Source organism: Photobacterium nomapromontoriensis (assembly GCF_050336815.1).
GTDB classification, from domain to species: Bacteria; Pseudomonadota; Gammaproteobacteria; order Enterobacterales; family Vibrionaceae; genus Photobacterium; species Photobacterium nomapromontoriensis.
The window spans coordinates 1-42,348 of sequence record NZ_JAKJSL010000057.1 but is presented as its reverse complement, the minus strand read 5'-3'; the positions used below and the strand labels follow the sequence as shown (position 1 = coordinate 42,348).

Below are 42,348 nucleotides of genomic sequence, written 5' to 3'. Positions count from 1 at the left end.
ACCCTAGACCCTAGACCCTAGACCCTAGACCCTAGACCCTAGACCCTAGACCCTAGACCCTAGACCCTAGACCCGGAGAATTCAATGTTAACGATTAATCACGACCACTGGCTGCAAGGCGTTAAACATGTGCCGTCGCCGTTTTATGACCAACGTCCGGACAGTGATGATATCTCTCTACTGGTGGTGCATAACATCAGTTTGCCACCGGGGCAATTTGGTGGCCCTTATATTGAGCAATTGTTTACCGGGCGATTAAATCCGGATGAGCACCCTTATTTTGCGCTAATTGCTAAGTTTCGTGTCTCGGCTCACTGTTTAGTGCAACGAAATGGCGCTATCATCCAATTTGTGCCTTTTGATTGTCGGGCTTGGCATGCGGGGATATCGCAATTTGCCGGGCGAGATAAATGTAATGACTATTCAATTGGTATCGAACTGGAAGGAACGGACACACTCCCTTATACCCCAGAGCAGTACGCGACCTTAGCGACACTGACTCAGGCTCTGCTGAAACACTACCCCCACATGGATGCAGGTCGGATCACTGGCCATGAATTTATTGCCCCTGGCCGCAAGACGGATCCTGGTTTGGCGTTTGATTGGTTGGCTTATAAATCATCATTATCGATTTAGCCTCATTGTGGCTGACAACACATTGGTCTGACCAATATGAATCATCAACCTCCGGATTGTCCTAAGCCCTGTTGATGACTAATGTTTAACCTGTGTTAATAAGTATTCATAAGTTTTCATTCTTGTTAAATTTACCGTCGTTCTATGATTTCAATCAAGTTGTTGGTAGACATCTTCAATTAATTCTGTAAACTTTCTCTTGTAGTTAAATTGGTAATACCAATTACCCGCATCGCGGACTGTCTAGAAACGCTATATAAGTGCAACGAAGATAAAATAACTAATGACTTATAAACGAATTCGCCAACCTAAGCTCTCCGATGCTATCGAGCAGGAATTGGAACGGCTGATCCTTGAGGGGATTCTGTCTCCGGGTCAGCAGCTACCGCCTGAGCGTGAGCTGGCTAAGCAATTCGATGTTTCTCGCCCTTCAGTCCGTGAAGCGATTCAGCGCCTGGAAGCCAAACACTTACTCACTCGTCGTCAAGGCGGGGGCACGTTCGTGACAGAAAAATTATGGCAGGGTTTTTCTGAACCATTGTTGGATCTTCTCGCCGCTCATCCCGAAACACAATTAGACTTACTTGAGTCTCGCCACGCCTTTGAAGGTCTGGCTGCGTATTATGCCGCCCTGCGTGGCAATGATGATGATTTTACCCGTATCCGCGACTGTCATGCGCGGATACAGGATGCTCAGCAGCAAGGTGATTTGCCGGCAGAAGCCGCCGCCGTGATGCAATACCTGATAGCGGTCACTGAATCCGCCCATAATGTGGTATTGCTCCATATCATCCGTAGCCTTGCCCCACTGCTGGAGCAAAACGTATTACAAAACTTTGAGCTCCTGAACCGTCGCCCAGAGGTGGTGGAGAAGGTGCGAAGTCATCGAGCCAATATTGTTCAGGCGATTGTTTCAGGTGAGCCAGTACTGGCCCGCGAAGCGTCTCATGAGCATTTGGCTTATATTGAGGAAACTCTGTTGGATTTAACGCGTGAAGATAGCAGACGTGAACGCTCTCTTCGTCGGATTCAACAACGCAAGGATGGACTGGATTAATACCCCTTATCATGTAGCAAGCGTGGTAGTAAACAGTCGCGACACTATATTAGTCGTCATAATTATCTGCGTTTAATCGCTCAGATAGCTATGACGATTGGTATTAAGTTTTGTAGATTATCAACGAAAGGATAGATCGCATGTCTGAAGTCATGAAAAATGACGTGGATGTACTGGAAACTCAAGAGTGGCTTGCAGCCCTTGAATCAGTCGTTCGTGAAGAAGGTGTAGAGCGCGCCCAGTTCCTACTTGAACAAGTACTGGATAAGGCTCGTCTTGATGGCGTAGATATGCCAACAGGTATCACCACCAACTACATCAACACCATCCCAGCAGATAAAGAGCCTGCGTATCCTGGTGATACCACGCTTGAGCGCCGTATTCGTTCCATTATCCGTTGGAACGCCATCATGATCGTACTGCGTGCTTCTAAGAAAGATTTAGACTTGGGTGGCCATATGGCGTCTTACCAGTCTGCTTCTGCGTTCTATGAAGTGTGCTTTAACCACTTCTTCCGTGCCCCTAACGAGGTTGACGGTGGTGATTTGGTTTATTACCAAGGTCACATCTCTCCGGGTATCTACTCGCGTGCCTTTGTTGAAGGTCGTCTGACTGAAGAGCAGCTGGATAACTTCCGTCAAGAAGTGGATGGTAAAGGTATCCCGTCATACCCACACCCTAAACTCATGCCTGAGTTCTGGCAGTTCCCGACTGTATCTATGGGCCTTGGTCCTATCTCAGCCATCTATCAAGCGCGTTTCCTTAAATACTTGGAAGGCCGTGGCCTGAAAGAAACTGGCGCTCAGCGTGTTTATGCGTTCCTGGGTGACGGTGAGATGGATGAGCCTGAATCACGCGGCGCGATTTCTTTCGCTGCACGTGAAAAGCTGGATAACCTGTGTTTCCTTGTTAACTGTAACCTACAGCGTCTTGACGGCCCAGTAATGGGTAACGGCAAGATCATCCAAGAGCTAGAAGGCCTGTTTAAAGGCGCTGGTTGGAATGTAGTAAAAGTTATCTGGGGTAATAACTGGGACTCTCTTCTTGCGAAAGACACCACGGGTAAGCTTCTTCAGCTGATGAACGAAACTATCGACGGTGACTACCAGACATTCAAATCAAAAGACGGTGCGTACGTACGTGAGCACTTCTTTGGTAAGTACCCAGAAACAGCAGCCCTTGTTGCTGATATGACCGATGATGAGATCTTTGCGCTGAAGCGTGGTGGTCACGATTCTTCTAAGCTGTTTGCTGCATTTAACAATGCCAAAGAGACAAACGGCAAGCCAACTGTGATCCTTGCGAAAACCATCAAAGGTTACGGCATGGGTGATGCGGCTGAAGGCAAAAATATTGCTCACGGCGTGAAGAAAATGGACATGACGCATGTTCTTCATCTACGTGACCGTCTTGGCCTGCAAGATATTCTTTCTGATGAAAAAGTAAGTAAACTGCCTTACTTAAAACTGGAAGAAGGTTCTGCCGAGTACAACTACCTGCACGCACGTCGTACTGCGCTGCATGGTTATACGCCTAAGCGTCTGCCTAAATTCACACAAGAATTTAAAGTCCCTGAGCTAGAAGAGTTTGCACCGCTACTGGTTGAGCAGAAGCGTGAAATTTCGACCACAATGGCTTACGTGCGTACGCTAAACATTCTTCTAAAAGACAAGAATATCGGTAAAAATATCGTGCCGATCATCTGTGATGAAGCGCGTACGTTCGGTATGGAAGGTCTGTTCCGCCAGGTGGGTATCTATAACCCTCACGGTCAAGAATATACGCCAGAAGACCGCGGTGTGGTTTCTTACTATAAAGAAGCAACGTCTGGTCAGGTTCTGCAAGAAGGTATCAACGAGCTTGGCTCAATGGCATCTTGGGTTGCTGCTGCAACATCTTACAGCACCAATGATCTACCAATGATCCCATTCTACATCTACTACTCAATGTTCGGTTTCCAACGTGTTGGTGACATGGCATGGATGGCAGGTGACCAACAAGCACGCGGTTTCCTTTTGGGTGCCACCGCTGGTCGTACAACGCTAAATGGTGAAGGTCTTCAGCACGAAGATGGCCATTCACACATCATGGCGAACACAGTACCGAACTGTATCTCTTATGATCCGACGTATGCTTACGAGCTAGCGGTGATCATGCAAGACGGTATTCGTCGCATGTACGGTGAGAACCAAGAGAACGTTTACTACTACCTAACCGTAATGAACGAGAACTACGCTATGCCTGGTATGCCTGAAGGCGCCGAAGAAGGCATTCGTAAGGGTATCTATAAGCTAGAATCTTACGCTGGTGAGAAGAAAGTTCAGCTGATGAGCTCTGGTACTATCATGAATGAAGTACGTAAAGCGGCTCAAATCCTAAGCGACGACTACGGTGTTGCTTCTGATGTTTACTCGGTAACGTCATTCAATGAATTGACTCGTGATGGTCAAGATGTTGAGCGTTTCAACATGCTACACCCAGAAGCAGAGCAAAAAGTACCTTACATTACAACGGTAATGGGGACTGAGCCAGCCATCGCTGCGACAGATTACATGAAGAACTATGCAGAGCAAGTACGTGCATTTATGCCGTCTGAGTCTTTCAAAGTGCTGGGTACTGATGGTTTCGGTCGTTCTGACAGCCGTGCTAACCTACGTCGTCACTTCGAAGTGAATGCAGGCTATGTTGTTGTGGCTGCACTGACTGAACTGGCTAAACGTGGTGATGTTGAGAAATCAGTGGTTGCGAAAGCAATTGCTAAATTCAACATTGACGCTGATAAGATCAACCCGCTATACGCGTAAGAGGCAATAAAACATGGCAATCGAAATTAATGTACCTGACATTGGTGCCGACGAGGTTGAAGTAACAGAGATTCTTGTTAGCGTTGGCGACAAGGTTGAAGAAGAGCAGTCTCTGATCACTGTAGAAGGCGACAAAGCTTCTATGGAAGTACCAGCTTCTCAGGCGGGTATTGTTAAAGAAATTAAGATCGCAGTCGGTGACTCTGTGTCTACGGGTTCTTTGATCATGATCTTTGAAGCTGAAGGTGCTGCGGCAGCTCCAGCCGTTGGAGCCGCGCCAGCTGCTGCTCCTGTTGCGGCGTCTGTGGCTCCGGTTACCTCAGAGCTTAAAGAAGTGCACGTACCGGATATCGGTGGCGATGAAGTAGAAGTGACTGAAATCATGGTTGCTATCGGCGACAGCATCGAAGAAGAGCAATCTCTTCTTACGGTTGAAGGCGATAAAGCATCAATGGAAGTTCCAGCACCTTTCGCGGGCGTATTGAAAGAGATTAAAGTGGCGACTGGCGACAAAGTATCGACAGGTTCGCTAGTGATGATCTTTGAAGTGGCTGGCTCTGCAGCTGCAGCGCCTGTTGCTCAAGCAGAAGCACCAGTTGCGGCTGCACCAGCAGCGTCTGCAGAAAAAGAAGTGCACGTGCCGGATATCGGCGGTGATGAAGTCGAAGTGACTGAAATCATGGTTGCTGTTGGCGATACCGTGGAAGAAGAGCAATCTTTGATCACGGTTGAAGGCGACAAGGCATCAATGGAAGTTCCTGCGCCATTTGCTGGCACAATTAAAGAGATCAAGATTGCAGCTGGCGATAAAGTGTCGACAGGCTCTCTTATCATGATCTTTGAAGTGGCTGGCGCAGCACCGGCTGCGGCACCAGTTGCACAGGCGGCTCCTGCAGCCGCTCCAGCACCAACAGCAGCACCGGCACAAGCCGCTGCGCCAGCAGCGACTGGTGAGTTTGAAGCTAACAACGAGTACGCTCACGCGTCTCCAGTGGTGCGTCGTCTGGCGCGTGAGTTCGGTGTTAACCTTGCGAAAGTGAAAGGTACTGGCCGTAAGAACCGCATCCAGAAAGAAGACGTACAGAACTTCGTTAAAGACGCCCTTAAGCGCCTTGAGTCAGGTGCTGCGGCATCGGCTTCTGGTAAAGGTGACGGTGCAGCTCTTGGCCTACTGCCTTGGCCAAAAGTGGACTTCAGCAAGTTTGGTGACACTGAAGTTAAGCCGCTATCTCGTATTAAGAAGATTTCTGGCGCGAACCTACACCGTAACTGGGTGATGATCCCGCACGTTACACAGTGGGATAATGCTGATATCACTGCGCTTGAAGCTTTCCGTAAAGAGCAGAATGCGATTGAAGCGAAGAACGATACTGGCATGAAGATCACGCCACTTGTGTTTATCATGAAAGCCGTAGCAAAAGCGCTTGAGGCGTTCCCTGCATTCAACTCTTCACTTTCTGATGACGGTGAAAGCCTGATCCTGAAGAAGTATGTGAACGTAGGTATCGCCGTTGATACACCAAATGGCCTGGTTGTTCCTGTCTTCAAAGACGTGAACAAGAAAGGTATCTACGAGCTATCTGCTGAACTGGCAGAGGTATCGAAGAAAGCACGTTCAGGTAAGCTAACAGCGGCTGACATGCAGGGTGGTTGCTTCACTATCTCGAGCCTAGGTGGTATCGGTGGTACAGCGTTTACTCCTATCGTAAATGCGCCAGAAGTAGGTATCCTTGGTGTATCTAAGTCTGAAATGAAGCCTGTGTGGAACGGTAAAGAATTCGAACCACGCCTACAGCTTCCGCTGTCGCTATCATACGATCACCGTGTGATCGATGGTGCCGAAGGTGCACGCTTCATTACGTTCCTAAACGGCTGTCTATCTGATATCCGCCGTTTGGTGCTTTAACTTTTCCTATCGCAACGACCATGTCCGTTGAGGCGGGCATGGAATTGTTGTGTAGCTCACAGGCTGTCGTCATAGTGCTTTTGGTTTGTTAACAACTCTGTAAAATTGTTAGTTAAGTGAAACAAAAGCATACTTACCAATAGCCTGTTAGGGATAAAAGACTTACAACGAGGTCATGATGAGTAAAGAAATTAAAGCCCAGGTAGTGGTGTTGGGTTCAGGCCCTGCAGGTTACTCTGCGGCATTCCGCAGCGCAGACTTAGGTCTGGATACTGTCCTAATTGAAAAATTCAGCACCCTTGGCGGTGTTTGTCTGAACGTGGGTTGTATCCCATCAAAAGCCCTGCTTCACGTAGCAAAAGTTATCGAAGAAGCGAAAGCGATGGCTGAGCACGGCGTGGTATTCGGTGAGCCTCAGACCGATATCAATAAGATCCGTCTGTGGAAAGATAAAGTTATTACCCAGCTAACAGGCGGTCTTGGCGGTATGGCTAAGATGCGTAAAGTTAATGTGGTTAATGGTTATGGTAAATTTACTGGCCCGAATACCATTGTTGTTGAAGGTGCTGACGGCCAAACAACCATCACGTTTGATAACGCTATCGTAGCGGCAGGTTCTCGTCCAATCGAGCTACCATTTATCCCGCATGAAGATCCACGTATCTGGGACTCAACTGACGCACTAGAGCTGAAAGAAGTGCCAGAGAAGCTACTGGTTATGGGTGGCGGTATCATCGGTCTGGAAATGGGTACGGTGTATCACGCGCTGGGCTCTCAAATCGACGTGGTTGAAATGTTTGACCAAGTGATCCCTGCTGCGGATAAAGACATCGTTAAAGTCTTCACGAAGCGTATTAGCAAGAAATTCAACCTGATGCTGGAAACGAAAGTGACCGCGGTTGAAGCGAAAGAAGACGGTATTTACGTGTCGATGGAAGGTAAGAAAGCGCCTTCTGAGCCGACTCGTTACGATGCGGTGCTTGTTGCGATTGGCCGTGTACCAAACGGTAAGTTGCTTGATGCAGAAAAAGCCGGTATCGAAGTGGATGAGCGTGGCTTCATCAATGTTGATAAGCAAATGCGTACCAACGTACCACATATTCATGCTATCGGTGACATCGTTGGTCAACCTATGCTTGCTCATAAAGGTGTGCATGAAGGCCACGTCGCGGCAGAAGTGATCTCGGGTAAGAAGCACTACTTCGATCCTAAAGTGATCCCTTCAATTGCCTATACTGAGCCAGAAGTTGCATGGGTTGGTAAGACTGAGAAAGAAGCGAAAGCGGAAGGCATCAACTACGAAGTTGCGACGTTCCCTTGGGCTGCTTCTGGTCGTGCGATCGCCTCTGATTGTGCTGACGGTATGACGAAGATGATCTTCGACAAAGACACGCACCGTGTGATCGGTGGTGCTATCGTGGGTACTAACGGTGGTGAGCTGCTGGGTGAAATCGGTCTGGCAATCGAGATGGGCTGTGATGCGGAAGATATCGCATTGACTATCCATGCCCACCCGACACTACACGAGTCAGTGGGTCTAGCGGCTGAAGTGTTTGAAGGTTCAATCACTGATCTGCCAAACGCAAAAGCAGTGAAGCGTAAGTAATTACCTCACTGTTTATTGAATAAGAAAAAGCGCCCCTTTTAGTGAAGTGGGCGCTTTTTTGTATTCAACGTTAAGTGTTTGCTAGGCGGGAACTACGGGTATTGGAACCCATTATTGGGGTCAACGGGGAAGATCTGGGTAATCGGCGAGAGCTGATAATCAGTAAACATCACCATCATTAATAGTGACTGCTGCTGTTTTCCCACCGTTAATGTCTGACTGAGCTGGCCGGAATCTGTTGCTTGCATAAACAATTGTGAGTCTGGGTTAGGGATGGGGGTACTGTCATCACCATGCCATTGCTGATAAATACTGACATATGCTCGCTGGTTGGTGATAGCGCGCAAGTCTACGTTAATGCTTTGCTGTTGGCTGGTGGTAAAATCATAATTCGGCGCGACCTTGATGGTTGCCATGGAGGTCGTTTGATCCGCTGTTGGGCTATTATCGGATGCTCCTCCAGCCGTTGAATTATCTCCGCTATCGCCTCCCCCGCACGCGGTTAGCCCAAAGAGTAAGATGACCCCTAAAACGATATTGTTATACTGTGTCATAGCCGATTCCTTCTGATTATTCTAAGCCATAAAGATGCTGATTGATGCGTTTGCTTTGGGTGAACCAGTCAACATGATTCCCTGAGGTGGCATAATCAAAAAAGCGCGGATAAGCCAGTAACATATCGACTTGCTCAAGTGGATGAGTCCAGCTTTCTGTGATGATGAATCCCCATGGCAGACCATTAGGGGTTCGATATAGACTACCTAGACCGCTATCACTGCGGTCGTCGTAATTCCCCATTAGCTCTAGGCTCGTATTTGCTAAATCCGTTGGCTCATAATCATCGAGGTGAATTTCAAGCCCTCTTCCTAATGACGTCCCTTCACCATGGTATAAACCATCGGCGGCAAAAATGAAGGGGTCAAATGGGGCGGCGGGAAGGCTCCAAGACTTAATACCACTTATCAGAGGGACCGTGACCGAGAAGCTAAAGCGTTCAGTCTCCTGACACGTTTCCAGGGTGCGGTAAAAACGACAGTTTGATTCGGTGTCAGCATGCAAATTATCGGAAATGATCAGTACCACATTACTTTGCCCCGCCTCCAGTGGTGAGTCTGAAATTAATGTGCCATTTTGGGTGAAAATGATACCGCCTTCATCGGCGATACTGCGATTCAGAAAAGGGAGGTGGATACCGAAGCCATTCTGGTAGTCGGCCCCAAGAGCTTGTAATGATCCTGATATTTTGATTTGTCTCGCGTCGTTATTTTGATCGCTCTTAATTTCGATCTGGTAGCGCATTACCACATCATTGATATCGTAGTCGCCAGCTCTTGGCCAGCTATCTTCAAATGCAGCAGTGAAGGGACCATATTGGGCGGTACTCAGTTGGGTGTTGTCGAGTGTCACCATATAATCCTCGACTTCACCATCAGGGGCTCCACCAAATGAGGGGAGGTCTTCAACACTACTGATCCGAAACCTGGCCCATGTATCCCCTGCGGAAACGAAGTCGGGTACATTGATAATAATACTGTTCATCCCTTTGCTGACGGCATGTTTCGTGCTGATCTGCTCATAGCTATCAGAAAAATCGCCATCCTTATTCCAGTCAATCCAGGCATTAAGAAAACCCGCTTGGCTGGCTGTTACCGTCGCCATGGCGGATTCGCCATTCTGTAATGGGGTCAGTATTACGCCGTTTTCGTCGTCGATCCCGGTATTATCATCACTGTCTGTTAATTCGGTTTCACTGTCAGGGGCGACGCCGCCAAGATAGAGTGTATTGTTGGTTTGATCATGACGAGCACCATTATTATCGATAGCGGTTTGGTAACTGTCAGGGGCATCACCTAAGTCAAGGGCTTGGATTGGAGAGGGCGCAGAGGCACAGCGAACGCCATCATTAAGGCCAGAATTGGGGCCAGCAGCAAAACGGGTGGCGGTAGGTACAATGGTTGTGGGGTCAGTAATGTCTATCGAGAAGATGATACCGTCTTGATTACGGCTGAAGTAAAACTGTCCACTCGCCTCAAAATAGGCCGCCCCAAAGGTGCCCGTGATACCGGTATTGCCGAGGACAACTTTATTACCAGTGACGGGGTTGATGCGGTAGAGGTAGCCTCGCTTATTATCGATAGCATAAATGTTTCCATCACTGGGGTGGAAGGCAAAATCAGTGAGTTTCATGCTAGCGTCACTCCCCGATACCACTGTCGCCTTGAGGTAATTAGGATCGTTTTCATTGAGTGGAATTTTGTAGAGCCCTAACCCCTGACGATAAAGATAGTAGGTGTTGTTATCGACATCACCGACATAAAAAGGGGTATCGGGTAAACCGGTGACCGCTAAATTGGATGCGGTAAAATTACGATTAACCTGCACCACATTTTTTGACGTGGTATTGAAGGCGTAAATAAAGTTATCGGCCTCATTGTAGCCGGCGGCATTGAGGTTGCCGGTTTGGCCTATATTTGTTTGCAGTGTTTGATAGGCTCCTGTCAGTAAATTCACACCGTAGACATTGGTTTGGGCATCTTGCATCAAAAATGCGGTGTAGGGGCAGGTATCAAAAGCAGCACTGCTTGAGGTGTGACTCCACATCAATAATGGCAGCACAGGAAGTAAAATTTTTTTATCCATCATGACAATTCCTCTATGGCTGATTGGTACCAATCAAAATTAATGCCATGTTTTAAGGTGTTGTTTTACTTATGATTGATGGTTATGAGGTTTTTTTGTGGTGTTTTGCGTCTGATGATGTGGATATTTTGCGTTAAGATTTTTTATCTTGCGATGCAATCTGTGGCGTAGAGAAACCGCGTTATGAGTGAAATTAGAGGGGCAGGGAAAGGCATTAGTCCTCTCCCTGTCTTTTTTAATATGGCCTTACAACTTAAATGTTCCCACCATACCATCCAGACGCTTGGACAAATCACGCAGTGACTGGCTTGACTGAGCCAGTTCAGTGGCGGTATCTGCTGTTTGCTGGGTGATTTCGTTTATCTCTTCAATGTTGCAGTTGATGTCGTTAACGACAGTGGACTGCTCTTCAGTCGCCGTCGCGACCTGAGTATTCATGTCAGAGATCAGGGTAATGCGATCAGCGATAGAAAGTAGTGAATCTGAGGCGGTATCTGCCGCGTCGACCCCTTCGGAAGTCAGATGGCTACTCTGACCGATAGCAGTAACGGCATTGTTCGCCTCTTGCTGCAATTGATTGATCATGCTCTGGATCTCGTCAGTCGATGCCGCCGTACGGCTGGCAAGACTGCGTACTTCATCCGCAACCACGGCAAAGCCTCGCCCTTGCTCACCTGCTCGAGCTGCTTCAATGGCGGCATTGAGCGCCAGTAGGTTAGTTTGATCCGAGATACCGCGGATCACATCCAAAATACTACCGATGGTCAGGGTGTTATTCGCCAGAGAATTGATGACATCACTGACCTGCGCGATATCGGTGGACAGCTGGTTGATGGTTTCTCGAGCTTGGCCGATGACCTGTTGGCCTTGTTGCGTTTCTGCGTTGGCTGCATGGGCCGTATCAGCGGCTTGGGCTGCATTTGCTGCGATTTCATTAACGGTTGCCCCCATTTGATTGATCGCCGCCGCAATTTGGAGCGTTCTGTCACGCTGGTTATGGCTATTGGTTAATGTTCCCTCTGCCTGCTGAGCGACGGATTCGGCAGCGTCACGCAGGGCATTTCCCGTTTCGGCGACATCTCTGACCGAACTGTGGATCTTACTAATAAAGCTGTTGAAGCCTTCGGACAGTTGGGCGATTTCATCGTTACCATTAATGTCGATGCGGTGACGTAGGTCGCCTTCACCTTCACCGAGATCTTTAAATACCGACGCAAGTCGCGTAATGGGTTTGGTGATATTACTGCCGAGCCAGATAGCTAATAAGGTGAATAAAGCTGCGATACCTAACGCCCATATCATAATTTGTTGACGGGCTTGATCGAGCTGGACAAAGGCTTCTTCCAAAGGCAGTTGGGCAACGACATACCAATCCATTGATGGGATATAGCTGGACGCCAATAGCGTATCCTGACCATTAATGGTTACCTCAGTGACATTGAAATTATCTTTTTTCATTAAGATAGCGGCCTCTGGTCCCCCATAAAGCGTGGCGAGATCTTTTTTACCCATTATCGTGTTATTACGATGGATCTGTATATTACCGCTCGCATCGGCAAGAAAGACAAAGCCACTTTGTTCCAGTTTGAATTGATTAATAAATTCAACCATATCATCCAGTGATTTGGATAGCCCAGCCATCCCTCGACCATTCAGCTGTTGGTAGTTGATAAACAGTTTCACATCGCCGTTACTTTCACGAAAAATGCTTAATGATTGTGTTTTGCCACTTTGGGTAAAGCCATAAAACCAGTTGTCCTGCTGACGGTTTAATCGGCGTAGAAAACCGTTTTGATTCCAATAGTCTCCTGTCGTGCGATCTGCAACAGAGGCATCAAATAGATGGTACTGGTTTTTTATTTCATTGAGCTGTTCAACAATTTTATGGTCAGCGGTTGGGGTGCGGTCATTATGATATAGCGCGGTAATAAAGTGATTCGTCGCCAGCTGTTGAGCCGCAGACTGCATCTGCGAGACTTCCTTGTCGATATTATTGCGAATTTGTAAGAGTGTTGCGGGTAATTCAGAGTGCAGTAATCGATATTCGATCACATCGCGGGCTTGCTTTTGGCTGATAATCGCAACGAGAAGGGTCGATGCCAGTACCGCAAGGACGATGGCTAAGATCAGCTTTTGTTTAATGGTGAACTGGTTAAATATCATAACGGCTTATTAATAATTAAATGATCGAGGATGTGGTTAGGGGCGACCCTAGTTGAAAATTATCGCAAATGATGGAAGAACGTTTTAAGGCTTACATCGCATGTTCAGATGTTATCTGCATTCTTGTTGCATAACTTTAGGGGGATTTATCACATTTTGTGATGAGCACGCATCCGATGGCAAAGGAAGGCAATAAAGCATGAGGCATCTCTTATCTTACGTGCTGACGGTTGGGAGATTACAGGAATGGAGACAGGGAAAATAAATGTTGTAAAAATCAGGCGGATTTTAATTTTAAGTTAAATCTGGTATGCTAGCTGAACGGTTTTGATCTCTTTTGTTTGTATTTGGTGCTGATTTATAGGAATAACCCAGTGCTAATGTTTGGGGAGATCAATCACTTCCAAGGATGTTTGGCCTCTAGGCTAAACCGAAACAAGAGGAATATGTCGTGCTTGAAGCCTACCGTAAACACGTCGAAGAGCGTGCTGTAGAAGGAGTTGCCCCTCAGCCTCTCAATGCTGAGCAAACAGCCGCTCTGGTCGAGTTGTTAAAAACACCCCCTACGGGTGAAGAGTCTGTATTGTTGGATCTGCTTGAAAACCGTATTCCCCCAGGTGTTGATGAAGCTGCTTATGTTAAAGCGGGATTTTTAGCGGCAGTGACACAAGGTGAAGCGACATCCCCCATCGTTAGCAAGGAAAAAGCGGCTGCACTGCTTGGTACCATGCAAGGTGGTTATAATATTGAACCATTGATCGCGCTGCTTGATAATGCAGCTCTTGCCCCTATTGCCGTACAAGCCCTGTCGCAGACCTTACTGATGTTTGATTCCTTCTATGATGTGGAAGAAAAAGCCAAAGCGGGTAATGCGTTTGCTCAACAAGTTGTCCAGTCATGGGCAGATGCAGAGTGGTTCCTATCAAAGCCTGAGCTGGCTGAAAAAATCACCCTGACAGTCTTTAAGGTCACCGGTGAAACGAATACCGATGATTTGTCACCGGCGCCGGACGCCTGGTCGCGCCCTGATATTCCGCTTCATGCGTTAGCAATGCTTAAAAGTGATCGCGATGGGATCGATCCTGATCAGCCCGGTTCTATTGGTCCGATTAAACAAATTGCCGCCTTACAAGAACAAGGCCATCAACTGGTGTATGTCGGTGATGTTGTCGGTACTGGTTCATCGCGCAAATCAGCCACTAACTCCGTGCTGTGGTTTATGGGGGATGACATTCCTTATGTGCCGAACAAGCGTGCTGGTGGTTATGTGCTGGGTGGCAAAATTGCGCCGATCTTCTTTAATACCATGGAAGATGCTGGTGCGCTGCCTATTGAAGTTGATGTTACGGCACTGAATATGGGCGATGTTATTGATGTCTATCCGTATAAAGGTGAAGTGCGTCGTCATGGCAGTGATGAACTGGTTGCTACCTTTAAACTGAAAACAGATGTATTGATTGATGAAGTGCGGGCTGGTGGGCGTATTCCGCTGATCATTGGTCGCGGTTTAACGGATCGTGCGCGGCAATCACTGGGCCTGCCATCATCAGATGTGTTCCGTCGTCCGGGTGCGGTGGAAGATTCTGGTAAGGGTTATAGCCTTGCACAGAAAATGGTGGGTAAGGCGTGCGGCGTTGAAGGCGTGCGGCCTGGTACCTATTGTGAGCCGAAGATGACCACGGTTGGTTCACAAGATACGACCGGCCCGATGACCCGTGATGAGCTGAAAGATCTCGCTTGCCTGGGCTTCTCTGCCGAGCTAACGATGCAGTCGTTTTGCCACACCTCAGCCTATCCAAAACCGATTGATGTGAATACTCACCACACACTACCGGATTTCATTATGAATCGCGGTGGGGTATCGCTCCGCCCAGGGGATGGTGTTATTCACTCGTGGTTAAACCGTATGCTACTGCCTGATACGGTCGGTACTGGTGGGGATTCGCATACCCGTTTCCCATTAGGTATTTCATTTCCGGCCGGTTCAGGTCTCGTGGCGTTTGCGGCGGCTACTGGGGTGATGCCTTTGGATATGCCTGAGTCTATTTTGGTTCGCTTCAAGGGTGAGATGCAAGCAGGGATCACCTTACGTGATCTTGTTCATGCGATCCCGTATTTTGCGATTCAGCAAGGTCTGTTAACCGTAGAGAAAGCCGGTAAGATTAATGAATTCTCAGGCCGCGTGCTGGAGATCGAGGGGGTTGAGCACCTGACGGTTGAACAAGCTTTTGAGCTCTCTGACGCATCGGCAGAACGCAGTGCGGCTGGTTGTACCGTCAAGTTGTCTGAAGCCTCGATTACGGAATACCTCAACTCTAACATCGTAATGCTGAAGTGGATGATCGCAGAAGGTTATGGCGATCGCCGTACTATCGAGCGTCGTATCAGTGCGATGGAAGCGTGGTTGGCGAATCCTGAATTGATGGAAGCTGACAGTGATGCTGAGTATGCTCACGTTATTGAAATCGATTTGGCTGAGATCAGTGAACCTATCCTGTGTGCGCCGAATGATCCTGATGATGCTCGTTTGTTGTCGGATGTACAGGGTACGCAGATAGATGAAGTGTTCATTGGCTCATGCATGACGAATATCGGCCATTTCCGAGCGGCGGGTAAGTTGCTTGAGAAGTTCGGGGGTCAGCTTGATACCCGACTCTGGATTGCACCGCCAACCAAGATGGACAAAGATCAACTTACCGAGGAAGGTTACTACGGGATCTTTGGCCGGGCAGGGGTACGTATTGAAACCCCTGGATGTTCATTGTGTATGGGTAACCAAGCTCGCGTAGCTGATAAAGCCACGGTGATGTCAACATCAACCCGTAACTTCCCGAACCGTTTGGGAACCGGGGCCAATGTGTACTTGTCTTCAGCTGAACTGGCTGCGGTTGGGGCCATCCTCGGTCGTATTCCGACTAAGGCCGAATACCTGGAGTACGCGAAGCAAATTGATGCCACGGCGGCAGATACTTATCGCTACCTGAATTTCCACCGAATGGAAAACTACACCAATAAAGCGGATGAGGTGATTATCCAGCAGCCTGCTTAATTGACATAGGCTCGTTATTGGCGGGCTCATTCATTATGGATAGACAAGCGTCTCCCGTTCGGGAGGCGCTTTTTTAGCTTAAGCGTTGGTCTTTTACTGTCGTGTCAGTATTGCCTTAACGTTTCGCCATTTTTAGCATAGCGGCAACGTTGCGTGCGGTTAGCTGCACATTGACGGCGGCCTCTTCAAGCGCTTCTGGCAGTGGCATTGCCCGTGGGACGACGCTAAAGACGGCATCGATATCATGCTGATGGATCACTTCACAATCGGCAGACAGGCTCCCCGCAATCCCAATCACCGGAACGTGGAAGCGCTTTGCCGTTCGTGCAACGCCAATGGGTGTTTTGCCATGAATGGTTTGGCTGTCGATACGGCCTTCCCCCGTGATGACTAAATCCGCATCAGCCACAACATCTGCTAGGCTGACCGCATCCATGACGATCTCAATACCAGGCCGAAGATCGGCGTTCAGCAAGCCCATCAGTGCTGCTCCCATCCCCCCTGCTGCACCTGCCCCGGCCATCTCTTTCACATCACTGCCGAGTTGTGCGTTGATCAGTGTGGCATAGTGGGCCAAGTTGTGATCAAGCTGCTCAACCATTTCAGGTGTCGCCCCTTTTTGCGGACCGAAAACGTGAGATGCACCTTTAGGGCCACACAGGGGATTATCTACATCGCAGGCCACTTCCAATTTGATCTGGGCGAGGCGAGGATCAACGCCAGACATATCGATGGTGGCGAGGTGAGCGAGTGCGCCGCCACCGTAGCCGATCTCTTCGTCTTGATTGTCGAGCATTCTGATCCCCAGCGCTTGTGCCATCCCGATCCCACCGTCGTTCGTTGCGCTGCCACCGATGCCAACAATGATATGTTTAGCGCCTTTATCCAGTGCGGCTTTCATTAACTCTCCCGTCCCGTAGGTGGTGGTAAGCAGCGGGTTACGTTGTTCAGGTGCAACAAGGTGTAAGCCCGATGCCGCCGCCATTTCAATGACGGCGGTTTGCCCATCACCCATTAAGCCGTAAAAACCCGTGACCAGCTCTCCGAGAGGCCCGGTCACTGGATGTTCAATGATTTGGCCTCCCGTGGCATCAATCAGTGACTGAACGGTACCTTCGCCACCGTCAGCCATCGGCAATTTGATGTATTCGCTATCAGGGAATACATTGCGAAATCCGGTCTCAATGGCAGTCGCCACTTCCATTGCGGTCAGGCTTTCTTTGTATGAATCAGGGGCTATAACAATTTTCATGAGCGAATCCTTGCATGAGAAAGTGATCTTGCCTCGGTATAGGTGGTTTAGTGCCGGGCAATCGTCATTAACGGAGAATGTACATGACCTTAGGCTATTTTTCTTTGGGCAATATGACCAATAATTAGCATGTTATCGGCTTTAAAATTGTGCTATTGCACAGTTTTGTTGTCATGGTGAGCAAGTCAACGCGAGATATAATCGGGTTTTATCATTGATATTATTAAGTTTAATTTCTGTCTCTTGCTCGATACGTTCAAGTCGATAGCGAAGGGTATTACGATGGATATGGAGGATTTGACATGTCAGGCCTAAGTCACAATTTTGGGCAAAAAAGACCTTCAGGGTCTTGAACAGTATCCCGCGTGGGTCATGCCGTTTCAGTCGCTGCAGCGGCTGCATTAATTGCTCATGGCGCCACGGATCCTGTTTGACCCCATCAAGCAGGACGGACAGGATATGATCTTGGTAGTACAGCACATTGTCTTGGCTTACGGCAGAGTCCATCGTGGCTTGTGCGGTCTGGAAAGATTGAGCCAGTCCAGATAAGCCGGGAAAGTATTCGCCAAGTGCAATACGAACGGAAAATCCGCTTTCTTTTTTTATTTGCAGCAGGAGCGAGCTTAGCCACTGCTGTTCTCGTATTTTTGACCCGCCTGCCGTGTTGAGATTGATGGGTTTGAGGAGTACGATTTCATTCTTCGATACGGAGGTGATGCCGACCAGATTATCACGCTCAGGGTATTCAAGGATCTGAAGCATACGCTGGAGGTGTTCCAGAGACAGGCTCTCATCAGCGGAGGGGATCACTTTAATGATGGTCGCGATACGAGGCCGGGACAGATCCAGTTCAAGCTTCTGGGCAATGGACAGCAGTTGTGATTCGTTGAGCTCACTATGTTGGATTAACTGCAGAACCAACTCTTCACGGTGACGTTTATTCCACTGTACCTGTGACATTAAGGCTTCTTGTTCGACGATTAATTCCGCAGTCATTTTTACCAGCTCAGCGTAATTACGAACGTTAGCGGGTTCTCCGGAGATCCCGACAGCGCCGATAGTGTGCTGTTGAAAGACAATTGGTAGGTTGATCCCCGGTTTCACCCCTTTGAGTTGTTGGGCCGTGGCGGTATCAATCTCGACCACTCGGTTGTTGGTGATGGCGAGGATCGCCCCTTCATGGTGTTGATGAAGCCGGGTTGGATCGTCTGATCCGATGATCCGTCCATATTCATCCATGACATTAACGGAGTGGTGGATAATTTTCATCGCCCGTTCGACGATTTGCCTGGCGAGGGTAGCATTCAGTTGCATTCTTGTTCCAAATCCTGACAATGTGCGACCTGTATTGTATCAAGCTTATGGCTAGATACAGAATGATGATAATTGAGGGTAGCTATGGATTACGAATTTAAAAAGAACACGCTAGACGGTAGCTATCACGCCATTTTCTCGATGGGTCATGAGGCGCTAGGGCGCTGGCTTATTGAGGAAGTGGGGAAAGATTTTACCAAGCTGGATACGATTCTGGCCCAAATCAGTGCGCTAAAAAATAGCACTCAAGAATGGCGCCTACTCGGCGATGATTTGACCTTGTCTTTGCAGGATAATGAAGCATTGGTTCAGGCTAACTATCTGTTTTCTGAAGATGATACTGAACTTGACGATGACATGAACTTTTATGATGATGAATGTGTGTCCGTCTGTGGATTTGAGGATCTCGAGCAAATGTTACAGGCGTGGCGGGCATTTATAATACGTTTTTGAGCCGATTTTACAGATTCAGGCAAGACTGCTTCTTTTCGGGGAAAAGGCCGCACCATTATGGTGCGGCCTTTTTTTGTTTAGAGTCAGTGTAAATCTTAACGTATTGAATTAAAACGATATAAAAACTTGGCACAAAGCTTGTTTACTCTTTAATCATCACCGGAAGGGAATTCAGACGATTGAGGAGCAGGCAATGAAAATCATTAATGCAATTATTAAACCCTTTAAGCTCGATGATGTCCGCGAAGCATTGGCAGATGTTGGGGTGGAAGGGATGACCGTCTCAGAAGTGAAGGGATTTGGACGTCAGAAGGGGCATACCGAACTCTATCGAGGCGCCGAATATCAGGTGGATTTTCTACCGAAAGTTAAGCTGGAGATAGCGACTCAGGCTGAGAATGCTGACGCTGTTATTGAGGCCATCACCAAGGCTGCACAAACCGGAAAAATCGGAGACGGTAAGATTTTTGTCTATGACCTTGATCATGCAGTCAGGATCCGTACCGGTGAAACCGATTTAGAAGCCTTATAAAAATGGAATTTATAAGAACAAAAAAAGTGAATTGAGGACAACAGTTATGGAATTAACAACAACCGTTACAGAGTTGCGTTATGCACTAGATACTTTCTTCTTTTTAATGTCAGGGGCACTGGTGATGTGGATGGCGGCAGGGTTTGCCATGCTTGAAGCGGGGTTAGTACGCTCGAAGAACACCACCGAGATCCTGACTAAGAATATTTGCTTGTATGCCATTGCCTGTACTATGTACCTCGTCGTGGGCTACAACATTATGTATGTTGATAATGGGGCTGGTGGTTGGCTGCCGTCGTTCGGGACGTTAATTGGTACTCAAGCAGAAGGTGCGGATCACTCGCTAGAATCTGACTTCTTCTTTCAGGTGGTATTTGTTGCGACGGCGATGTCAGTGGTTTCAGGTGCTGTTGCTGAGCGAATGAAATTGTGGTCGTTCCTTGTTTTCTCTGTCATTTTAACGGCCTTTATTTATCCGATGGAAGGCTACTGGACATGGGGGGGCGGTTTCCTGTCAGAAGCGGGTTTTAGTGACTTTGCCGGTTCAGGTATTGTGCACATGGCCGGGGCGGCTGCGGCACTAGCCGGTGTTTTATTACTGGGTGCGCGTAAAGGTAAATACGGTAAGAACGGTGCTATTTACCCAATTCCGGGCTCAAACATGCCATTGGCAACGTTGGGAACATTTATTCTGTGGTTCGGTTGGTTTGGTTTTAACGGTGGCTCACAGCTTATGTTATCTGATTTTGAAAATGCCACCGCTGTCGGTCAAATCTTTTTGAATACCAATGCGGCAGCGGCAGCAGGCGCGATTACGGCACTGGCAGTATGTAAGACAACATGGGGTAAAGCGGACTTAACTATGATCCTCAATGGTGCGCTAGCGGGTCTGGTTGCGATTACTGCTGACCCATTATCCCCATCCCCGATGGCGGCGGTGATTATCGGTGTGGTTGCGGGTGCACTGGTGGTGTTTAGCATTATCGGGCTTGATAAAGTTAAAATTGATGACCCAGTAGGCGCGATTTCGGTACACGGCGTATGTGGTTTCCTTGGTCTGATGGTGGTGCCATTTAGTAATGCTGATGCTGCGTTTAGTACGCAGTTGCTGGGAGCTGCCGTCATCTTTGGTTGGGTATTTGGTGCGAGTTTAGTGGTATGGGCGGTATTGAAATACACCATGGGTATTCGAGTGACAGAGGAAGAAGAAATGGCGGGGATGGATCTTCACGATTGTGGTATCGATGCTTATCCTGAATTCGTCAGTGTGAAATAAGTAACATACATTTAGTTCACATCTTTTAAAAAACGCTGCAGAAATGCAGCGTTTTTTTTATTTTTATGGCTGCCATGGATTGTGTTAAGTAAATGCTACAGTATAATTGAGCGAGATTGATAACTGTTATCATTACATTTTGCATTTAAGGGAAGTTAAGAATGAAAAAGCTGTTGGCATCGGCAATTATGTTTGGTTTGGCTGCACCTCAGGCGGTAATGGCTGCGGAAGAAGTAAACGTATACTCATACCGCCAGCCTTTTTTGGTTGAGCCTATGTTTAAGGAGTTCACTGCTGAGACAGGTATTAAGGTTAACGTTAAGTTTGCCAAACAAGGCCTGGCAGAGAAACTGGAACAAGAAGGTAAGTACAGCCCTGCTGATGTGGTTCTGACAACCGATATTAGCCGTTTAGTTGAGCTATCCGATAAGGATTTGGTTCAGCCTGTTGATAGCAAAGTGATCGATGAGAATGTCCCTGCTCAATATCGTGATAATGAGGATGAGTGGTTTGCGCTAACGCTACGTGCTCGTAATGTTTATTCTTCTCGTGACCGTGTTGGTCACTTGCCTGCAGAATTTGATTACATGGATCTGGCTAATCCTGAGTGGAAAGGCAAGATCTGTACGCGTTCGGGTAAGCACCCGTATAACGTTTCCTTGGTGTCATCAATGATTGCTCATTACGGTGAGGCGGAAACGAAAACCTGGCTGGAAGGTTTGAAGGCGAACCTTGCGCGTAAGCCCCAGGGTAATGACCGTGCTCAGGTAAAAGCGGTCAAAGAAGGTCTGTGTGATCTGGCGATTGGTAATAGTTACTATCTCGGTAAGATGGTGAATGATGAGAAGCAGAAGTCTTGGGCTGAAGCGGTATACATTGATTTCCCTGGCCAGAAGGGCAATGGTACTCACGTCAATGTCAGCGGCATGGCGATGGCCAAGTATGCACCTAATAAAGAGAATGCGCAGAAGCTGATGGAGTTTCTAACCGGTGATGTCGCGCAGCAAATGTACGCAGAAGTGAATTATGAATACCCAGTGAAGAACGGTGTGAAGCGTTCAGAATTAGTGGAATCGTGGGGCGAGTTTAATGCAGATACCCTGCCACTGGATAAAGTTGCTCAATACCACAGTGCGGCAATAAAACTTCTGGATGAAGTAAAGTTCGATCTATAAATTTTTACAATAAAAGGGGGCGGAGCGCCCCTTTTATTACATAAAGCTAAGTACTTTTTCCAATAACTTGTGGTAGTTTCACTCCCCCTGTACAGGGCAGGCCATCTGGGTCTGCGCCTGTTAGTGAAGCCTTGCGGTGCCACAGTTTGATTGCAAAAGGTACTAAGTTGTTAGCAATGAAAGAGAAATACTTATGTTGGCGAACCAGCAGCTGGGGACTATCCCTACTGCTGGTTTTGCCGGTTTTGGCCGTCTTTTATACAGCCATTGGTGAAACCGATGAGGTTTTTTCGCACCTGATGAGTACCGTAATGACAACCTATACCGCCAATACGTTTGGCTTGGTTGTCGGTACGCTTTTACTCTCAGTGCTATTTGGTTTACCAGCAGCATGGATTATGGCGATGTGCCGGATCCCCGGAGAGAAAGTCCTCCAGTGGGCACTGGTACTGCCATTGGCGATGCCGGGATATATCATTGGTTACATCTATACCGACTGGTTTGATTACGCCGGCCCGGTACAGATCTTTCTGCGTGATATTTTCGGCTGGCAAACTACGCATGATTACTGGTTTCCTAATATTCGTTCGCTTGGTGGTGCCTGTGTCGTATTGGCGCTGGTTTTGTACCCCTATATTTACCTTCTCGCCCGTGCGGCTTTTATGGAGCAGAGTACCAGTCTGTTGCAGTCAGCCCGTTTGCTGCGTTGCTCCCCGTGGAGCAGTTTTCGCCGTATCTCCCTGCCATTGGCAAGGCCGTCGATTGCCGTGGGACTCTCATTGGTGGCAATGGAAACATTGGGGGATTTTGGTACGGTAAGCTATTTTGCGGTGAATACCCTCACCACCGCGGTTTATGATACTTGGCTCGGCTACTCGAACCTCAATGCTGCCGCGAAGATCTCTGCCATTATGCTGTTGGTGATTTTCCTCTTGATCAGCACCGAGCGCTTTAGTCGGCGTAAACAAAAACTGTTTCAGCAAGGGTTCGAACAGAGTGATGACATTCGCTATACCTTGCAAGGCGGGAAAAAATGGTTAGCCATGCTCTGGTGCTGGGGGCTGGTGGCTGTTGCGTTTTTAATGCCGTTGATGCAGCTGGGATACTATGCCTGGCATTACTTTGCCGAGAGCTGGACCAGTCAATTCCAGCAGTATAGTTTTAATAGTTTGAAAGTCTCTGTCATTACCGCGATGGTTGCTGTGTTAGTGGCATTAGTGGTGAATTTCTATCGTCGTCTTGATGGACACCGTTCGACGGTGGTGCCGTTGCGGCTTTCATCTCTGGGGTATGCCGTGCCAGGAACGGTGTTGGCGATTGGTGTGATGATCCCGCTTACCCGTGCCGATCATCTGCTGAATGACTTTACCATTAATTATGGCCTTGGTCGGCCAGGGTTGGTGTTCTCGGGCACCATGTTTGCGCTGGTATTTGCTTTCGTCGTGCGTTTTTCGGCAGTGGCAATCGGGAGTATTGAAAGTAGTTTAGCGAAAATATCCCCCTCACTGGATATGGCATCTAAGACCATGGGTTATGCCTCGTTCCAGATGTTACGTCGGGTGCATTTGCCGCTGATCCGCCGCGGCTGCTTGATCGCCGGGTTATTGGTGTTTATCGAATCGATGAAAGAGCTGAATGCGGCACTGCTGTTACGACCGTTTAACTTTGAAACGCTGGCGACGTATGTTTTTAACTTTGCTTCTGATGAGCAACTGGAGCTGGCGGCACTGCCAGCGATCTTACTGGTAATGGTTGGCTTGATCCCCTTGGTGATGGTTAATCGTTCTTTGGAGCAGAAACACTGATGACTCATGCATTATCTGTCACTAACCTGACCTGTAAGTACAACGGACAAGCTGTGTTGGAAAACCTGTCGCTGCCCGTGCAGGAGAACGAAATTGTCTGTCTATTGGGAGCGAGTGGTTGCGGAAAGACCACGCTGCTAAAAGCGATTGCCGGGTTGCTGCCACTCGAGAGTGGTGAGATACACATCAACGGCCGTGTTATTGCTGATGACACGACTTGGCTGCCGCCGGAGCAACGTAATATTGGTATGATATTTCAGGATTATGCCTTGTTCCCGCACCTTACCGTCGCAGAAAACATCGCCTTTGGCTTGCATGACTGGGATAAGGCAAGAGTGAAAGCCAAGATCCAGGAGATGCTGGAGCTGGTGCATTTGACAGGGTTGGATAAACGCTATCCTCACCAGTTATCAGGAGGTCAGCAACAACGAGTTGCTATCGCACGAGCACTGGCTTGTGAGCCCGATTTGATCCTGCTGGATGAACCATTTTCTAATATTGATACTCAGGTACGCCATGGGTTGATCAAGGAAATTCGCCGCATTTTTAAAAAACAGGGTGTTACCGCTATTTTTGTGACCCATAGTCGCGAAGAAGCTTTTGCGTTTGCAGATCGCATGGCGGTGATGAACCATGGGGTTATTGAGCAGTTTGGTACTGCAACAGAGCTTTATTATCAGCCCAGCAGCCGCTTTGTTGCCGAGTTTCTTGGTACGGGGTCATACCTACCAGTGACATTTAGGCTCGATCATACGCTATCCACGCCATTTGGTGCGATTGCCGTCAGTAATGAACGGGTGTACCAGGAGAGTGAAAATATTGAATGGCTATTACGTCCGCAAAACCTTAGCGTCAAACCAGATGTTGCCGGTGCAGGGATGATCAGTGAACAGCTGTTTATGGGCGATAGCTGTCGTTATACTGTTGATTTTCAAGGTCATAGCTTGATAGTGAATTCCCACTTGATCTTGCAAGTAGGGGATCGTGTCGAGGTGATACTTGAGCCACATGAGCCCGTTGTTTTCGCCTCGGCTAGCTGAGCCGTATGACGGCTTCTTGATGCTAAAAGGCCAGCAGTTTGCCGGCCTTTTTTATTTCGATGTTTGAGCGCGTTATAGGTGGAGCATTGCATCAATGTGAAGATCCGCTTGCGCTTGCATCTCTTCACGGTTCAGCGTGATATTGGTTTGTAAATAGAGTACGTAGCATAGCCCTTGGAATTGCCAGCCGGGTACTTTCACTAAGGTGTCATCGGACTGATGAGCCGTTGCAAATCGCTCGGAAATGTAGCTGAAATTCTGTTGGCTGCAGTTGACAAACTGCGGCCAGATCTCATCACGTACAGAGGTGCTCCATTCAAACCACACTTTAACCCAATCTTGTTGTTCAAGAACCTCATCGATCAGCCTATAACTGATGTGGGTTAGTTGCTCTTTGATCGGAGTGTTATTGGTGAGGCTGTCTTTTAGCATTTGACTGAAGTGCTCATTAACCTGAGCTAATACTTGTTCAACCAAGGCTTCGCGAGTGGGGAAATAATTGAAGACGGTTGCGACGGAGACATTGGCCATCTCGGCAATATCGGCATGGCCTGCACGGCCAATACCTCGCCGAGCAAACACATCCATAGCGAAATCAAGCAGTTGTTGTTTTCTTTTTTCTGGCGAAAGACGGGTTCTCGTTTTCTTAACTATCGTATCCATGTCATTAATTCCCTAGCACAAATATTTTTTTGGTTATGATTTAGTCATAATTGATCACTCTACATGAGCAATCAGTTGTATTCAAATGAGTTTTAATCAATGTGTAGCATATAATTGACAGATTCGATTAAATAACTATTACTTTGAAGGGATGATAGAATGAGCCTCCGTTTTACCGCTAGCCGACTGATGCAGTCGAGCTGATGGAGATAAAGATGAAACATACCATTGAAGTAATGATTTCTGAGCAGGATGTTCAGGCTCGTGTGACAGAACTGGGAAGACAAATTACGGAATACTATAAAGATTCTGATAATTTAGTGATGGTTGGCCTGCTGCGAGGATCATTTGTATTTATGGCCGATTTAGCACGTGCAATCGAACTTCCGCATGAAGTTGATTTCATGACTGCATCGAGCTACGGCAATACGATGGAGAGCAACCGTGATGTACGTATCCTGAAAGATTTGGATGATGACATCAAGGGCAAGGATGTGCTGTTGGTTGAAGATATTATTGATACAGGTAATACCCTGAATAAGGTATGCGAGATCCTTTCTCTACGCGAGCCTAACTCTATCAATATCTGTACCTTGCTGGATAAACCAGAGCGTCGTGAAGTGAATGTTGACGTTAAATGGGTTGGTTTTGAAATCCCTGATGAGTTTGTTGTCGGAGTGGGTATTGATTACGCTCAAAAGTACCGTCATTTGCCTTATATTGGTAAGGTGATCCCTCAGGCCGAGTAATATTCTTGCCGTGAACATGATAAAAAAAGCGACTGGTGACAGTCGCTTTTTGTTTATTAAACGATTTTAGACTAACTTGCCGCTTGGCAGTATTTCAGCCATCGCAGCCTGATAGGCAATCTCGAGTGATTCTCGGCTGCTTGCGGTAACCCCGAGATCACTTAGCACACCGTCATTTATACCGTAGATCCAGCCATGGATTTTTATTTGCTGGCCGCGTTCCCAGGCACTCTGCATGATGGTCGAGTTGCCAAGATGATAGACTTGGCTGGCGACATTGATTTCGCACAGTTTGTCATCCCTCTTCTCTCTAGGCAGCATGCCAAGATCCGAGCGGTAGGTCATATACAGATCGCGAATGTGTAATAGCCAGTTATTGATCAGCCCAAGTTGCGGATTTTCTATTGCTGCTGTTACCCCGCCACAGCCATAGTGGCCGCAAACAATAATATGACGAACTTTGAGTACATCGACCGCATATTGCACCACGGATAGGCAGTTGAGATCAGTGTGGATCACCTGATTGGCTACATTTCGATGGACAAATAGCTCGCCAGAATCTAATCCGGTAAGCCGTTCGGCAGGGACTCGACTGTCAGCACAGCCTATCCAGAGGTATTCGGGGCGTTGAGCTTTTGCTAAGTGAGTAAAAAATTCAGGCGTTTCTTCCTTGATGTTTTCCGACCAAGCAACGTTATTTGCGAATAGCTTTTTAATATCTGCCATGAGAGTGCCTTTGTTTGGTACATTTGTATACCCATCAGAGTGAAAATCAGGCATAAGCCTTACTGACGACTCCTCTGGGTACAATCAATTCACATATCTACCAGTACTGAGGCAATACGGGCAGATATACAAACCGGCTTCACTATACACAAGCTGGCAAAATAGCAAATCGGAGTAGTTGACCGATATAAAATTTATAACATTAAGATCGCATTTTATGAACGCATTGGAAATAAAAAATTTATACAAAACCTATAAAAGTGGCGTGAATGCACTGAAAAATATGTCTCTATGTGTTAATGAGGGAGATTTTTTTGCTCTGCTGGGTCCCAACGGCGCCGGAAAGTCGACCACGATTGGCATCATTAGCTCTTTGGTAAATAAAACCTCGGGTGAGGTAAAAGTCTTTGGTTATGACCTCGATACCCAGTTAGTTGATGCGAAGAGGCAGCTCGGCTTAGTTCCGCAAGAGTTTAATTTTAATCAGTTTGAAACGGTTGAGCAGATCGTGCTGAATCAGGCGGGTTTTTATGGGGTTGAGCGCTCTGTTGCGCAGGAACGGGCGAAGAAGTACCTGTCACAGCTCGATTTATGGGGTAAACGCCATGAGCGCGCCCGTAATTTATCGGGTGGGATGAAGCGTCGTCTGATGATTGCTCGGGCGTTAATGCATGAGCCCCGGTTGTTGATCCTCGACGAGCCTACCGCTGGTGTCGATATAGAGCTACGTCGTTCGATGTGGACGTTTCTGCGCGAGCTCAATCGTCAGGGGGTGACGATCATTTTGACCACGCACTACCTAGAAGAAGCGGAAATGCTATGCCGTAATATCGGTATTATCAATCATGGTGAGCTGATAGAGCATACCTCGATGAAAGCGCTGCTGGGTAAGCTAGAAGTTGAGACCTTTATCTTGGATATCAAGCTCAATGGAAATCGTCCTGACTTGCCGGGATTAAACTGGCGCTTACCGGATCCCCATACTCTTGAGTTGGATATTAGCAAGGGTGATAGCCTGAATTATGCTTTTACTCAACTGACGACGCAGGGGATTGATGTCATTTCGATGCGGAATAAAGCCAATCGTCTTGAAGAGCTATTTGTTACCTTGGTTGCAAATAGCCAGAATAATCATGCGGACAAAGGAACTCTGTTATGAACCGGCAGTATTGGATCGCCTTTAAGAGTCTAATCACCAAAGAGGTTAATCGGTTTGCTCGGATCTGGGTACAAACCATGGTACCACCAGCGATTACCATGACGCTGTATTTTATTATTTTTGGTAATCTGATCGGCAGCCGGATAGGGGACATGGGCGGCTTTAGCTATATGGAATATATTGTGCCGGGTCTGATCATGATGTCGGTGATCACTAACTCTTATTCCAACGTGGCGTCCTCTTTTTTTAGTGCCAAGTTTCAACATAATATTGAAGAGCTATTGGTCGCACCGGTGCCTAATTACATTATTATCGCGGGTTATGTGGGCGGAGGGGTGCTACGTGGACTCGGCGTGGGATTGATTGTTTCTGTTGTCTCGCTACTGTTTGTTGATTTACAGATTGCTCATAGTGGCATCGTACTGGCCACTATCGTGATGACCGCTATTGTTTTTTCGTTAGGGGGATTAATCAATGCGGTATTTGCCAAGACGTTTGATGATATCAGCATCATTCCGACCTTTGTTCTGACACCATTAACTTATCTGGGTGGGGTATTTTACTCATTGAATCTGCTGCCTGAATTTTGGCAGGGGGTGTCTAAACTGAATCCGATTGTGTATATGGTTAACGCGTTCCGCTATGGTTTTCTCGGCGTTTCGGATGTTGGGATAGGTACATCGTTCGTGGTACTCGGGATGTTTACCGCGTTTCTTTATGGTATCGCCTATTTTCTTATATCGCGGGGGATTGGCCTGCGTTCATAGTGTGTGACGTCACCGGCGGAATAATTGCCAAGTATAAAAAAATCCCGGTCAAAACCGGGATTTTTTTAAAGTACAACGAAGCCTGAAACCAAGACGTAACGTTATTCTTCAGTTGTTGTTGAAGGGGTGAGTTCCACCACTTGGTTATCGATCAGACGCGCTTTACCAAGGATCGCTGACATTAGGATAACCGCTTGCTGGGTTTCATCACCAACAGGCTGTAGGGTCACTGCATCACGGATATAGATATCATCCGGTTGCAGGCCTGCCGCTCGTAGCTGATCATTTGCATCAACTACAATTTCATCATAGTCGTTGCGGCCACCTCGCATCTGGCTGCTGATCCAGCGCATGGTACGTGCTAGCACGGGCGCACGCTGGCGCTCATCCACAGTCAGATAACCATTACGAGAACTCATGGCTAAGCCGTCTAGTTCGCGTACAGTGGGAACACCAATCACGTCAATATCCATCGCCATGTCGATAACCATCTGACGCAGTAAAGCGAGCTGTTGGTAGTCTTTTTCACCAAAGCATGCAACGTCAGGTTGCACGATGTTGAACAGCTTGGTGACCACCGTCGATACACCGCGGAAATGACTCGGGCGCAGGGCACCTTCCAACATGTTTGATAGGGCAGGGACGTCAACAAAAGTCTGGCGATCGAGCCCATCAGGGTACATCACTTCTGGGGTTGGCGTGAAGACCAGATCAACGCCTTCATTGTTCAGTTTGACCAAGTCATCCTCTAAGGTGCGAGGATAATTTTTGAGGTCATCGGCTTTATCAAACTGCATCGGATTAACAAAAATGCTAACCACGACCACATCGGCAAATTCACGGGCTTTGCGGACTAGGGTCAGATGGCCTTCGTGCAGGTTACCCATGGTAGGAACGAAAGCAATCCGGCGGCCATCTCGGCGCCAAGCTCGGACTTGCTCACGAATGGGGGCAATCTCAGCAAATGTATGCATTTTTATTCCTTATTCAAAGGTATGTTCTTGGCCTGGAAAAATTCCGGCCTCGACATCTTCTCGGTATCGGGTGACGGCTGCGCGCATATCGCCAGTTTCTACCAGGTAATTTTTGGAAAAACGTGGCATATAGTTGGCAGAGATCCCAAACATATCGTGCATGACTAAGATCTGTCCGTCGGTAGCATTACCAGCACCAATGCCGATCACAGGCACTTCAACCGCTTTAGTAATGCGTTCAGCCAAACTGGCAGGGACACATTCCAATAAAATGATTTGGGCGCCGGCATTTTTGAGCAGAATAGCATCTTTTACCATCTGCTCTGCGTGGTCTGAATCACGCCCCTGCACTTTGTAACCGCCAAAAATATTGACAGATTGCGGGGTCAGACCTAGGTGGGCACAAACGGGAACGGCACGTTCCGTTAATTTAGAAACGGTTTCGGCCAGCCAGGCACCACCCTCTAATTTCACCATGTTTGCACCAGCACGCATTAACGTTGCGGCGTTCTCACAAGCTTGCTCTGGCGTGCTGTAACTCATGAATGGCATATCAGCCATCAGTAAAGAGTTAGGGCTGCCAGCGCGAACACAGCGAGTATGATAAGCGATATCATCTACACTGACGGGTAACGTATCAGGTTTACCCTGGAGTACCATACCTAACGAATCACCCACTAACATAACGGGCATGTCTTGCTGTTCAAACAGCTGGGCAAAACTGGCATCGTAAGCGGTTACCGATGCAAACTTACGACCTTCCTGCTTCCATTTCATCAGGTCGTTAATTGTGATTTTTTTCATGTCATTTCCCTCTGACTCCTGAGAAACGGCTTATTGTGACCAGATAGCCAGTCCGTTACGTGCTACCAGTGCCAGCAATGATTGCAGGGCAGTATTGTCTGGTAGTACTAACTCAGGAGCAATTTCAGCAAGTGGATATAGTACGAATTCACGGACTTTCATCCCGTAGTGCGGTACTGTCAGACGCTCGCAGTGGTGCTCAAGATCATCGTAGAGGATGATGTCGAGGTCCAAGGTGCGAGGCCCCCAGCGCTCCGCTTTTCGGACTCGTCCGTGAGCCTGTTCGATAGCTTGCGTGCAATCGAGTAGATCCAATGGGGCCAGCTCGGTATCAATAGCCACAACGGCATTGATGTAATCCGGCTGATTTTGAGGTCCCATTGGGGTACTGCTGTAGAGTGATGAAACGGCAACCACATCTATCGCTGGGTGCTGTTTCAGCGCCTCAATGGCACGGTAGGCCTGGGCGACGGGATCCCCCAGATTACTACCGATAGCAATGTAGGCGCGGATCATTATGATTTTGCCTGTGGTTTCTTGCGACGTTGAGGGCGACGACGGCGACGACGTGGTGCTGCGCTATCCTCTTCGTTGATCTGCAAAACCATTTTATTACGCTGATTACGTTCAGCGTGCTGGAAAGTATTCCACCACTTGGCGAGTTCAGCGATCTCTTCCCCCTCGAAGTGGCCACGCATTTCCAGGAAGTCATAAGCAGCCCGGAACTTCGGATGCTCCATCATCTTAAAGGCGCGCTTACCGGTACGGCGACTAAAGCGCATTTGCTGTTGCCAGATATCGCGCACCGTGGTGGTAAAGCGACGTGGGATCGCAATACTTTTGACCTGTTCATCCAGCATATCATTCGATGCCACCATAAAGGCGTCATAGTATGACAGGCCGCTGGCAAACGAGATCTCTTCTGCTCGGGTTACCATTGGATACCAGAGCATTGCCGCAAACATAAAGGCAGGGTTGACGCGCTTATCGTCGGTAAGACGGCGGTCTGTTGCGGCAAGAATGTGCTCGAGCATCTGTTCAGTCTGGCTGCTCTGATCTTCAGTAAAGTGCTCAGAAAGTTGCGGGAACAGTTGCTGGAACAGATTATATTCACGCATTAGCTTGTACGTGGCTAGACCATTACCAGACTGGAGCAGTTTGAGGCTTTCCTCAAACAAACGGGCCGCTGGGATATCCTGCAGCAAGGTCGACAGCTGCTTGATAGGGGCCGCAGTTGATGCCTCAATCGTCATGTCGAGCTTGGCGGCAAAACGCACAGCACGCAGCATCCGTACCGGGTCTTCGCGATAACGGGTTTCTGGATCACCGATCAAGCGAATAATGCGATTATCGAGATCTTCGACCCCGTTAACATAGTCAGTAACGGTAAAGTCTTTGATACTGTAATACAGTGCATTGATAGTGAAATCACGGCGTTCCGCGTCTTCTTCAATGCTGCCGTAGACATTATCACGCAGTAGCATACCTTCCTGGCTCTGGGCCGAGACCTGCTTTTTGTCCACTAGTTCCGGTTTGACGTCAGCGTGGTGGCCTCGGAAGGTCGCCACTTCGATGACATCGCGGCCAAACAAAATATGGGCCAGACGGAAGCGACGTCCGATCAGGCGGCAGTTACGGAAAAGGTGTTTGATTTCTTCCGGTGTGGCATTGGTGGCAATGTCGAAGTCTTTAGGTTGTTTGTCCAAAAGGAGATCGCGAACACCCCCACCCACCAGGTAGGCATCAAAACCGGCTTTATTTAGACGATAAAGAACCTTCAGCGCATTTTCGCTGATATCTTTACGTGAAATACCGTGCTCTTGGCGCTGATAAACTTGCAAGGCGAGTTCCTCGGTGTCGAGCGTACTACTATCGCGATTCAATACCTTACGGCAAAAGCTGGCTACTCGATTAAAGATAATACACCTCATTTATGTGGTTCGGATTCAACAAACAGCCGCATATCATATATCACAGCAAGACATTTTAGAATCCTAGAGTAATCGCAGTTGATTTTGGAAGCTGGCACAGCTGCCAGTTTTCGCTACCCCAGAGTAGGATTTCAGCAATGGTTGATGCTTGTAGATCCGTAGGCGGTTGCATGCCAAGAAAGCGCATTGCCTCGATCAGAGCGGGTTTGGGATTCGCCTTATCGATGGCTGGCGCATGGTTTTGCTTCGAGAGCTTGCTACCATCTTCAGTGACCGCTAACGGTAGGTGAAGATAACTGACCTCGGGGTGATTGAGCAAGCGGTAGAGCCCGATCTGGCGTCCGGTTGGTTCGATCAGATCGGCCCCTCGTACCACTTCGGTTATCCCTTGTGCGATATCATCCAGTACGACCGCCAGATTATAAGCAAATAAGCCATCTCGACGGCGAATAATGAAGTCTTCCTGGGCCAATGGTTGAGGAATGGTAATTCGACCATGGAGGCAATCATTAAATGCTGTCACCGGGTTATCGACTTTCAGTCGGATAGCGTAGTCGGTGCCAAGCAGTCGCTTATGTTGACAGGTTCCGGGATAAAATCCCCCGGCTTCTTTGATTTGCTTACGGCTACATTGACAGTAATAGGCTTGCTGCTGGGCGAGCCAGGTATCAATTTGGGCCTGATAGGTATCGAGGCGTTGGCTTTGGTATACAACCGTCCCGTCCCAAATAAGTCCATAGGCTTCTAAGGTACGTAAAATATCATCAGCGGCTCCTGCCATTTCTCTTGGAGGATCAAGATCTTCCATGCGAACGATCCAGGATCCTTGCTGGGATCTGGCTTGTAGGTAGCTGCCAAGGGCGGCGATCAGGGAGCCGAAATGCAACGGACCTGATGGTGAGGGCGCAAAGCGACCGATATAGTGTGTATCTGTACTCATAAGAAAATCATAAGAAACGAAAAAGGGAGCGGTTGCTCCCTCTTAAATTCAATGGTGAAAGTACGAAATGTACTAGCCTGCCATCTGCTTTTCCTTGATTTCAGCCAGTGTTTTACAGTCGATACAAAGATCGGCAGTTGGACGGGCTTCAAGGCGGCGGATACCGATTTCGATACCGCAAGAATCACAAAAACCAAAATCTTCATCTTCGATACGTTGAAGTGTTTTTTCGATTTTTTTGATCAACTTACGTTCACGATCACGGTTACGAAGTTCTAGGCTGAATTCTTCTTCCTGTGCTGCACGATCGACAGGATCAGGGAAGTTAGCGGCCTCGTCCTGCATGTGGTTCACAGTACGATCAACTTCTTCGCGTAACTGGTTACGCCAAGCGCCAAGAATTTTACGGAAGTGCTCTAGCTGAGCGTCACCCATATATTCTTCGCCAGCTTTTTCCTGGTAAGGTTCAACCCCAGCAATAGCCAGGATGCCTAGCGATTTTTTAACGTTGCTCTCTGGCATATAGCATCTCCTAATATACCTAATAACCGTCACTGGTTAAATTTGGGCGGTATCTATAGCAGAAAGGGGGGGGTGTGGCAATTGCTGCATATCTTCAATTTTATACCAATGTGAAGAAACCATCACTTTGTGGTACTTACTGCTTGAATTTTATGCGATGGTCCAAATAGAGTTCATGTGGATTAAGCACCGCTTTATAACAAAGGATCTCGACACCAGCCCGTTCTGCTTGTTGTATTAATGAAAAATAATCCGGGTCTATATGGTGCGCCGCAGATACATTTTCAATCCCCGAATGCAAAATTGCGAAAAAAAGTATGGCACGCCTACCGCTTTGTGCCACCTCAATTAATTCTCTTAGGTGTTTTTGTCCCCGTGTTGTGACGGCATCAGGGAAAAAACCGCGATCATTATCCAGCAAGGTGACACTCTTGACTTCAATATAGCAGTCCGGGCGTGATTCTGCCTGTAATAGAATGTCTATCCTGCTGTTTTCACTACCATACTTTACTTCGGTTCGTAGAGAAGAATAGCCTTGTAATTCTGTGACGGTATTCTTCTTTATTGCCTCAACAACCAGTCGGTTTGCCTGCGCCGTGTTGACACAGATGGTATGTCCTTGCGGGGTTTGGGCCAGCTCCCAGCTATGGGGATATTTACGCTTCGGATTGTCAGAGGTGGAATACCAGACGGTATTTCCGGGCTCGGCACAGCCCGTCATCGCCCCAGTATTGGCGCAGTGGATCGTTGTGACGGTGCCGTCAGGAAGGGTGATATCGGCCAAAAAACGTTTGTAGCGTTTGATTAAGACGGCAGATTGTAGCGCTGGGGTAAATATCATGAGCGTCCTTTGACTGACTATTGGTGTGACGGGCCAAGCGGCCATTGCCTTAGGCTGTGGTAATACACGCCGGACTGGCCATGGTGGTTGACTGGTTTGGAAATATACAGGCCGAAGTGATCAAAGTGAAAGCGTAATTGTTGATCAGGCAAGAAAGCGGGACGTCGAACGATAGATTTCGCCAGCGTAATATGTGGCAAAAAGCGATGAGCGCTTTGCGCAAAGCCGCATTGTTGCGTCAGTGTGCTGAGCTGGTGTGCCAATGTCAGTAAGGCTCTGGGTGGAGCGGGGCAGCCAAGCCATAAGATTTTACTGCGTTTCCAATAGCCGAGCGTGGTGAGCGTTAGGGTAAAGGCCGCAGGCGGGTTGAGCTTTGTGGCGGCGAGAGCCAGCTTTTCGGCATGATATATCGATGCGGGGCCGATAAAAGCCAACGTAATATGCAAGTTATCGTACGGGACTGCCCGCCCAAACTGGTCCCATTGGTGGACCAGCTGGCAGAGGCGGGGATAATCTGGCGCGGCTTTGTTGATAGCTAACGCAAAGAATAGGCGCTGTTTTTTCTCTTTCATGGCACTGATGTACAATGGTTGAGCTTAGATTGAATATGACACAAGGTATTTCGCTTGTCACAACTTCCCATTGATAATGTTCTCGCCGCGTTGCTTGCCAAGCTGCGCCAATGCTCACAACTGATCCTCAAGGCTCCGCCGGGAGCGGGGAAATCCACGCGCTTACCGCTGGCTATTTTGCAGCAGGGGGGGATCGTCGGAAAAATGGTTATGCTCGAACCCCGGCGTCTGGCTGCGCGTAATATTGCCAGTTACCTTGCTGCGCAATTGGGTGAGAAGGTGGGGGAAACCATTGGCCTACGGGTACGAGGGGAAACCAAAGTCAGTGCGAAGACCCGGTTAGAGATTGTTACTGAAGGGGTGATGACCCGCATGCTACAGCACGATCCCGAACTGACGGGGATTGATTTGCTGATCTTTGATGAGTTTCACGAGCGGAGTATTCATGCCGATACCTCATTGGCACTGGCGCTGGAAGTACAAGATGCGTTGCGTGATGATCTCAAATTGCTGGTAATGTCGGCAACGTTGGATGATGCTGCGCTGACCGAACTGTTACCTGATGCGGCGTATATTGAGTCGCAGGGACGTTGTTATCCGGTTGAACACCGCTATAAGCGCCTAGGAGATAACATCCAACTGATTGACGGTGCGGCGCGAGAAATTGTGGGGTTGCTGGCCAGTGAATCCGGTTCGATGCTGGTATTTTTACCGGGAGCCGGTGAAATTCGCCGTTTGGCTGAAATATTGGAGGGAATGGTTGGCTCAGAAGTGCTGATCAGCCCGCTTTATGGCCAGCTGACGGGCCAGCAGCAGCAGCAAGCGATCACGCCTGCCCCTCAAGGTAAGCGCAAGGTGGTGCTGGCCACTAACATCGCAGAGACCAGCTTGACCATAGAAGGGATCCGGATGGTGGTGGATTGCGGATTGGAGCGCATAGCATTGTGGGATCCTAAAACCGGGATCAGCCGGCTTGAATCGGTCCGTATTGCTCGCTCCTCAGCAGAACAGCGAGCTGGTCGCGCCGGGCGTCTAGAGCCCGGTATTTGCCTTCGACTGTACAGTGAAGAGCAGCTCTCCCGTCAGCCAGCAACCCCGCAACCGGAAATATTACGGGCCGATCTCACTGCATTAGCGATGGAGTTGGCGCAGTGGGGCTGTCAGGAGGCGAGCGAGTTGCGTTGGCTGGATATCCCGCCAGCAGGTGCGATCAGCCAGTCACGGGGCTTGCTGCAAGCGCTAGGGGCGATGGATCAGCGATTCCAGCTGACAGAGAAAGGCCTCATGATCCAGTCCTTGGGAGCGGATCCTCGCCATGCGGCAATATTGGCGATGGCAAAAGCGAATGGCCCGGAGGCGATAGCCACGGCGGCATTGCTGGTGGCTTTGCTGGAAGAGCCGCCTCGGGGGATGAATAACCCCGATTTACATTTCCAACTGAGTTTATTTGAAAGTGGCAAGCTGCCACGAAGTAAGCTGTATCAGCAGCGCGCGGGCCAGCATTTGGCAAAGTTAGGGGCTGGGCAACTTCGCCTTGCGGTGACCCGACACTGGATCGCACCGTTGATGGCGGCAGGGTTTCCGGACCGCATTGCGTTGGCGCGGGGTAAAGATAGTCGCTATCAACTGGCTAACGGACAGGGAGCGATGCTGCTGCCGGATGAACCTTTAGCAGATGAGCGACTACTGGTGGTGGCGGATGTGGTCAAGACCAAGCAGGGAGATAGCCGGATCTTTTCCGCTGTTGCTGCTGATTTGGCAACGCTACAGGCAAAATTACCGGCGCTGTTCACTGCGCGAGAATGGTTGGATTGGGATGATAAGAAGGGGCGCTTAACCGCAGAAAAACATTTATGCTGTGGTAAGTTAGTGCTGGAACGCAGCCCGATGGGCGAGCCAGATCCAGCCAAAGCCAGTGAAGCCTTGCTCAATGCTGTTGTCCGTAAGGGGTTATCCATATTGCCATGTAATAGCGCGAGTGAGGGGCTGCTGGTACGGGCAAGGTGTGCTGCGCAATGGCTGCCCGAATTAGCGTTACCCGCCATGGACGATAGCAGTCTGCTGGCTGATGCAAGCGAGTGGCTATTACCGTATATGAATGGGATGAAAACCCTAAAAGCGTTGGATAAGCTGGATTTACTGGCGGCGTTAGAGGCGAGATTAGGCTGGGAGAGGAAGCAGGCGCTGGATGTCGCATTGCCTACGCATTATCAAGTGCCAACGGGATCCCGTTATCCGATCCGCTATCAAGTCGGACACCACCCGGTGCTGGCGGTGAAACTACAGGAGATGTTTGGTGAGCAGGCATCTCCGATGATAGCCAATGGCAAGGTGGCGGTGGTGCTGGAGTTATTATCTCCGGCACAGAGACCGCTGCAGATCACCCAAGATTTAGCCGCTTTTTGGCAGGGATCTTACCGGGAAGTGCAGAAAGAAATGAAAGGGCGTTATCCGAAGCATCCTTGGCCTGATGATCCCGCTAATCATGCGCCGACCCGTAAAATCAAAAAATACATGTAGAAAAGAAGATGATGATGAATAAGTTGCCTGTGCGCCTGATGGCTCCTGCGCCGAAGAAACCTGCGCCCAGCAAGGATGATGCGAAAAAGCCTACGCGGCGGCGTAAATCACCCGTGACGAAAACGGATAAAGCCTCTGCGGATAAAGCGCGGGCAAAACCACGCGCGGCAAAGTCATCTCGAGGCAAGAAAAAAGCCAAAGGTAAAAAGCCGAATGGTATTCCGGGGTGGTTGAAATGGTTATTGGGATTTAGCCTTAAGCTCGCGATTGTCATTTTTGCGGTGTTGCTGGTGGTCGGGATCTACCTTGATAACGTGGTGCGGGATCGTTTTGATGGTCAGCTGTGGAATTTACCTGCAGTGGTTTATGGCCGAGTGCTGAATCTTCAGCCAGGACAGGCAATTACTCTAGAGGAAGTGCATCGAGAGTTGGATCTGCTGCAGTATCACAAAGTGCGAACACCACAGCGAAATGGCGAGTATTCCTCATCGTCAACCCGGATTGAGTTGATCCGTCGGCCGTTTGAATTTGATGATGGCCCGGAGGGGGCTCGTCATGTGATGCTGACTTTTTCTGGCAATGAACTCACGAGTATCAGCGAGGTCGGCAGTAAGCGCCAACTTGGCTACCTGCGTATTGAACCGAAAATGCTGGGGATGCTTGGCACCAAAGAAGGTGAGCAGCGGATCTTTATGCCGCGAGAGCAATTTCCTGATGTGTTGGTTGATGCATTACTGGTAACAGAAGATCGGGACTTCTACTATCACGATGGGGTTTCACCGTTGGCGATTGTGCGGGCGATGCTGGTGAATCTAAAGGCCGGGCGCACGGTACAGGGCGGTAGTACTCTGACCCAGCAGTTGGCGAAGAATATCTTCCTCAGCCGTGAGCGATCGCTGTGGCGAAAGATCCGCGAAGCGTATATCGCGGTGATCATTGATTACCGCTATAGCAAAGATCGAATTTTAGAAGCCTATTTAAATGAAATATATCTAGGGCAAAACGGGGGCAAGGAAGTACATGGTTTTGCGTTAGGAGCAAGGCTGTACTTTGGCCGACCACTGCAAGAGCTGCGCATTGATCAGCAGGCTTTACTGGTCGCCATGGCGAAAGGTCCGTCATATTACAACCCGTGGCGTAACCCTGATCGGGCTCGTCAGCGTCGGGACCTGATCCTGAGATTGATGATGGATAATCAAATCTTAGATGGCACCCAATATGAGCAGGCAGCATCAAGGCCTTTGGATATTCAGGCAAAGCCGATGATAGCCAGTCGTCAGCCTGCATATTTCCAGCAGCTGCAGCGTGAGCTGAAGCAACGGGTGGGGGATAATTTCACCCCAGGCGTCGGGCTTCGAGTATTCAGTACCCTCGATCCCTTATCGCAACGGGAAGCTGAGCTAGCGGTGGTGAAAATGATCCCGCAACTGAGTAAAAAAGCCGGGGTGTCGGTGGAAACAGCATTGGTTGCTGCCGATCGACAGACTGGTGAGATCAGGGCGATGATTGGCGGCAGCCAGCCGGGCTATGCGGGATTTAATCGCGCACTTGATGCGCGTCGCCAGATTGGCTCTTTGGTGAAACCGGCGGTCTACCTTACGGCGCTGCGCCATCCTGATCAGTTTACCTTAGCCAGCACTCTGGATGATAAGCCGATCATGCTAAAAGGCAGTAAGGGCAAAAATTGGCAACCACGCAACTATGATCGTAAGTACCGGGGATCTGTTCCGTTGTATTACGCTTTGGCGAAGTCATTAAACGTCCCGACGGTTAACTTGGGGATGAAAGTAGGCCTTGATGCAGTAATAGACACCATGGTTGAGTTAGGGGTTGATCGTAATGAAATACCTAAACTGCCATCTATTTTGTTGGGCGCGTTGACCCTGACACCGTATGAGGTGACGCAGATGTATCAGTCGGTGACCAGTGGCGGTAAAAAAGCGACGTTGACGGTGTTACGTTCAGTGGTTGATCAGCAAGGTAATCTTTTGTATCAGTGGGTCCCTAAAGCCTCACAAAGCGTGCCTGAGCAGGCTGCTTGGCTGACGACCTATGGGATGAAGAATGTGGTCTCACAGGGCACCGCTCGCTTCTTACAGCCTCAATTTGGCTGGGCGGCGTTAGCCGGCAAAACGGGCACGACCGATAATTCGCGTGATAGCTGGTTTGTCGGGGTTGATGGTCGTGAGGTCGTGACTATCTGGATGGGGCGTGATGATAACCATCCTGTTAATCTCACCGGTTCTGCGGGAGCGTTAAGGTTGTATGCTGATTACATGAAGCGCCGTCAGCCTGAGCCTCTGACACTATCATGGCCGAAGAAGCTGACCACGGTTAAATTCAGCCAGATGCCCAATGGTACGCTAGAGCGTGATTGCGCGGGTAAATACGGATTACCGCTATGGGATAAAGATGGCCGCGAAGCGACATTTTGTGACAGTAATAAACCTGCAGGCTGGATAAAAGAGATGTTTAGCTGGTGAGGGTATAGCCGTCGATACCCGCGGGTAATGATAGTGAAAAAGAAAGCCCCGGTTTGTTACCGGGGCTTTTTTATGGTTCGTGTTTCAGTGGGCGCAGAGAATACACAGAGGCCATCACGTTTAATCATCGGGGTCGAAATAATAGGAAACCCGGATGCGAGGGTTAAGATAGGCGTAGACTTTCTCTGGCAGTTTGTGTGGTGGGATTGCCTGCTCGATACGCAGATTATTTTCTTCAAGATCGATAATCGGCGCCTCATTGGACGGTACCGTGGGATCGTAAAGCAACACATTGGGGTGGAGTAGGCTATTTGAATTAACCGAAATAACAAGCCCCAGTTGCTGGTTGGACAGTTGAACCACACTGCCAGGCGGATAGACACCGAGCAAGCGGATCAATAGCGTTAAGTAATCATTATTGTACTGCGCCTTGCAGTTTTTGAATAAATGGGAGAGCGCACTGTATGGAATTCGCGCTTTAGTGGGATCTTGGGGGTGGCAGTAGTTATCGTAAGCATTTACAACCGCGACAAGTTGGGCTTTTAGGTTGATCTCTGCCCCTGTCATTTGTTTTGGGTAGCCACTCCCATCGAGTAACTCATGATGCTGGAAGAGAATTGGCTTGGCATCATTGGGAAAGTCATCCGTCAGGTTCGCCAGATCTAGACTGTATTTAGTATGCAGTTTGAGGTAGTTTTCTTCCGGCTCCGTTAACGGCGTGGTTTTACGGATAATAGGGGTCGGGATCTTGAGTTTTCCCATATCATGGAATAGCGATCCCAAGGCGATAGCCTTGATGTCCTGTTGTGTCATTCCGCTGGAACGAGCCAGCATCATCGAGATAATAGCGACGTTCAGCGAATGGCAATAAATATCTTCATTTTCTTTGTTGTCATTCATTAGGTGGAGGGCAACATTGTCAGACTCAAGCAATGCTTCAACCATTTCCTCTACTAGCAGTTCGGCCTCTTTAACCGCAGTTACTGGACGGCTTTTTACCTTTGAAATTACCGAGCGCAGCTGGGCCATCGAGCGACTGAAGTTTTTCTCACAACGTTGTAATTTACGTTTGTAATTTTTCAGCCTGATGATGCGAGTTTGTTTTTCTTGCCACAGTTTTTCAGCTTGCAGGGTTAGAAAGTTACTTTCTTGCTCGCTGATTTCCTCATGTTTCGTTTCTGGGTCAAGTGGCTTTACCTCACTTTTCTCAGGGATCAGATACACGAATTTGAGGCCAAGATTTTTGATCAGTCGGACTTGTTGTTGGTCTTTGATCTTGAAATGGTTAAGTAGAAACGGGTGATCCGTCCATTGCAGGGGCAGCTTGATATACAGACCTTCGGTTAAGCGCTCTACTGAGAGTTTGATACTGGCCATGAATGTCAGCGTAACCTATTGCTTTGATATATGAGTAAATACGAAATAGGCTGATTTCAGCCCTGTCTTTTCTGGAGGTGCCATGCTAAATGATTGGTAGGGAAGCATTTTACCAGTGATATCGACTATGACTGATTATACCTGAGATATATTAAACCATAAGTGATGCTTAACTCAATAAAATGACCAGTTGGTATGCTGGTGAGTGAAAATAGTCGGAAAAAGGATAAAAAAAAACCTCATCAAAGATGAGGTTTCAAAAATGGTGCCGACTACCGGAGTCGAACTGGTGACCTACTGATTACAAGTCAGTTGCTCTACCTACTGAGCTAAGTCGGCATTTTTATTCTTATTATTTCAAACCCGAAGGTTTAAAACTAATTTGGCTCCCCTTGCAAGACTTGAACTTGCGACATACGGATTAACAGTCCGCCGTTCTACCAACTGAACTAAAGGGGAATTGTATGGTGCCTCGAGGCGGAATCGAACCACCGACACGAGGATTTTCAATCCTCTGCTCTACCGACTGAGCTATCGAGGCAAAAGTGAAAGCGGTTAAGCTTTTACTTTTGCAATGTTGCTTTCGCAACGCTTGCTAAGAAATGGTGCCGG

At 48.5% G+C, this 42,348-nt stretch carries 33 protein-coding genes and 3 tRNA genes; 17 read left to right on the top strand and 19 right to left on the bottom strand.

The window, feature by feature from the left end; translation table 11 throughout:
* Positions 1–84 precede the first annotated feature (84 nt).
* The 5 genes from ampD (at position 85) to lpdA (ending at position 8,009) form a co-directional block, all read left to right on the top strand.
* On the top strand, positions 85–636 hold the full coding sequence (ampD, locus tag L4D12_RS22585; RefSeq protein ID WP_428450082.1) for a 1,6-anhydro-N-acetylmuramyl-L-alanine amidase AmpD: 552 nt from the start codon (positions 85–87) through the stop codon (positions 634–636).
* 283 nt (positions 637–919) lie between these two features.
* Positions 920–1,693, top strand: coding sequence for a pyruvate dehydrogenase complex transcriptional repressor PdhR (gene pdhR, locus L4D12_RS22580; RefSeq protein ID WP_428450081.1), 774 nt, complete (start codon positions 920–922; stop codon positions 1,691–1,693).
* A gap of 140 nt (positions 1,694–1,833) precedes the next feature.
* Positions 1,834–4,497: a pyruvate dehydrogenase (acetyl-transferring), homodimeric type gene (aceE, locus tag L4D12_RS22575; RefSeq protein ID WP_428450080.1), complete on the top strand. Its 2,664-nt coding sequence runs from the start codon at positions 1,834–1,836 to the stop codon at positions 4,495–4,497.
* Positions 4,498–4,510: 13 nt separating this feature from the next.
* Positions 4,511–6,403 (top strand): pyruvate dehydrogenase complex dihydrolipoyllysine-residue acetyltransferase, encoded by a 1,893-nt coding sequence (gene aceF / locus L4D12_RS22570; protein ID WP_428450079.1) that lies wholly within the window; start codon positions 4,511–4,513, stop codon positions 6,401–6,403.
* Positions 6,404–6,581: 178 nt separating this feature from the next.
* A complete protein-coding gene (gene lpdA, locus L4D12_RS22565) occupies positions 6,582–8,009 on the top strand; it encodes a dihydrolipoyl dehydrogenase (RefSeq protein WP_428450085.1) in 1,428 nt (475 codons plus the stop codon).
* Positions 8,010–8,101: 92 nt separating this feature from the next.
* Here the strand turns inward: lpdA and L4D12_RS22560 are convergent, their stop codons facing one another.
* From L4D12_RS22560 to L4D12_RS22550, 3 genes are all read right to left on the bottom strand, one after another.
* Positions 8,102–8,563, bottom strand: coding sequence for a hypothetical protein (locus L4D12_RS22560; protein WP_428450078.1), 462 nt, complete (start codon positions 8,561–8,563; stop codon positions 8,102–8,104).
* A gap of 16 nt (positions 8,564–8,579) precedes the next feature.
* The gene (locus L4D12_RS22555) at positions 8,580–10,652 is read right to left on the bottom strand and encodes an LruC domain-containing protein (RefSeq protein WP_428450077.1); all 2,073 of its coding nucleotides are present in this window, start codon (positions 10,650–10,652) and stop codon (positions 8,580–8,582) included.
* Between the two features lie 243 nt (positions 10,653–10,895).
* Positions 10,896–12,812, bottom strand: a complete 1,917-nt coding sequence (locus L4D12_RS22550; RefSeq protein ID WP_428450076.1) for a methyl-accepting chemotaxis protein — start codon at positions 12,810–12,812, stop codon at positions 10,896–10,898.
* Between the two features lie 451 nt (positions 12,813–13,263).
* Between L4D12_RS22550 and acnB the strand changes: the two genes are divergently transcribed.
* Positions 13,264–15,861: a bifunctional aconitate hydratase 2/2-methylisocitrate dehydratase gene (acnB, locus tag L4D12_RS22545; protein WP_428450075.1), complete on the top strand. Its 2,598-nt coding sequence runs from the start codon at positions 13,264–13,266 to the stop codon at positions 15,859–15,861.
* 115 nt (positions 15,862–15,976) lie between these two features.
* On the opposite strand, the gene L4D12_RS22540 is transcribed toward acnB, so the two are convergent.
* A complete protein-coding gene (locus L4D12_RS22540; protein ID WP_428450074.1) occupies positions 15,977–17,113 on the bottom strand; it encodes a glycerate kinase in 1,137 nt (378 codons plus the stop codon).
* A gap of 171 nt (positions 17,114–17,284) precedes the next feature.
* Positions 17,285–18,427: a sugar diacid recognition domain-containing protein gene (locus tag L4D12_RS22535; RefSeq protein WP_428450073.1), complete on the bottom strand. Its 1,143-nt coding sequence runs from the start codon at positions 18,425–18,427 to the stop codon at positions 17,285–17,287.
* A gap of 84 nt (positions 18,428–18,511) precedes the next feature.
* On the opposite strand from L4D12_RS22535, the gene L4D12_RS22530 reads away from it, so the two are divergent.
* The 6 genes from L4D12_RS22530 (at position 18,512) to L4D12_RS22505 (ending at position 24,708) form a co-directional block, all read left to right on the top strand.
* Positions 18,512–18,880: a YacL family protein gene (locus L4D12_RS22530; protein ID WP_428450072.1), complete on the top strand. Its 369-nt coding sequence runs from the start codon at positions 18,512–18,514 to the stop codon at positions 18,878–18,880.
* A 193-nt stretch (positions 18,881–19,073) separates the two neighbouring features.
* Positions 19,074–19,412, top strand: coding sequence for a P-II family nitrogen regulator (locus L4D12_RS22525; RefSeq protein ID WP_428450071.1), 339 nt, complete (start codon positions 19,074–19,076; stop codon positions 19,410–19,412).
* A gap of 46 nt (positions 19,413–19,458) precedes the next feature.
* Positions 19,459–20,688 carry an ammonium transporter gene (locus L4D12_RS22520; protein WP_428450070.1) on the top strand — a complete coding sequence of 410 codons (1,230 nt, stop codon included), beginning with the start codon at positions 19,459–19,461 and terminating at the stop codon, positions 20,686–20,688.
* A gap of 161 nt (positions 20,689–20,849) precedes the next feature.
* Positions 20,850–21,863: a Fe(3+) ABC transporter substrate-binding protein gene (locus tag L4D12_RS22515; protein ID WP_428450069.1), complete on the top strand. Its 1,014-nt coding sequence runs from the start codon at positions 20,850–20,852 to the stop codon at positions 21,861–21,863.
* A 176-nt stretch (positions 21,864–22,039) separates the two neighbouring features.
* A complete protein-coding gene (locus tag L4D12_RS22510) occupies positions 22,040–23,668 on the top strand; it encodes an ABC transporter permease (RefSeq protein ID WP_428450068.1) in 1,629 nt (542 codons plus the stop codon).
* Entirely contained in the window at positions 23,668–24,708 is a 1,041-nt protein-coding gene (locus L4D12_RS22505) for an ABC transporter ATP-binding protein (RefSeq protein ID WP_428450067.1), read from the top strand. The genes L4D12_RS22510 and L4D12_RS22505 overlap by 1 nt, the downstream gene beginning before the upstream one ends.
* A 72-nt stretch (positions 24,709–24,780) precedes the next feature.
* On the opposite strand, the gene L4D12_RS22500 is transcribed toward L4D12_RS22505, so the two are convergent.
* Positions 24,781–25,371 carry a TetR/AcrR family transcriptional regulator gene (locus tag L4D12_RS22500; RefSeq protein WP_428450066.1) on the bottom strand — a complete coding sequence of 197 codons (591 nt, stop codon included), beginning with the start codon at positions 25,369–25,371 and terminating at the stop codon, positions 24,781–24,783.
* A 215-nt stretch (positions 25,372–25,586) separates the two neighbouring features.
* Between L4D12_RS22500 and hpt the strand changes: the two genes are divergently transcribed.
* Complete coding sequence (gene hpt / locus L4D12_RS22495; protein ID WP_428450065.1) at positions 25,587–26,120, top strand: hypoxanthine phosphoribosyltransferase; 534 nt, start codon at positions 25,587–25,589, stop codon at positions 26,118–26,120.
* 66 nt (positions 26,121–26,186) lie between these two features.
* On the opposite strand, the gene can is transcribed toward hpt, so the two are convergent.
* Complete coding sequence (gene can, locus L4D12_RS22490) at positions 26,187–26,846, bottom strand: carbonate dehydratase (protein WP_428450064.1); 660 nt, start codon at positions 26,844–26,846, stop codon at positions 26,187–26,189.
* Positions 26,847–27,063: 217 nt separating this feature from the next.
* On the opposite strand from can, the gene L4D12_RS22485 reads away from it, so the two are divergent.
* Together L4D12_RS22485 and L4D12_RS22480 are read left to right on the top strand one after the other, a co-directional pair.
* Positions 27,064–28,005 carry an ABC transporter ATP-binding protein gene (locus L4D12_RS22485; RefSeq protein WP_428450063.1) on the top strand — a complete coding sequence of 314 codons (942 nt, stop codon included), beginning with the start codon at positions 27,064–27,066 and terminating at the stop codon, positions 28,003–28,005.
* Positions 28,002–28,772, top strand: coding sequence for an ABC transporter permease (locus L4D12_RS22480; protein ID WP_428450062.1), 771 nt, complete (start codon positions 28,002–28,004; stop codon positions 28,770–28,772). The genes L4D12_RS22485 and L4D12_RS22480 overlap by 4 nt, the downstream gene beginning before the upstream one ends.
* A 101-nt stretch (positions 28,773–28,873) precedes the next feature.
* On the opposite strand, the gene panC is transcribed toward L4D12_RS22480, so the two are convergent.
* From panC to thpR, 8 genes are all read right to left on the bottom strand, one after another.
* Positions 28,874–29,746, bottom strand: coding sequence for a pantoate--beta-alanine ligase (panC, locus tag L4D12_RS22475; RefSeq protein ID WP_428450061.1), 873 nt, complete (start codon positions 29,744–29,746; stop codon positions 28,874–28,876).
* Between the two features lie 9 nt (positions 29,747–29,755).
* Positions 29,756–30,550 (bottom strand): 3-methyl-2-oxobutanoate hydroxymethyltransferase, encoded by a 795-nt coding sequence (gene panB, locus L4D12_RS22470; protein ID WP_428450060.1) that lies wholly within the window; start codon positions 30,548–30,550, stop codon positions 29,756–29,758.
* 30 nt (positions 30,551–30,580) lie between these two features.
* A complete protein-coding gene (gene folK, locus L4D12_RS22465) occupies positions 30,581–31,066 on the bottom strand; it encodes a 2-amino-4-hydroxy-6-hydroxymethyldihydropteridine diphosphokinase (protein WP_428450059.1) in 486 nt (161 codons plus the stop codon).
* Positions 31,066–32,433 (bottom strand): polynucleotide adenylyltransferase PcnB, encoded by a 1,368-nt coding sequence (pcnB, locus tag L4D12_RS22460; protein WP_428450084.1) that lies wholly within the window; start codon positions 32,431–32,433, stop codon positions 31,066–31,068. The genes folK and pcnB overlap by 1 nt, the downstream gene beginning before the upstream one ends.
* 103 nt (positions 32,434–32,536) lie before the next feature.
* On the bottom strand, positions 32,537–33,421 hold the full coding sequence (gluQRS, locus tag L4D12_RS22455) for a tRNA glutamyl-Q(34) synthetase GluQRS (RefSeq protein WP_428450058.1): 885 nt from the start codon (positions 33,419–33,421) through the stop codon (positions 32,537–32,539).
* Between the two features lie 72 nt (positions 33,422–33,493).
* Positions 33,494–33,943 (bottom strand): RNA polymerase-binding protein DksA, encoded by a 450-nt coding sequence (dksA, locus tag L4D12_RS22450; RefSeq protein ID WP_428450057.1) that lies wholly within the window; start codon positions 33,941–33,943, stop codon positions 33,494–33,496.
* 136 nt (positions 33,944–34,079) lie between these two features.
* Positions 34,080–34,784: a DNA/RNA nuclease SfsA gene (gene sfsA, locus L4D12_RS22445; protein WP_428450056.1), complete on the bottom strand. Its 705-nt coding sequence runs from the start codon at positions 34,782–34,784 to the stop codon at positions 34,080–34,082.
* A gap of 17 nt (positions 34,785–34,801) precedes the next feature.
* Positions 34,802–35,356, bottom strand: coding sequence for an RNA 2',3'-cyclic phosphodiesterase (thpR, locus tag L4D12_RS22440; RefSeq protein ID WP_428450055.1), 555 nt, complete (start codon positions 35,354–35,356; stop codon positions 34,802–34,804).
* Positions 35,357–35,410: 54 nt separating this feature from the next.
* On the opposite strand from thpR, the gene hrpB reads away from it, so the two are divergent.
* Entirely contained in the window at positions 35,411–37,876 is a 2,466-nt protein-coding gene (gene hrpB, locus L4D12_RS22435) for an ATP-dependent helicase HrpB (protein WP_428450054.1), read from the top strand.
* Positions 37,877–37,914: 38 nt separating this feature from the next.
* Positions 37,915–40,359 (top strand): penicillin-binding protein 1B, encoded by a 2,445-nt coding sequence (mrcB, locus tag L4D12_RS22430; protein WP_428450083.1) that lies wholly within the window; start codon positions 37,915–37,917, stop codon positions 40,357–40,359.
* A gap of 120 nt (positions 40,360–40,479) precedes the next feature.
* Here mrcB and L4D12_RS22425 read toward each other — a convergent pair whose 3' ends face one another.
* From L4D12_RS22425 to L4D12_RS22410, 4 genes are all read right to left on the bottom strand, one after another.
* Positions 40,480–41,736: a cyclic di-GMP phosphodiesterase gene (locus L4D12_RS22425; protein WP_428450053.1), complete on the bottom strand. Its 1,257-nt coding sequence runs from the start codon at positions 41,734–41,736 to the stop codon at positions 40,480–40,482.
* 263 nt (positions 41,737–41,999) lie between these two features.
* Positions 42,000–42,075, bottom strand: a tRNA-Thr gene (locus tag L4D12_RS22420).
* A gap of 44 nt (positions 42,076–42,119) precedes the next feature.
* Positions 42,120–42,195: transfer RNA gene (locus tag L4D12_RS22415), tRNA-Asn, on the bottom strand.
* A gap of 6 nt (positions 42,196–42,201) precedes the next feature.
* Positions 42,202–42,277, bottom strand: a tRNA-Phe gene (locus L4D12_RS22410).
* Positions 42,278–42,348 lie beyond the last annotated feature (71 nt).

Coding starts and splice junctions, on each gene's coding strand:
- L4D12_RS22505 (WP_428450067.1), top strand. CDS start 23,668: ATGACTCATGCATTATCTGTCACTAACCTGACCTGTAAGTACAACGGA.
- L4D12_RS22480 (WP_428450062.1), top strand. CDS start 28,002: ATGAACCGGCAGTATTGGATCGCCTTTAAGAGTCTAATCACCAAAGAG.
- dksA (WP_428450057.1), bottom strand. CDS start 33,943: ATGCCAGAGAGCAACGTTAAAAAATCGCTAGGCATCCTGGCTATTGCT.
- pdhR (WP_428450081.1), top strand. CDS start 920: ATGACTTATAAACGAATTCGCCAACCTAAGCTCTCCGATGCTATCGAG.
- L4D12_RS22520 (WP_428450070.1), top strand. CDS start 19,459: ATGGAATTAACAACAACCGTTACAGAGTTGCGTTATGCACTAGATACT.
- L4D12_RS22425 (WP_428450053.1), bottom strand. CDS start 41,736: ATGGCCAGTATCAAACTCTCAGTAGAGCGCTTAACCGAAGGTCTGTAT.
- aceF (WP_428450079.1), top strand. CDS start 4,511: ATGGCAATCGAAATTAATGTACCTGACATTGGTGCCGACGAGGTTGAA.
- aceE (WP_428450080.1), top strand. CDS start 1,834: ATGTCTGAAGTCATGAAAAATGACGTGGATGTACTGGAAACTCAAGAG.
- L4D12_RS22485 (WP_428450063.1), top strand. CDS start 27,064: ATGAACGCATTGGAAATAAAAAATTTATACAAAACCTATAAAAGTGGC.
- sfsA (WP_428450056.1), bottom strand. CDS start 34,784: ATGATATTTACCCCAGCGCTACAATCTGCCGTCTTAATCAAACGCTAC.
- folK (WP_428450059.1), bottom strand. CDS start 31,066: ATGATCCGCGCCTACATTGCTATCGGTAGTAATCTGGGGGATCCCGTC.
- panB (WP_428450060.1), bottom strand. CDS start 30,550: ATGAAAAAAATCACAATTAACGACCTGATGAAATGGAAGCAGGAAGGT.
- L4D12_RS22500 (WP_428450066.1), bottom strand. CDS start 25,371: ATGGATACGATAGTTAAGAAAACGAGAACCCGTCTTTCGCCAGAAAAA.
- hpt (WP_428450065.1), top strand. CDS start 25,587: ATGAAACATACCATTGAAGTAATGATTTCTGAGCAGGATGTTCAGGCT.
- L4D12_RS22550 (WP_428450076.1), bottom strand. CDS start 12,812: ATGATATTTAACCAGTTCACCATTAAACAAAAGCTGATCTTAGCCATC.
- L4D12_RS22560 (WP_428450078.1), bottom strand. CDS start 8,563: ATGACACAGTATAACAATATCGTTTTAGGGGTCATCTTACTCTTTGGG.
- L4D12_RS22510 (WP_428450068.1), top strand. CDS start 22,040: ATGAAAGAGAAATACTTATGTTGGCGAACCAGCAGCTGGGGACTATCC.
- panC (WP_428450061.1), bottom strand. CDS start 29,746: ATGCATACATTTGCTGAGATTGCCCCCATTCGTGAGCAAGTCCGAGCT.
- L4D12_RS22515 (WP_428450069.1), top strand. CDS start 20,850: ATGAAAAAGCTGTTGGCATCGGCAATTATGTTTGGTTTGGCTGCACCT.
- lpdA (WP_428450085.1), top strand. CDS start 6,582: ATGAGTAAAGAAATTAAAGCCCAGGTAGTGGTGTTGGGTTCAGGCCCT.
- L4D12_RS22535 (WP_428450073.1), bottom strand. CDS start 18,427: ATGCAACTGAATGCTACCCTCGCCAGGCAAATCGTCGAACGGGCGATG.
- mrcB (WP_428450083.1), top strand. CDS start 37,915: ATGGCTCCTGCGCCGAAGAAACCTGCGCCCAGCAAGGATGATGCGAAA.
- ampD (WP_428450082.1), top strand. CDS start 85: ATGTTAACGATTAATCACGACCACTGGCTGCAAGGCGTTAAACATGTG.
- L4D12_RS22525 (WP_428450071.1), top strand. CDS start 19,074: ATGAAAATCATTAATGCAATTATTAAACCCTTTAAGCTCGATGATGTC.
- L4D12_RS22540 (WP_428450074.1), bottom strand. CDS start 17,113: ATGAAAATTGTTATAGCCCCTGATTCATACAAAGAAAGCCTGACCGCA.
- gluQRS (WP_428450058.1), bottom strand. CDS start 33,421: ATGAGTACAGATACACACTATATCGGTCGCTTTGCGCCCTCACCATCA.
- can (WP_428450064.1), bottom strand. CDS start 26,846: ATGGCAGATATTAAAAAGCTATTCGCAAATAACGTTGCTTGGTCGGAA.
- L4D12_RS22530 (WP_428450072.1), top strand. CDS start 18,512: ATGGATTACGAATTTAAAAAGAACACGCTAGACGGTAGCTATCACGCC.
- L4D12_RS22555 (WP_428450077.1), bottom strand. CDS start 10,652: ATGATGGATAAAAAAATTTTACTTCCTGTGCTGCCATTATTGATGTGG.
- thpR (WP_428450055.1), bottom strand. CDS start 35,356: ATGAAAGAGAAAAAACAGCGCCTATTCTTTGCGTTAGCTATCAACAAA.